39 protein-coding genes (1 of these 39 only partly in view) are annotated in these 48,647 nt (G+C 61.1%); 21 read left to right on the forward strand and 18 right to left on the reverse strand.

Going from position 1 to position 48,647, the window contains the following annotated elements; translation table 11 throughout:
* Window positions 1-665, reverse strand: the 5' end (the start) of a protein-coding gene (gene xseA / locus KGB29_RS09885; RefSeq protein ID WP_150813628.1) for an exodeoxyribonuclease VII large subunit. It extends 715 nt beyond the left edge of the window; 665 of the gene's 1,380 nt are visible here — the first part of the coding sequence; it begins with the start codon at window positions 663-665; the stop codon falls past the left edge of the window.
* Window positions 666-856: 191 nt separating this feature from the next.
* Here xseA and KGB29_RS09890 point away from each other — a divergent pair, with 191 nt between their 5' ends.
* Window positions 857-1,618, forward strand: coding sequence for a sulfite exporter TauE/SafE family protein (locus KGB29_RS09890; protein ID WP_150813629.1), 762 nt, complete (start codon window positions 857-859; stop codon window positions 1,616-1,618).
* A gap of 140 nt (window positions 1,619-1,758) precedes the next feature.
* Here the strand turns inward: KGB29_RS09890 and KGB29_RS09895 are convergent, their stop codons facing one another.
* Genes KGB29_RS09895 through KGB29_RS09905 form a run of 3 tightly spaced genes read right to left on the reverse strand, consistent with a single transcriptional unit; the run spans window position 1,759 to window position 4,154 of the window.
* Window positions 1,759-2,166 carry a DNA polymerase III subunit chi gene (locus tag KGB29_RS09895; RefSeq protein WP_150813630.1) on the reverse strand — a complete coding sequence of 136 codons (408 nt, stop codon included), beginning with the start codon at window positions 2,164-2,166 and terminating at the stop codon, window positions 1,759-1,761.
* A gap of 8 nt (window positions 2,167-2,174) precedes the next feature.
* Entirely contained in the window at window positions 2,175-2,603 is a 429-nt protein-coding gene (locus tag KGB29_RS09900; RefSeq protein WP_150813631.1) for a DNA polymerase III subunit chi, read from the reverse strand.
* Between the two features lie 60 nt (window positions 2,604-2,663).
* Complete coding sequence (locus KGB29_RS09905) at window positions 2,664-4,154, reverse strand: leucyl aminopeptidase (protein ID WP_090457748.1); 1,491 nt, start codon at window positions 4,152-4,154, stop codon at window positions 2,664-2,666.
* A gap of 394 nt (window positions 4,155-4,548) precedes the next feature.
* On the opposite strand from KGB29_RS09905, the gene lptF reads away from it, so the two are divergent.
* From lptF to pdxJ, 8 genes are all read left to right on the forward strand, one after another.
* Window positions 4,549-5,667 (forward strand): LPS export ABC transporter permease LptF, encoded by a 1,119-nt coding sequence (gene lptF, locus KGB29_RS09910; protein ID WP_150813632.1) that lies wholly within the window; start codon window positions 4,549-4,551, stop codon window positions 5,665-5,667.
* Window positions 5,660-6,721: an LPS export ABC transporter permease LptG gene (lptG, locus tag KGB29_RS09915; protein ID WP_057716284.1), complete on the forward strand. Its 1,062-nt coding sequence runs from the start codon at window positions 5,660-5,662 to the stop codon at window positions 6,719-6,721. Before lptF ends, lptG begins: the two co-directional genes overlap by 8 nt.
* A 171-nt stretch (window positions 6,722-6,892) precedes the next feature.
* On the forward strand, window positions 6,893-8,692 hold the full coding sequence (gene lepA / locus KGB29_RS09920; protein WP_008053223.1) for a translation elongation factor 4: 1,800 nt from the start codon (window positions 6,893-6,895) through the stop codon (window positions 8,690-8,692).
* 5 nt (window positions 8,693-8,697) lie between these two features.
* Window positions 8,698-9,552, forward strand: coding sequence for a signal peptidase I (gene lepB, locus KGB29_RS09925; RefSeq protein ID WP_057716283.1), 855 nt, complete (start codon window positions 8,698-8,700; stop codon window positions 9,550-9,552).
* 184 nt (window positions 9,553-9,736) lie between these two features.
* Window positions 9,737-10,426 carry a ribonuclease III gene (gene rnc, locus KGB29_RS09930; protein ID WP_008053221.1) on the forward strand — a complete coding sequence of 230 codons (690 nt, stop codon included), beginning with the start codon at window positions 9,737-9,739 and terminating at the stop codon, window positions 10,424-10,426.
* On the forward strand, window positions 10,419-11,321 hold the full coding sequence (gene era, locus KGB29_RS09935; RefSeq protein ID WP_007973959.1) for a GTPase Era: 903 nt from the start codon (window positions 10,419-10,421) through the stop codon (window positions 11,319-11,321). The genes rnc and era overlap by 8 nt, the downstream gene beginning before the upstream one ends.
* A gap of 162 nt (window positions 11,322-11,483) precedes the next feature.
* Window positions 11,484-12,173, forward strand: coding sequence for a DNA repair protein RecO (recO, locus tag KGB29_RS09940; RefSeq protein ID WP_150813633.1), 690 nt, complete (start codon window positions 11,484-11,486; stop codon window positions 12,171-12,173).
* 49 nt (window positions 12,174-12,222) lie between these two features.
* Window positions 12,223-12,969, forward strand: a complete 747-nt coding sequence (gene pdxJ / locus KGB29_RS09945; protein ID WP_008053219.1) for a pyridoxine 5'-phosphate synthase — start codon at window positions 12,223-12,225, stop codon at window positions 12,967-12,969.
* 126 nt (window positions 12,970-13,095) lie between these two features.
* Here pdxJ and mltF read toward each other — a convergent pair whose 3' ends face one another.
* On the reverse strand, window positions 13,096-14,556 hold the full coding sequence (mltF, locus tag KGB29_RS09950; RefSeq protein WP_079246808.1) for a membrane-bound lytic murein transglycosylase MltF: 1,461 nt from the start codon (window positions 14,554-14,556) through the stop codon (window positions 13,096-13,098).
* A gap of 285 nt (window positions 14,557-14,841) precedes the next feature.
* Here mltF and purL point away from each other — a divergent pair, with 285 nt between their 5' ends.
* Together purL and KGB29_RS09960 are read left to right on the forward strand one after the other, a co-directional pair.
* Window positions 14,842-18,738 (forward strand): phosphoribosylformylglycinamidine synthase, encoded by a 3,897-nt coding sequence (gene purL / locus KGB29_RS09955; RefSeq protein ID WP_057716279.1) that lies wholly within the window; start codon window positions 14,842-14,844, stop codon window positions 18,736-18,738.
* A gap of 5 nt (window positions 18,739-18,743) precedes the next feature.
* On the forward strand, window positions 18,744-19,055 hold the full coding sequence (locus KGB29_RS09960) for a YqfO family protein (RefSeq protein WP_057716278.1): 312 nt from the start codon (window positions 18,744-18,746) through the stop codon (window positions 19,053-19,055).
* 184 nt (window positions 19,056-19,239) lie between these two features.
* Here the strand turns inward: KGB29_RS09960 and nagE are convergent, their stop codons facing one another.
* From nagE to KGB29_RS09995, 7 genes are all read right to left on the reverse strand, one after another.
* Window positions 19,240-20,955, reverse strand: a complete 1,716-nt coding sequence (nagE, locus tag KGB29_RS09965) for an N-acetylglucosamine-specific PTS transporter subunit IIBC (RefSeq protein ID WP_150813634.1) — start codon at window positions 20,953-20,955, stop codon at window positions 19,240-19,242.
* 29 nt (window positions 20,956-20,984) lie between these two features.
* Window positions 20,985-23,501, reverse strand: a complete 2,517-nt coding sequence (ptsP, locus tag KGB29_RS09970) for a phosphoenolpyruvate--protein phosphotransferase (protein WP_154947051.1) — start codon at window positions 23,499-23,501, stop codon at window positions 20,985-20,987.
* A 154-nt stretch (window positions 23,502-23,655) separates the two neighbouring features.
* A complete protein-coding gene (locus KGB29_RS09975) occupies window positions 23,656-24,678 on the reverse strand; it encodes an SIS domain-containing protein (RefSeq protein WP_150813636.1) in 1,023 nt (340 codons plus the stop codon).
* Complete coding sequence (nagA, locus tag KGB29_RS09980) at window positions 24,659-25,765, reverse strand: N-acetylglucosamine-6-phosphate deacetylase (RefSeq protein WP_056721211.1); 1,107 nt, start codon at window positions 25,763-25,765, stop codon at window positions 24,659-24,661. The genes KGB29_RS09975 and nagA overlap by 20 nt, the downstream gene beginning before the upstream one ends.
* 39 nt (window positions 25,766-25,804) lie before the next feature.
* Complete coding sequence (locus KGB29_RS09985; RefSeq protein WP_150813637.1) at window positions 25,805-26,536, reverse strand: GntR family transcriptional regulator; 732 nt, start codon at window positions 26,534-26,536, stop codon at window positions 25,805-25,807.
* 295 nt (window positions 26,537-26,831) lie between these two features.
* The gene (locus tag KGB29_RS09990; protein ID WP_007982819.1) at window positions 26,832-27,335 is read right to left on the reverse strand and encodes a murein L,D-transpeptidase family protein; all 504 of its coding nucleotides are present in this window, start codon (window positions 27,333-27,335) and stop codon (window positions 26,832-26,834) included.
* A 121-nt stretch (window positions 27,336-27,456) separates the two neighbouring features.
* A complete protein-coding gene (locus KGB29_RS09995) occupies window positions 27,457-28,008 on the reverse strand; it encodes an NUDIX hydrolase (protein ID WP_057716272.1) in 552 nt (183 codons plus the stop codon).
* Between the two features lie 147 nt (window positions 28,009-28,155).
* On the opposite strand from KGB29_RS09995, the gene KGB29_RS10000 reads away from it, so the two are divergent.
* The 8 genes from KGB29_RS10000 (at window position 28,156) to guaA (ending at window position 35,841) form a co-directional block, all read left to right on the forward strand.
* Window positions 28,156-28,755, forward strand: coding sequence for a CoA pyrophosphatase (locus KGB29_RS10000; RefSeq protein ID WP_150813638.1), 600 nt, complete (start codon window positions 28,156-28,158; stop codon window positions 28,753-28,755).
* Window positions 28,756-28,826: 71 nt separating this feature from the next.
* Window positions 28,827-29,351, forward strand: coding sequence for a gamma carbonic anhydrase family protein (locus KGB29_RS10005; protein WP_057716270.1), 525 nt, complete (start codon window positions 28,827-28,829; stop codon window positions 29,349-29,351).
* On the forward strand, window positions 29,348-29,563 hold the full coding sequence (locus tag KGB29_RS10010) for a DUF1289 domain-containing protein (protein ID WP_090453267.1): 216 nt from the start codon (window positions 29,348-29,350) through the stop codon (window positions 29,561-29,563). Before KGB29_RS10005 ends, KGB29_RS10010 begins: the two co-directional genes overlap by 4 nt.
* A 431-nt stretch (window positions 29,564-29,994) precedes the next feature.
* On the forward strand, window positions 29,995-30,462 hold the full coding sequence (locus tag KGB29_RS10015; RefSeq protein WP_057716267.1) for a VUT family protein: 468 nt from the start codon (window positions 29,995-29,997) through the stop codon (window positions 30,460-30,462).
* Between the two features lie 77 nt (window positions 30,463-30,539).
* The gene (gene purT, locus KGB29_RS10020) at window positions 30,540-31,721 is read left to right on the forward strand and encodes a formate-dependent phosphoribosylglycinamide formyltransferase (RefSeq protein WP_046040988.1); all 1,182 of its coding nucleotides are present in this window, start codon (window positions 30,540-30,542) and stop codon (window positions 31,719-31,721) included.
* A gap of 186 nt (window positions 31,722-31,907) precedes the next feature.
* Window positions 31,908-32,456 (forward strand): sugar ABC transporter ATPase, encoded by a 549-nt coding sequence (locus tag KGB29_RS10025; RefSeq protein ID WP_154861742.1) that lies wholly within the window; start codon window positions 31,908-31,910, stop codon window positions 32,454-32,456.
* A gap of 238 nt (window positions 32,457-32,694) precedes the next feature.
* Window positions 32,695-34,164: an IMP dehydrogenase gene (gene guaB / locus KGB29_RS10030; RefSeq protein WP_008053208.1), complete on the forward strand. Its 1,470-nt coding sequence runs from the start codon at window positions 32,695-32,697 to the stop codon at window positions 34,162-34,164.
* 99 nt (window positions 34,165-34,263) lie between these two features.
* A complete protein-coding gene (gene guaA / locus KGB29_RS10035; protein ID WP_008053207.1) occupies window positions 34,264-35,841 on the forward strand; it encodes a glutamine-hydrolyzing GMP synthase in 1,578 nt (525 codons plus the stop codon).
* A gap of 190 nt (window positions 35,842-36,031) precedes the next feature.
* Here the strand turns inward: guaA and KGB29_RS10040 are convergent, their stop codons facing one another.
* Complete coding sequence (locus tag KGB29_RS10040) at window positions 36,032-40,723, reverse strand: membrane-targeted effector domain-containing toxin (protein WP_154947052.1); 4,692 nt, start codon at window positions 40,721-40,723, stop codon at window positions 36,032-36,034.
* A gap of 189 nt (window positions 40,724-40,912) precedes the next feature.
* Between KGB29_RS10040 and KGB29_RS10045 the strand changes: the two genes are divergently transcribed.
* Window positions 40,913-42,289, forward strand: coding sequence for a multicopper oxidase family protein (locus KGB29_RS10045; protein WP_090453270.1), 1,377 nt, complete (start codon window positions 40,913-40,915; stop codon window positions 42,287-42,289).
* On the forward strand, window positions 42,289-42,786 hold the full coding sequence (tadA, locus tag KGB29_RS10050) for a tRNA adenosine(34) deaminase TadA (protein ID WP_154947053.1): 498 nt from the start codon (window positions 42,289-42,291) through the stop codon (window positions 42,784-42,786). Before KGB29_RS10045 ends, tadA begins: the two co-directional genes overlap by 1 nt.
* A gap of 114 nt (window positions 42,787-42,900) precedes the next feature.
* Here the strand turns inward: tadA and cmoB are convergent, their stop codons facing one another.
* From cmoB to lon, 5 genes are all read right to left on the reverse strand, one after another.
* Window positions 42,901-43,857 carry a tRNA 5-methoxyuridine(34)/uridine 5-oxyacetic acid(34) synthase CmoB gene (cmoB, locus tag KGB29_RS10055; RefSeq protein ID WP_154947054.1) on the reverse strand — a complete coding sequence of 319 codons (957 nt, stop codon included), beginning with the start codon at window positions 43,855-43,857 and terminating at the stop codon, window positions 42,901-42,903.
* Window positions 43,854-44,597 carry a carboxy-S-adenosyl-L-methionine synthase CmoA gene (gene cmoA / locus KGB29_RS10060; RefSeq protein WP_057716260.1) on the reverse strand — a complete coding sequence of 248 codons (744 nt, stop codon included), beginning with the start codon at window positions 44,595-44,597 and terminating at the stop codon, window positions 43,854-43,856. Before cmoA ends, cmoB begins: the two co-directional genes overlap by 4 nt.
* Window positions 44,598-44,786: 189 nt before the next feature.
* Window positions 44,787-45,422, reverse strand: coding sequence for a lysoplasmalogenase (locus tag KGB29_RS10065; RefSeq protein ID WP_154947064.1), 636 nt, complete (start codon window positions 45,420-45,422; stop codon window positions 44,787-44,789).
* Between the two features lie 2 nt (window positions 45,423-45,424).
* The gene (locus tag KGB29_RS10070; RefSeq protein WP_150813643.1) at window positions 45,425-45,817 is read right to left on the reverse strand and encodes a protease inhibitor I42 family protein; all 393 of its coding nucleotides are present in this window, start codon (window positions 45,815-45,817) and stop codon (window positions 45,425-45,427) included.
* A 208-nt stretch (window positions 45,818-46,025) separates the two neighbouring features.
* Window positions 46,026-48,443: an endopeptidase La gene (gene lon / locus KGB29_RS10075; protein ID WP_150813644.1), complete on the reverse strand. Its 2,418-nt coding sequence runs from the start codon at window positions 48,441-48,443 to the stop codon at window positions 46,026-46,028.
* Between the last annotated feature and the right edge of the window lie 204 nt (window positions 48,444-48,647).

A 48,647-nucleotide genomic window follows, 5' to 3' on the forward strand; every position in this document is an offset into this window, starting at 1 on the left:
TTGAAGCACCAGAGATCTTCCAGCGAGCCACCGCCCCGGGCCAGGATCAGCGCGTCGAAACCGCGGGCATCGGCCAGTTTCAGGGCGCGGACAATCTGCGCTGTGGCTTCGCGGCCCTGTACGGCGGTAGGGATCAGGGTCAATTGCACCTGCGGTGCACGACGGCGGAACACGCTGATGATGTCGCGGATCACCGCCCCAGTGGGCGAACTGATGATGCCGATGCGTTGCGGATGCGCCGGCAACGGCACCTTGCGCTCGGCACTGAACAGGCCTTCGGCGCTGAGCTTTTCCTTGAGTGCATCGAACGCCAGGCGCAAGGCGCCATCGCCAGCCGGCTCCACGGTGTCGAGGATCAGCTGATAATCACCGCGTCCCTCGAACAGCGAGACCTTGCCACGCACCTTGACCGCCAGGCCGTCTTTCAAGGCCTGGCGAACCCGTGCCGCGTTCTGCCGGAACAACGCGCAACGCACTTGGGCGCCGCTGTCCTTGAGGGTGAAATACACGTGGCCGGAAGCCGGGCGGGCGAGGTTGGAGATTTCGCCTTCGACCCAGATGTTGCTGAACACGTCTTCAAGCAACACCCGCGCGCGGCCGTTGAGCTGGCTGACGGTCAGGACTTCGCGGTCCAGGCCGAGTCTTGCAAAGGGATCTTTAATCATGGGGCGCAGTTTAAAGGCATTCGATGAATAATCTCCATGACTCGGCATAAATCCCTTGTGGGAGCGGGCTTGCTCGCGAAGGCGGTGTGTCAGCCAGGTCAATGCCGAATGGAAGGTCGCTTTCGCGAGCAAGCCCGCTCCCACAGGAGGTAAAGTCGTAGGGAGCATTCAAGGATGACAGGAGATTTACAGTGCTTGAGTTGTTGAACCAATGGCCCTTTGGCCCGCTGGACTGGCTGGTAATCGGTGCGGGCATCGCCCTGGCCTACATCGTGTTCGGCATCGCCGGTTTCGGCACCGCGCTGGTGGCGGGGCCGATTCTGATTCTGTTCATGCCACTGTCGAAGATTGTGCCGTTGCTGGTGCTGCTCGATTTTGTCGCGGCATTCGGCAATCTGCTGCCGTCACGGCGAGATGTGGCGAGGCCGGAGCTGTTGCGGTTGCTGCCGTGCATGGCGGTGGGCTGCACCCTCGGCGTGATATTCCTGCTGAACCTGAAATCCGACCTGTTGTTGCTGCTGATGGGGCTGTTTATCAGCGCCTATGCAATTTACAGCCTGTGGATAAAGGTCCGTCCGGCGCAGTTGTCCGCCGCGTGGGCGCTGCCGATGGGGACGGTGGGCGGAATGTTTGGCGCGTTGTTTGGCAGCGGCGGTTTTCTCTATGCGATCTATTTGAACAGCCGGTTGCCCAAGGAGGCGGCCCGGGCCACCCAGAGTGCGCTGATCAGTTGCAGTACGGTGGTGCGTTTGAGCCTGTTTGCAATCGCCGGTGTGTATGCCGATTTGCCGTTGCTGGTGTTGGCGGTTTGTCTGTTGCCGGCGATGGTGCTGGGGCTGTGGTTCGGTCGACGGCTGACCATGCGCTTGTCCCGCGAGGCGTTTGTGCGCCTGGTGACGTGGCTGGTGCTGGCCAGCGGGATCGCGTTGATCGGACGCTATCTCAGTACCTGAAGATTCAACTTGTGGCGAGACGCTTTGTGTGGGAGCGAGCTTGCTCGCGATGGGGTCAGCAAATTCAGCATTGATGTGCCAGACAGATCGTCATCGCGAGCAAGCTCGCTCCCACAGAAGAGCCCCCCACTGCAAGCTGTTCAGTCGTTGTACTGGCTCAACAAGCGTTCCAGTCGCGCACTGAGGCGGCGTTTGATTTCGGTCTCGATGTGCGGGGCGAAATCGTCGATCACGTCTTGCATGATCAATTGCGCGGCGGCGCGCAATTCGCTGTCCAGGTGCAGCAAGTCATCCGGGTTCTTGCTGGGGGCGGGCGCCGACGTCGCCGCGGTGACGGGTTCAACGATCGGGGCAGGCGTTGTCGGTACGACGGGTGGCGAAGGTTCGCCCACGGCGTCGAACAACATGGGAATCTGTTCCTGATCACCTTCCTCGACCGTGTCGGTCAGCAGAGGCGGTTGCAGGTTGTCATCGCCGAGCAATTGGCGGATCGACTCGAGGTCGTCCAGCAGGTGCGCGGACTGTTGCAGCGGTTTTGGAGTGTCCATTGGAAGGCTCAGAGTCGCTGTAAACGGTGATCTTGCAGAGGATAGCCCTGTTCGCGGTAGAAACGGAAACTCTCCCGCGCGGCCGCTCTGATCGTCGGATCTTCCACCACCACTTCCGCCACCCGGGCGAACCTGTTGGCGAAGGCCGGGACTTTCAGGTCGAGATTGACCAGCAAATCCTGATGTTGACCGCAGTCATCGCCCAACCCCAGGACAATCAAACCCTCAGGTTCGCTGTCGGCAGGGCCGTGGGGCACGAAGCTTTCGCCCTTGAACGCCCACAGCCGCGCATCGAGTTCGTCACGCTGGGCCGCGTCGCTGCAATGCAGGTAGATGCGGTGGCCCATGCGCCAGGCTTTCTCGGTGAGCTTGCAGGCAAAGTCCAGGCGTGCCGAAGGATCGGCGCTGGGCAGGATATAGAAGTCGACTTTGGTCATTGCGGTTCCAGAGCGGCAAGCGGCGCCACCGAAAAGTGACGCCGCCGCCCATCAACGGTTTCAGGCTTTGGCGCGGTCCAGCAGGTATTGGGTCAGCAGGGGAACCGGACGGCCAGTGGCGCCCTTGTCCTTGCCGCCGCTGGTCCAGGCCGTGCCGGCGATGTCCAGGTGCGCCCAGTTCAGGTTCTTGGTGAAGCGCGACAGGAAGCAGGCCGCAGTGATGGTGCCGGCTTTCGGGCCGCCAATGTTGGCGATGTCGGCGAACGGGCTGTCCAGCTGTTCCTGGTACTCATCGAACAGCGGCAGTTGCCAGGCGCGGTCGTCGGCAGCCTTGCCGGCGCTCAGCAGTTGGCCGATCAGTTCGTCATTGTTGCCCAGCAGGCCCGAGGTGTGGGAACCCAGGGCAACCACGCAGGCGCCGGTCAGGGTCGCGATGTCGATGACCGCTTGCGGCTTGAAGCGCTCGGAGTAGGTCAGGGCGTCGCACAGCACCAGACGGCCTTCGGCGTCGGTGTTGAGGATTTCCACGGTCTGGCCGCTCATGGTGGTGACGATGTCGCCCGGGCGCGAAGCGTTGCCGCTCGGCATGTTTTCGGCGCAGGCCAGGATGCACACCAGGTTGATCGGCAGCTTCAGTTCGAGCACGGCACGCAGGGTACCGAACACGCTGGCGGCGCCGCCCATGTCGTACTTCATTTCATCCATGCCGGCACCCGGCTTGAGGCTGATGCCGCCGGTGTCGAAGGTGATGCCTTTGCCGACCAGCGCGTACGGCTTCTCGGATTTCTTGCCACCGTTGTATTGCATGACGATCAGGCGCGGAGGCTGGGCGCTGCCCTGGCCGACGGCGTAGAACGAGCCCATGCCCAGAGCCTTGATCTTCTTCTCGTCGAGGACTTCGACTTTCAGGTCCTTGAATTCTTTGCCCAGGTCTTTGGCCTGCTCACCGAGGAAGGTCGGGTGACAGATGTTCGGCGGCAGGTTACCCAGGTTGCGGGTGAAGGCCATGCCGTTGGCGATGGCGGTGGCGTGGGTCACGGCGCGTTGCACTTCAGCCTGGGCGGCCTTGATGGTCAGCAGGGTGATTTTCTTCAGCGCGCGGGGTTCGGCTTTCTGGCTCTTGAACTGGTCGAAGCTGTACTCGCCGTCCACCAGGGTTTCGGCCAGCAGGCGGGTCTTGCCATAACTGTCGCGGCCTTTGACGACCACTTCATCCAGGGCCAGCACTGCATCGCTGCCGCCCAGGCTTTTGAGGGTATTGAGGATGCCGGCGATGATCTTGCGGAACGGGCGGTCACCCAGTTCGTCGTCCTTGCCAACGCCAACCAGCAGCACACGCTCGGCCTTGAGGTTCGGCAGGCTGTGCAGCAGCAGGCTCTGGCCGACCTTGCCGGCCAGGTCGCCGCGCTTGAGCACAGTGCTGATTGCGCCGCCGCTCAGTTCGTCGAGTTGTCTGGCAACACCGCCGAGCTTGCGGCCTTCGCCGACGGAGACCACGAGAGTGGCGGTCTTCAACGTTTCGGGGTTGACGCTTTTTACAACCAGTTCCATGTCCGGGTCCCTGAATTGATGGTTATCACGCATGCGCTCGACACCTTATGTGCGTCGATTGCTTATAAACAGAAAGGCGCCAGGATCGACCGGCGACAAAGGCCGCAGTTTGAACCTCGCCAGCGGCGGCTGACAACCCTCGGCCGCACGAATGTAGGAGCGAGCCTGCTCGCGAAGACCCCAAGAGTGACGCAGGGTGTCAGGCTCCCCGCGTTATCGTTGACGACCATCGCGAGCAGGCTCGCTCCTACAAGGGGGGGGATGCATTGCGCAGTGACAGGCGCACCCAATCACAGGATAATGCGCCATCTTTTTTCGGCGGCTTTGCCTTGCGGGCTGTCCGATACGTTTGCTTGTTTGGCCGCCTTAGCCTGACAACCCTGGAGTGTCTGGTTTGATCGTCTTCCGTTATCTATCCCGCGAAGTTCTGTTGACCTTGAGCGCCGTCAGTGCCGTGCTGCTGGTCATCATCATGAGCGGTCGCTTCATCAAATACCTCGCCCAGGCGGCTTCGGGCCTACTGGATCCGGGGTCGTTGTTCCTGATCATGGGCTATCGCCTGCCGGGCTTCCTCCAGCTGATCCTGCCGCTGGGGCTGTTTCTCGGGATCCTGTTGTCCTACGGGCGCCTGTACCTCGAAAGCGAAATGACCGTGCTCTCGGCCACGGGCATGAGCCAGCAGCGGCTGTTTTGCATGACGCTGTTCCCGGCCACCCTGGTTGCGCTCGTCGTTGCGTGGCTGAGCCTGAGCCTGGCGCCACAGGGGGCCAATCAGTTTCAGTTGCTGCTGAACAAGCAGGATGCCCTGACCGAATTCGATACCCTGGAGCCAGGGCGTTTCCAGGCTTTGCGCGACGGCACCCGGGTCACCTACACCGAGAGCATGTCCGATGACCGCGTCAATCTGGGTGGTGTGTTCATCTCGCAAAAAAACATCAGTTCCAATAACAAGGATCGCGGGATTTCTGTGCTGGTGGCGGAAAGGGGTCGCCAGGAAATTCGTCCGGACGGCAACCGCTACCTGATTCTTGATAACGGCTATCGCTATGACGGTAGTCCGGGGCAGGCCGACTACCGGGCGATCAAGTATGACGAGTACGGTGTGTTGCTGCCAAAGCCGGAAGTCAGTGACGAAGTCACCGACCGTGATGCAATGCCGACCCGTACATTGATCGGCAGTGACGACATTCGCATGCGCGCCGAGCTGCAATGGCGCATGTCTCTGCCGTTGCTGGTGTTCATCGTGACCTTGATGGCGGTGCCGCTGTCACGGGTCAACCCGCGTCAGGGCCGATTCCTCAAGTTACTGCCGGCGATTCTTCTTTATATGGCTTACCTGACCATTCTGATTGCCGCCCGCGGTGCCCTGGACAAGGGCAAGATCCCTGCGGTGTTTGGCTTGTGGTGGGTGCACGGGATTTTCCTGTCCATCGGCCTGGGCTTGCTCTACTGGGAACCCTTGCGCTTGAAGAGGGCGAGTCGCCGCAGCGCGCTGGAGGTGGCCCGTGGTTAAGCTTGATCGCTACATTGGTAGCAGTGTGTTCATGGCGATCCTGGCGGTGCTCGGGATCATTCTTGGTCTGGCGACACTGTTTGCCTTCATCGACGAGATGGGGGAAATCAGCGATACCTACACCCTGGTCGATGTGCTGAGTTACGTGTTGTTGACCGCTCCGCGCCGGATGTACGAAATGCTGCCGATGGCTGCGCTGATCGGCTGCCTGATCGGTCTGGGCAGCCTGGCCAGCAACAGTGAGCTGACCATCATGCGCGCCGCCGGCGTGTCGATCGGCCGGATCGTCTGGGCGGTCATGAAGCCGATGCTGGTATTGATGCTGGCCGGCGTGCTGGTCGGCGAGTACGTCGCTCCGCCCGCTGAAACCGCCGCGCAGGCCAATCGCTCGCTGGCCCAAGGCAGCGGTGATGCACAAAGCGCCAGGCACGGCTTGTGGCACCGCCAGGGCGATGAGTTCATTCACGTCAACTCGGTACAACCCAACGGCATCCTGTATGGCGTGACCCGTTATCGCTTCGACAAAGAGCGGCACATGCTGTCGGCGAGTTTCGCCAAGCGTGCCAACTTTGAAAACGATCACTGGCAGTTGTCGGATGTCACGACCACGCTGTTCCACGAGCGCAGCACCGAAGTGGTTTCGACCCCGCAAGAGCGCTGGGACGTTGCGTTGAGTCCGCAGTTGCTGAACACCGTGATCATGGTGCCCGAGTCGCTGTCGATCAGTGGCCTGTGGAGTTACATCCATTATCTGGCGGACCAGGGGCTGAACAATGGCCGCTACTGGCTGGCATTTTGGGTCAAGGTGTTGCAGCCGCTGGTGACTGCCGCTCTGGTGTTGATGGCGATTTCCTTCATCTTTGGTCCGCTGCGCTCGGTGACCCTGGGTCAACGGGTGTTCACCGGCGTGCTGGTGGGCTTCACCTTCCGCATCGTTCAGGATCTGCTGGGGCCTTCGAGCCAGGTGTTCGGCTTCCCGCCGTTGCTTTCGGTGCTGGTGCCGGCGGGTGTTTGTGCCGTGGCGGGGCTCTGGCTGTTGCGTCGAGCAGGCTGATGGCGGGCATTTTCCGACCGCTTTGACGTTAAAAAACGCCCTTGTCGCAAGACCGGGGCGTTTTTGTAGGCACCGTCTGACCTGCGAACGTGACGCTTGCGCCGTGGATCAGGTACAATTCCCGGCTATTTTTCGGCGGGCTATGCCTGCAGCCTTTTTGAGTGTTGATCCGTGAGTGATTTGAGTCATATCCGCAATTTCTCCATCATCGCCCACATTGACCATGGCAAGTCGACGCTGGCCGATCGCTTCATCCAGATGTGTGGCGGCCTCGCCGAGCGCGAAATGGAAGCCCAGGTCCTGGACTCCATGGACCTCGAGCGTGAACGCGGGATCACCATCAAGGCGCACAGCGTCACCTTGTATTACAAGGCTCGCGACGGTATCAACTACCAGCTGAACTTCATTGATACCCCCGGCCACGTTGACTTCACCTATGAGGTGAGCCGTTCGCTGGCTGCCTGTGAAGGCGCGCTGCTGGTGGTCGATGCCGGTCAAGGCGTTGAAGCGCAGTCGGTTGCCAACTGCTACACCGCGATCGAGCAGGGCCTGGAAGTGATGCCCGTGCTGAACAAGATCGACCTGCCACAGGCCGATCCGGACCGTGTTAAAGAAGAAATCGAAAAAATCATCGGCATCGATGCCACCGATGCGGTCGAGTGCTCGGCCAAGACCGGCCTGGGCGTCGACGAAGTGCTCGAGCGCCTGGTCGCCACCATTCCTGCACCGACCGGCAACTACGAAGATCCGCTGCAAGCGTTGATCATCGACTCCTGGTTCGACAACTACCTGGGTGTTGTTTCCCTGGTACGCGTGCGCCACGGTCGTGTGAAGAAGGGCGACAAGATCCTGGTCAAGTCCACCGGCAAGATCCACCTGGTAGACAGCGTCGGTGTATTCAACCCGAAGCACACCCCTACCGCTGACCTCAAGGCCGGTGAAGTGGGCTTCATCATCGCCAGCATCAAGGACATTCACGGTGCGCCAGTGGGCGACACCCTGACCTTGAGCTCGACGCCGGACGTTGATGTACTGCCAGGCTTCAAGCGTATTCAGCCGCAGGTTTACGCCGGTCTGTTCCCGGTCAGCTCCGACGACTTCGAAGATTTCCGCGAAGCGCTGCAAAAGCTAACCCTGAACGACTCGTCGCTGCAATACACGCCGGAAAGCTCTGACGCACTGGGCTTCGGCTTCCGTTGCGGCTTCCTCGGCATGCTGCACATGGAAATCATCCAGGAGCGCCTGGAGCGCGAGTACAACCTGGACCTGATCACCACGGCGCCGACGGTAATCTTCGAGCTGCTGCTCAAGACCGGCGAGACGATCTACGTCGATAACCCGTCGAAGCTCCCGGACCTGTCCTCGATCGAAGACATGCGTGAGCCGATCGTGCGGGCCAATATTCTTGTGCCGCAAGAGCACCTGGGCAACGTCATTACCCTGTGCATCGAAAAACGTGGTGTGCAGGTTGACATGCTGTTCCTCGGCTCCCAGGTACAAGTGACCTACGACCTGCCGATGAACGAAGTGGTGCTGGACTTCTTCGACCGTCTGAAATCCACCAGCCGCGGCTATGCTTCGCTGGACTACCATTTCGATCGTTATCAATCGGCTAGCCTGGTGAAACTGGACGTGCTGATCAACGGTGACAAGGTCGACGCCCTGGCGCTGATCGTGCACCGTGACAACTCGCACTACAAAGGTCGCCAGTTGACCGAGAAGATGAAAGAACTGATTCCGCGGCAGATGTTCGACGTGGCAATCCAGGCCGCCATTGGCGGGCAGATTGTGGCGCGGACAACCGTCAAGGCGCTCAGAAAGAACGTATTGGCCAAATGCTACGGTGGTGACGTCAGCCGTAAGAAGAAACTGCTGGAGAAGCAAAAGGCCGGTAAGAAACGCATGAAGCAGGTCGGCAACGTGGAGATTCCACAGGAAGCCTTCCTTGCAGTGCTCAGGTTGGATAGTTAGGTCCTATGTCGCTAAATTTCCCGCTGTTGCTGGTCATCGCCGTGTTCGTCTGCGGCCTGTTGGCGTTGCTCGATCTGTTGATCCTGGCCCCGCGTCGGCGTGCCGCCATCGCTTCCTATCAGGGCAGCGTCAGCCAGCCTGACATGGTCGTGGTCGAGAAGCTGAACAAAGAGCCGCTGCTGGTTGAATACGGCAAGTCGTTCTTCCCGGTGTTGTTCATCGTGCTGGTGCTGCGTTCGTTCCTGGTGGAACCGTTCCAGATTCCTTCCGGTTCGATGAAGCCAACCCTGGATGTCGGCGACTTCATCCTGGTGAGCAAGTTTTCCTACGGGATCCGCTTGCCGGTGATCGACAAGAAAGTCATCGAAGTCGGTGATCCGCAGCGCGGCGATGTGATGGTGTTCCGCTACCCGAGCGACCCGAATGTCAACTACATCAAGCGTGTGGTTGGTTTGCCGGGCGACACGGTTCGCTACACCGCCGACAAGCGCCTGTTCGTCAACGGTCAATCGATTGCCGAGCAACTGGTCGGCTCCGAGCCGGGCACGCTGGGCAGCGCTGAGCTCTACAAGGAAAAACTCGGTGTGGCCGAGCACATGATCCGCAAGGAAATGAGCCGCTACCGCGCAATGCCGGACCATTCGTGGACCGTGCCGGCCGGGCACTACTTCATGATGGGCGACAACCGCGACAACTCCAACGACAGTCGCTACTGGGATGATCCGAACATTCCCAAGGATCTGCTGGGCATGGTTCCCGACAAGAATATCGTCGGCAAGGCCTTTGCGGTCTGGATGAGCTGGCCGGAACCCAAACTCAGCCACCTGCCGAATTTCTCGCGGGTTGGCCTGATCAAGTAATCAGACACGGCGCTGTTGAACACAGCGCCGAATGCATTTCTGGAGCCGGCACAATGGGCGCCAGAGGCATGAAAACAATGATATTCAGGACGTTATTTTTGAACACAGCTTTAATTGTCCCAAGCCTGCGCCAACTTACGGCGATGGCGGTGGAATCCAGCCACGAACTCAGCGTGGGTAAACCGTGAGCGTCTCCTTAAGCCGTCTAGAGCGTCAGCTCGGCTACACCTTCAAGGATCAGGAACTGATGGTCCTGGCCCTGACTCACCGCAGCTTTGCCGGGCGTAACAACGAACGCCTGGAATTCCTCGGTGACGCCATTCTCAACTTCGTCGCCGGCGAGGCGTTGTTCGAGCGCTTCCCGCTGGCTCGCGAAGGCCAGTTGTCGCGTTTGCGCGCACGTCTGGTCAAAGGTGAGACCCTGGCCGTACTGGCCCGTGGTTTCGATCTGGGCGAATACCTGCGCCTGGGCTCGGGCGAGCTGAAAAGCGGCGGTTTTCGTCGCGAGTCGATTCTGGCCGATGCCCTCGAAGCGCTGATCGGTGCGATCTACCTCGATGCTGGCATGGAAATGGCCCGCGAGCGTGTGCTCGCCTGGCTGGCCGGCGAGTTCGAAGGTCTGACGCTGGTCGACACCAACAAAGATCCAAAGACCCGCCTGCAAGAGTTCCTGCAGTCCCGTGGTTGTGAGCTGCCGCGTTACGAAGTGGTGGATATCCAGGGTGAGCCGCATTGCCGGACGTTCTTCGTCGAATGCGAAATCATCTTACTGAATGAAAAAAGCCGAGGTCAGGGTGTGAGTCGTCGTATTGCCGAACAGGTAGCGGCCGCCGCAGCACTGATTGCCCTGGGTGTGGAGAATGGCAATGACTGATACAAACGCAACTCGCTGTGGCTATGTTGCCATCGTCGGCCGTCCGAACGTGGGCAAGTCCACGTTGCTGAACCACATCCTGGGTCAGAAGCTGGCGATCACCTCGCGCAAACCGCAAACCACCCGTCACAACATGCTCGGTATCAAGACCGAGGGCGATGTGCAGGCGATCTACGTCGACACCCCTGGTATGCACAAGGGCGGCGAAAAGGCCCTGAACCGCTACATGAACAAGACCGCTTCGGCGGCGCTGAAAGACGTCGACGTGGTGATCTTCGTGGTCGACCGCACCAAGTGGACTGAAGAAGACCAGATGGTTCTCGAGCGCGTCCAGTACGTGACCGGCCCGCTGATCGTGGCGTTGAACAAGACCGACCGCATCGAAGACAAGGCCGAGCTGATGCCGCACCTGAGCTGGTTGCAGGAACAGCTGCCGAACGCGCAGATCATCCCGATTTCCGCGCAGCACGGGCACAACCTCGACGCGCTGGAGCGTGTGATTGCCGAGCACCTGCCGGAAAACGATCACTTCTTCCCGGAAGACCAGATCACCGACCGCAGCAGCCGTTTCCTCGCCGCCGAGCTGGTGCGCGAAAAAATCATGCGCCAGATGGGCGCCGAGCTGCCGTACCAGATCACCGTTGAAATCGAAGAGTTCAAGCAGCAGGGCAAGACCCTGCACATTCATGCCTTGATCCTCGTCGAGCGCGATGGCCAGAAAAAAATCATCATTGGCGACAAGGGCGAGCGCATCAAGCGCATCGGCACCGAGGCGCGCAAGGACATGGAGCTGCTGTTCGACTCCAAGATCATGCTCAACCTGTGGGTCAAGGTTAAGGGTGGCTGGTCCGATGACGAGCGTGCATTGCGTTCGTTGGGTTACGGCGACCTGTAAAACATCAAGCAGCACATAGATCTACTGTGGGAGCGGGCTTGCTCGCGAAGAGGATGTAACATTCAGCTTTGATGTTGACTGTTACACCGCTTTCGCGAGCAAGCCCGCTCCCACATTGGTTTTGGGTTGTTTGTAAAGTTGCGCTCTTTCATCGAGAAATTCATGTCGCAAAGTCCGCCTCCCGCCCAACCCGCCTATGTCCTGCACTCCCGCGCCTACCGTGAAAACAGCGCGCTGGTGGACTTCCTCACGCCGCAAGGTCGGCTGCGGGCGGTGTTGCGCAGTGCACGGGGCAAGGCCGGGACACTGGCGCGGCCGTTCGTGCCATTGGAAGTCGAGTTCCGGGGCAAGGGCGAGCTGAAGAATGTCGGGCGCATGGAGAGTGCTGGCATCTCCACCTGGCTCAATGGCGAGGCGCTGTTCAGCGGTCTTTACCTCAATGAATTGCTGATTCGCCTGTTGCCCGCCGAAGATCCTCATCCCGGCGTATTCGATCACTACGCTGCGACTTTGCTGGCGCTGGCTGAAGGTCGTGCTCTGGAGCCCTTGCTGCGCTCCTTCGAATGGCGCTTGCTCGATGACCTCGGCTACGGTTTTTCCCTGACGACTGATATTCATGATCAGCCCGTCGCGCCGGACGGCCTCTACCGTTTGCAAGTGGATGCCGGGCTGGAGCGTGTCTACCTGTTGCAACCGGGCCTGTTCAACGGCACCGAATTGCTGGCCATGGCTGAAGCCGACTGGTCTGCCCCCGGCGCTCTGTCTGCCGCCAAGCGCTTGATGCGCCAGGCGTTGGCCGTTCACCTGGGCGGGCGTCCACTTGTCAGTCGCGAGCTGTTTCGCAAGCCCTGATCACACCGTATGCTGTGCACCGAACTTTCTCTTCTTCTGGAGCGCTTCCGTGACCACCAGCACCCGTATTCTTCTTGGCGTGAACATCGACCACGTTGCCACCCTGCGTCAGGCCCGGGGCACCCGTTACCCGGACCCGGTCAAGGCTGCACTGGACGCGGAAGAGGCGGGCGCCGACGGCATCACCGTGCACCTGCGCGAAGACCGTCGGCACATTCAGGAGCGCGACGTTCTGCTGCTCAAGGACGTGCTGCAAACCCGCATGAACTTCGAAATGGGTGTCACCGAGGAAATGATGCAGTTCGCCGAGCGCATCCGCCCGGCGCACATTTGCCTGGTGCCGGAAACCCGTCAGGAACTGACCACCGAAGGTGGCCTGGATGTGGCGGGGCAGGAGGCGCGGATCAAGGCGGCGGTCGAGCGTCTGTCGAAGATCGGCTCCGAAGTGTCGCTGTTCATTGATGCCGATGAGCGCCAGATCGAAGCTTCCCGTCGTGTCGGCGCGCCAGCCATCGAGTTGCACACCGGGCGTTATGCCGATGCCGAGACACCGACCGAAGTCGCCGAAGAACTCAAGCGTGTAGCCGATGGCGTGGCCTTCGGTCTGGCCCAGGGCCTGATCGTCAATGCCGGTCATGGCCTGCACTATCACAACGTCGAAGCCGTGGCGGCGATCAAGGGCATCAACGAGTTGAACATCGGCCATGCGCTGGTGGCCCATGCGCTGTTCGTTGGCTTCAAGTCGGCTGTTTCGGAGATGAAGGCGCTGATACTGGCGGCTGCCGCAAAAGCCTAAGCCGAACACAAAAACCAATGTGGGAGCGGGCTTGCTCGCGAAAGCGGAGTATCAGCCAACAGAGATGTTGGATGATAAATTGCCTTCGCGAGCAAGCCCGCTCCCACATTTGATTGGTGGTGATTGTCAGAGCGGTGCAGGTTCCTGCGACGGCTTGCTCTTGTCGATCCCCGGAACAAGCAGTTTGCCCTCGGCGACCTGGTCGCCTTCAAGCTGCGGCTGCGTGACCCAGGTCAGGATGTCGTAGTAGCGACGGATGTTCGCCACGAAATGCACCGGTTCGCCGCCACGGGCGTAGCCGTAACGGGTTTTGCTGTACCACTTCTTTTCCGACAGGCGCGGCAGGATCTTCTTCACGTCCAGCCATTTGTCCGGGTTCAACCCTTCCTTGGCCGCCAGTTTGCGTGCGTCATCCAGGTGGCCGCTGCCGACGTTGTAGGCCGCCAGGGCAAACCAGGTCCGGTCCGGCTCCTGAATCGAGTCGTCGAGCTGGTCTTTCATGTAGGCCAGGTACTTGGCGCCGCCCATGATGCTCTGCCTGGGGTCCAGGCGGTTGGACACGCCCATGGCCTGCGCGGTGTTCTGGGTCAGCATCATCAGGCCGCGCACGCCGGTCTTGGACGTGACCGTCGGTTGCCACAACGACTCCTGGTACCCGATGGCCGCCAGCAGGCGCCAGTCGACTTTCTCCTTCTTGGCGTAGGCCTTGAAGTGCTGTTCGTACTTGGGCAGGCGTTGCTGCAAGTGTTGGGCAAACGTGGTGGCGCCCATGTAGCCGAGGACGTCGACATGCCCGTAGTAGCGGTCCTTGAGGCGTTGCAGGGTGCCGTTCTTCTTGACCTTGTCGAGGTAATCGTTGATTTCGTTGAGCAGGCTGTTGTCGTCGCCCGGGGCGACGGCCCAGCTCTGGTTGCTGGCGTCGCCGAGGTCGAAGGCGACCCGGATGTTGGTGAAGTACACCTGGTTCATCGCCACTTCGTTGGAGTCGACCAGGGTCAGGTCGATCTGACCTTCATCCACCATGCGCAGGAGATCGACGACCTCGACCGCGTCAGACTCTTCGTATTCGATGCCGGGAAACTTCTGTTTCAGCTGCGCCAGTTGTTCGGCGTGGGTGCTGCCCTTGAGCACCATGATCTTCTTGCCCACCAGATCCTTCGCATCGGTTGGCCGGGACTGGCCGTTGCGGTAGATGATCTGCGGGGTGACTTCCAGGTAGGAGTGGGAGAAGCGCACCTGCTTCTTGCGCTCTTCGCTGCTGACCAGACCGGCAGCCGCCAGCACCGGGCCATTGGGCTTGCCGACCTGGTTGAACAGGTCATCGAGGTTGTCGGCGGTCTCGATCTTGAGCTCGACCCCCAGATCGTCGGCGAAGCGCTTCACCAGCTCGTATTCGAAGCCGGTCTCACCGTTGCGATCCTGAAAGTAGGTGGCGGGGCTGTTTCGGGTAACCACCCGCAGCACACCATCCTCCTTTACGCGCTCGAGCGTGTTGGGTTTATCAACACAGCCACCGAGCATCAGGAAGAGTCCGGTTGCGATCAGCCATTTGGCGTACCGCGGACGCAAAGCCGTTGGGAAAAACATCTGCGCAGTATACGCAAAGGACCACGAGCGCCATATCTCGACAGTGAGGGGCTTGTCTGCTAGCGATCACAAAACCGGCCGAAACCCCGCAGGAATGGGCCTTGCCTGCATTTTGTTACAGTAAAAATAAGCTGTTGCTGCACGCCCGGTTAACCTGACTTTCGAGGCAGAAACACAGATCGACGCCCGAGTGCAACCGTGCGTAGCGTTTCGGGTGATGTCGCGGGCTGTTTAGGCTAGAATGCACGGCCTCAAAGCACACCCCTTCCCGAGGCTGTCCCGAAGATGTTGATCCTGCGCGGCGCTCCTGCCCTTTCTGCCTTTCGCCACAGCAAGCTCCTTGAGCAACTGAGCCAGAAGGTTCCGGCTGTCAGCGGCCTGTATGCTGAATTCGCTCACTTCGCCGAAGTTACCGGCGTCCTGACCGGCGACGAACAGCAGGTGCTCGCGCGCCTTCTGAAGTACGGTCCAAGCGTTCCGGTACAGGAACCGACCGGTCGTCTGTTTCTGGTGCTGCCGCGTTTCGGCACCATCTCGCCGTGGTCGAGCAAGGCCAGCGACATCGCCCGTAACTGTGGCCTGGCGAAAATCCAGCGCCTGGAGCGCGGCATCGCGTTCTACGTGGCCGGCCAGTTCAGCGACGCTGAAGCCCAGCTGATCGCCGACGGTCTGCACGACCGCATGACCCAGATCGTCCTGGGCAACCTCGAACAGGCCGCCGGCCTGTTCAGTCACGCCGAACCGAAACCCCTGACCGCCATCGACGTGTTGGGTGGCGGCCGTGCCGCGCTGGAAAAAGCCAACACCGAGCTGGGCCTGGCCCTGGCCGAAGACGAGATCGACTATCTGGTCAACGCTTTCGTCGGCTTGAAGCGCAACCCGCATGACATCGAACTGATGATGTTCGCCCAGGCGAACTCCGAGCACTGCCGTCACAAGATCTTCAACGCCAGTTGGGACATCGACGGCGAGAGCCAGGAAAAAAGCCTGTTCGGCATGATCAAGAACACCTACGTGATGCATAGCGAAGGCGTTCTGTCGGCTTATAAGGACAACGCTTCGGTGATCGTCGGCTCCGTGGCCGGTCGCTTCTTCCCGGACCCTGAGACCCGCCAGTACGGCGCGGTGCAGGAGCCGGTGCACATCCTGATGAAGGTTGAAACCCACAACCACCCGACCGCGATTGCCCCGTTCCCGGGCGCATCCACCGGTTCCGGTGGCGAGATCCGTGACGAAGGCGCCACCGGTCGCGGTGCCAAGCCGAAGGCTGGCCTGACCGGTTTCACCGTGTCGAACCTGCAGATCCCGGGCTTCGAACAGCCGTGGGAAGTGCCGTACGGCAAGCCCGAGCGCATCGTCACCGCGCTGGACATCATGATCGAAGGCCCGCTGGGCGGCGCTGCGTTCAACAACGAATTCGGTCGTCCGGCACTGACCGGCTACTTCCGTACCTTCGAACAGTCGATCACCACCCCGCACGGTGACGAAGTTCGCGGCTACCACAAACCGATCATGCTGGCCGGCGGCATGGGCAACATCCGTGAAGAACACGTCAAGAAAGGCGAGATCGTCGTCGGCTCCAAGCTGATCGTGCTCGGCGGCCCGGCGATGCTGATCGGCCTGGGCGGCGGCGCCGCTTCCTCCATGGCCACCGGCACCAGCTCGGCAGACCTGGACTTCGCTTCCGTACAGCGCGAAAACCCGGAAATGGAGCGTCGCTGCCAGGAAGTCATCGACCGTTGCTGGCAACTGGGCGACAAGAACCCGATCAGCTTCATCCACGACGTGGGTGCGGGCGGTCTGTCCAACGCCTTCCCGGAACTGGTCAACGACGGCGACCGCGGTGGCCGTTTCGAACTGCGCAACATTCCAAACGACGAGCCGGGCATGGCCCCGCACGAAATCTGGTCCAACGAATCCCAGGAACGTTACGTTCTGGCCGTGGGGCCGGCGGATTTCGAGCGCTTCAAGGCGATCTGCGAACGTGAGCGTTGCCCGTTTGCCGTCGTCGGCGAAGCCACTGCCGAACCGCAGTTGACCGTCACCGACAGCCACTTCGGCAACAGCCCGGTGGACATGCCGCTGGAAGTGCTGCTGGGCAAGGCTCCACGCATGCACCGTTCGGTGGTTCGTGAAAACGAACTGGGCGACGATTTCGATCCGTCGACCCTGAGCATCGCCGACTGCGTCGAGCGCGTCCTGCATCACCCGGCCGTGGCGAGCAAAAGCTTCCTGATCACCATCGGCGACCGCACCATCACCGGCCTCGTGGCCCGTGACCAGATGGTCGGCCCGTGGCAGGTTCCGGTGGCCGACGTTGCCGTCACCGCCACCAGCTTCGACGTCTACACCGGTGAAGCCATGGCGATGGGCGAGCGTACTCCGCTGGCACTGCTGGACGCTCCGGCGTCGGGCCGCATGGCCATCGGCGAAACCCTGACCAACATCGCGGCCTCGCGCATCGGCAAGATCTCCGACATCAAACTGTCGGCGAACTGGATGTCGGCTGCCGGTCACCCGGGTGAAGATGCACGCCTGTACGACACCGTGAAAGCGGTCGGCATGGAGTTGTGCCCTGAGCTGGGCATCACCATCCCGGTTGGCAAGGACTCGATGTCCATGGCCACCCGCTGGAACGATGAAGGCGTGGACAAGTCCGTGACTTCGCCGATGTCCCTCATCGTGACCGGTTTCGCGCCAGTGACTGACATCCGTCAGACCCTGACCCCACAACTGCGCATGGACAAGGGCACCACCGACCTGATCCTGATCGACCTGGGCCGCGGCCAGAACCGCATGGGCGCCTCGATCCTGGCGCAGGTTCACGGCAAGCTCGGCAAGCAGGCGCCGGACGTCGATGACGCCGAAGACCTCAAAGCCTTCTTCGCGGTGATCCAGGGCCTCAACGCCGACGGCCACCTGCTGGCTTACCACGACCGTTCCGACGGTGGTCTGCTGACCAGCGTTGTCGAGATGGCGTTCGCCGGTCACTGTGGCCTGAGCCTGAACCTCGACGGTCTGGCAGAAACCTCTGCCGACATCGCCGCCATCCTGTTCAACGAAGAACTGGGTGCCGTGATCCAGGTTCGCCAGGACGCGACCCCGGACATCCTCGCGCAGTTCAGCGCTGCCGGCCTGGGTGACTGCGTGTCGGTGATCGGTCAGCCAATCAACAATGGCGAGATCGGCATCACCTTCAACGGTGACACGGTGTTCGAAGGCCAGCGTCGTCTGCTGCAACGCCAGTGGGCCGAGACCAGCTACCAGATCCAGCGTCTGCGTGACAACGCCGACTGCGCCGAGCAAGAGTTCGACGTGCTGCTGGAAGAAGAAAACCCGGGCCTGAGCGTCAAGCTGAGCTACGACATCAACCAGGACATCGCCGCGCCTTACATCAAGAAAGGCATTCGCCCACAGGTTGCCGTACTGCGTGAGCAGGGCGTCAACGGTCAGGTGGAAATGGCTGCCGCGTTCGACCGCGCCGGTTTCAACGCGATCGACGTGCACATGAGCGACATCCTGGCCGGCCGGGTCGACCTGAACGAGTTCAAGGGCATGGTCGCTTGCGGCGGCTTCTCTTACGGCGACGTATTGGGTGCCGGTGAAGGCTGGGCGAAATCCGCGCTGTTCAACAGCCGTGCCCGCGATGCGTTCCAGGGCTTCTTCGAACGCAACGACAGCTTCACCCTCGGCGTGTGCAACGGTTGCCAGATGATGTCCAACCTGCACGAGCTGATCCCGGGCAGCGAGTTCTGGCCGCACTTCGTGCGCAACCGCTCCGAGCAGTTCGAAGCCCGTGTTGCCATGGTGCAGATCCAGGAGTCGAACTCGATCTTCCTGCAAGGCATGGCCGGTTCGCGCATGCCGATCGCCATTGCTCACGGTGAAGGCCATGCCGAGTTCGCCAGCGAAGAAGCACTGCTGGAAGCCGATCTGTCGGGTTGCGTGGCGATGCGTTTCGTCGACAACCACGGCAAGGTCACCGAAAGCTACCCGGCCAACCCGAACGGCTCGCCGCGCGGAATCACCGGTTTGACCAGCCGCGACGGTCGCGTGACCATCATGATGCCGCACCCGGAACGTGTGTTCCGCGCCGTGCAGAACTCGTGGCGTTCGGATGACTGGAACGAAGATGCTCCGTTGATGCGTATGTTCCGTAACGCTCGTGTGTGGGTGAACTAAGCACCGTGTACAAGCTCAGCTTTTTTGTTCCCGACAGTCATGTCGAGGTGGTCAAAAGCGCCGTATTCGCCGCCGGTGGTGGGCGAATCGGTGCTTATGACCACTGTGCATGGCAAGTGTTGGGCACTGGCCAGTTTCGTCCACTGGACGGCAGCCAGCCGTTCATTGGCGAGGCAGGGCAGGTCGAACAGGTCGAGGAATGGAAGGTTGAGCTGGTGGTGGCCGATGAGTTGATTCGCTCGGTAGTGGCGGCTCTGAAACAGAGCCATCCCTATGAGACACCGGCTTATGAAGTGTGGCGGCTGGAGGATTTCTGATTCTCCGGTGCTGAAATGAAAAACCCGCTGAAAGAGATTTCAGCGGGTTTTTTATTGATCGGGTTTTTGTGGTGTTGCTTATGGCCTCTTCGCGAGCAAGCCCGCTCCCACAGTGGTCCGGTGTATGCAGATCCAATGTGGGAGCGAGCTTGCTCGCGATGGCGGCCTATCAGGCACCGAAGATCTAAACCTTGGCACTCACCTCGCTGCGATTGACCAACACTTCCAGTGCATCACTCAAGCTCGGCGCCTTGTCGCCAATCAGCAGATGCCAGATACCGCCATCCAGCTGACTTACACCCTGGCAACCCAACGCTTTCAAATCGAACTCCGACAACGCCTTGCCATCGGCCAGTTGCAGGCGGATGCGGGTCATGGCCACGCAATCGAGTTGCAGCACATTGTCGCCACCACCCAGGGCATTGAGCCATTGCTGCGCCTCGGGTGTCGCCACGGCGGCAGGTGGAGTGGCGTCGATTTCTGCGGGCGGTGACGACACGATGGCGCGGCCCAGTGCCGGCATTGCCAGGCGAATTTCGTCGGCAATGGCATCGGCCATCGGCCCGACCACCACCTGCAAACTCCCGCCCTTACCCGGACGCACGACGGCCATGGCACCGAGCGCCTTGAGATCGGCATCCGAAGCCTTGTTGCGATCCACCATGTCCAGGCGCAAGCGCGTGGTGCAGGCGCCGACGGTGATCAGGTTTTCGGCACCGCCCAAGGCCTTGATGTATGCCCCGGCGCGTTCATTGTCGGCGACGACAACCTGCTCGACGTCAGCGCTGGTTTCGCGGCCCGGTGTCTTCAGGTCGAAGCGGCGGATACAGAAGTCAAACACCACGTAATAGATCACGGCATACGCCAGGCCCACCGGGAACACCAGCCAGCCGTTGGTGGACTTGCCCCAGCCCAGGATCATGTCGATGAAGCCGCCGGAGAAGGTGAACCCCAGGTGGATGTTCAGCGCATTGGTGATGGCCATCGACAGGCCGGTCAGCAACGCATGCAGCACAAACAGCAACGGCGCGAGGAACATGAAGGCGAATTCAATCGGCTCGGTGACGCCGGTCAGGAACGCGGTCAACGCCATCGACAGGAAGATCCCGCCCATCACCTTGCGTCGTGCCGGCAGGGCATTGCGGTACATCGCCAGGCAGGCGGCGGGCAGGCCGAAGATCATCATCGGGAACATGCCGGTCATGAACTGGCCACCCTTCGGATCGCCGGCGAAGTAGCGCGACAGGTCGCCAGTCACCAGCGCCCCGGTGGTGGGGTCGGTGAAGTTGCCGAACACGAACCACGCCATGTTGTTGAGGATGTGGTGCAGGCCGGTGACGATCAGCAGGCGGTTGAACAGGCCGAAGACGAACGCGCCGAAGCTGCCGCTTTCCATCATCAGTGTGCCGAAGCTGTTGATGCCGTGCTGGATCGGCGGCCAGATGTAGCCGAACACCACACCCAGCCCCACGGCGGCGAACCCGGTGACAATCGGCACGAACCGTCGGCCACCGAAGAACGCCAGGTATTCCGGCAGCTTGATGTCCTTGAAGCGGTTGTACAGCGCGCCGGCCATCAGTCCGCTGACGATCCCGGCGAGCATGCCCATGTTGATGCTCGGGTCGAGCGCCTTGAGGGTGGAGATCATCACCAGGTAACCGATCACCCCGGCCAGACCCGCCGTACCGTTGTTGTCCCTGGCGAAGCCGACCGCAATGCCGATGGCGAAGATCATCGCCAGGTTGGCGAAGATCACCTGGCCGGCGTCGTGGATGATCGCGATGTTCAGCAGATCGGTATCGCCCAGGCGCAGCAGCAGGCCGGCAATCGGCAGGATCGCGATCGGCAGCATCAGCGCGCGGCCGAGGCGTTGCAGGCCTTCGATGAAAAGTTGGTACATGGCGGTTCTCCGTGGATTCTTGTTGTTCTTCAGCTCAGAGGCCAATGCTGGTGACAGGCGTGACGCACGGCACTGGCGCTGCTCAGCTTGAGCAGGCCCTGGCTGATGCGCCGGCATTCGCTGGCGTCGAGATGACGCACGCGGTCCTTGATTTCGCCGACCTGTACTGGGCTCACCGACAATTCACTGACCCCTAGGCCGATCAACACCGGCGTGGCCAATGGATCGGACGCCAGTGCGCCGCACACGCCCACCCAACGGTTGTGCTGCGCCGCACCGGCGCAGGTCTGGGCGATCAGCCGCAGCAGTGCCGGGTGTAGCGCATCGACGCGAGCGGCGAGCCCGGCGTGGTCGCGGTCCATGGCCAGGGTGTATTGCGACAGGTCGTTGGTGCCGATGGACAGGAAGTCCGCGTGTTCGGCCAGTTGCTCGGCCAGCAGCGCGGCGGCCGGAACTTCGATCATCACACCCAGTTCCGGGCGTTGCGCCAGGCCGAGTTCACCGCACAAGGCATCGAGGCGCTGGCGGATGTGCAGCAGTTCATCGACTTCCGTGACCATTGGCAGCAGGATCCGGCAGCGTGACAACGGGCGCAGGTGCAGCAGCGCGCGCAATTGCTGGTCGAGCAGTTCAGGGCGCGCCTGGGCCAGGCGAATGCCGCGCAGGCCGAGCACCGGATTGGCCTCGGCGGGCAGTGGCAGGTAGTCCAGTTGCTTGTCGCCGCCGACGTCGATGGTGCGGATGATCACCGACTTGTCGCCCATGGCATCGAGCACCGCTTGATAGGCGTGGTGTTGTTCCTGTTCGTCCGGCGCGGTGTGGCGGTCGACGAAGAGAAACTCGGTGCGCAGCAAGCCGACGCCGTCGGCGCCATTGGCCAACGCGTCTGCCGCTTCCGTGCTGGATGCCACATTGGCGGCGACTTCGATGCGCAGGCCATCGGTGGTCAGTGCGGGGGTGTGCGCCTGGGCCTGTTGTTCGGCCCGGCGTTGTTGCTGTTGCTGTTGCAGCTGGCGCACGTCGGCCAGGCGCTGTGTGCTGGGTGTCAGTTCGAGGCGGCCGCCGTCGGCGTCCAGCACCACCGGTTGCCCCTGTTGCTGATCGAGTAGCGTCGAACCCAGCGCCACCATGCACGGCAGGCCTTTGCCCCGGGCCAGAATCGCCACGTGGGAGGTCGCGCCACCTTCGGCCATGCACAGTCCGGCGACGCCTTGCTGGCTCAGTTGCAGTAAATCGGAGGGCGTCAATTCATGCGCCGCGACGATGGCGCCGGCCGGCACGTCGTAATGCCAGGTGTCGCCGAGCAATGCGCGCAGCACCCGTTGCTTGAGGTCGCGCAGGTCGTTGGCGCGTTCGGCCAGCAGTGTGCTGCCGGTTTGCTGGAGGACTTCGCACTGCACGTCGATGGCCTGGCTCCAGGCGTGGGTCGCGGCCGTGCCCAGGACGACGGTTTGTAAGGCGGCGTCCAGCAGGGCCGGGTCTTCCAGCAGCGCCAGGTGTGCGGCGAAGATCGCCTCTTCAGAGGTGTCCTTGTGTTTTTTCGCCAGGACCAGCGTGCGTTCGATTTCGCTGCGCACCTGGCTCAGTGCCGCGTCCAGCACTTGCTGCTGTTGCTGTGGATCATGATGGCCGGCATCCACCGGCAGGCTGATCGCATTCAGGTGGAACAGCGGCCCGCCGACCAGGCCGGGCGCCGCACAGACGCCGTGCAATACGCCGGCTTCGGCGGGGCGATTGCGTTGGGCAATCGTGGTCGGCGCGGCGGCATGGCTGTCTTCGGCCAGGGCTGTGGATAACGCGGTCAGCAAGGCTTGCAGCGCGGCTTCGGCGTCCGGGCCCTGGCAACTGACCTGGACTTCTGCCTGTTCGGCGATGGCCAGCCCCATCAGGCCGATCAGGCTGTCGCAGGTGGCCGACTTGCCGGCGAAATGCAGCTGCGATTTGCTTTTGAATCCTTGCGCGGTCTGACGGATCAGCGCGGCCGGTCGTGCGTGCAGACCGCCACGGTGAGCAATGCGCACCAGACCGACAATCTCTGCGCCAGAAAACTCGGCATCGATCTGTGTGCTCGACGTCTGTCGACGAATGATGTGCAGCAGCGGCTCGCCGACCTTTACCGACTTGAGGGTGATGGGCCGTGCCTGAAAGTCCTGGCTGTTGGTGAGGATCAGCAGGCTGACCAGGCTTTTGCACTGTTGCGCGACCTTGTCCAGGTCGTAGCGCAGCAGGGGTTGGCCATTGGCAACCCGTGCGCCTTCCTGCACCAGCATCGAAAAGCCCTGGCCCTGCAACTCGACCGTGTCCAGGCCCAGGTGCAGGAGCAATTCCGCGCCGTTGTCGGCACGCAGGGTCACCGCGTGACCGGTGCGGGCGACATGCACCACCACGCCCGCGCACGGCGCATGAAGGGTATCGTTCAACGGGTCGATGGCGATCCCGTCGCCCATGGCACCGCTGGCAAACACCGCATCCGGGACTTTGGCGAGCGTGAGCACCGGGCCGCTGAGCGGGGCGCTGAGGGTCAGCTCTTTATTGTTGTTATGCATGGCTCGGTCTCATCAAAAAATACGGTTCGGATCAACACGCCCCCCTCTGTAGGAGCGAGCTCGCTCGCGATGGACTAAAGAACACCGCGTTTATCCAGCAAACACGCGTTTTCGTTGACGACCATCGCGAGCAAGCTCGCTCCTACAAGGGTGGTTAGTGCGTACGCGTGACTTTGCTCAGGTGCCGTGGCTGGTCCGGGTCCATGCCGCGGGCCACGGCCAGGCCGGCGGCCATCACGTAGAAACTCTGGATCGCGAGAATCGGGTCGAGGGCCGGGTGTTCGGCGCGGGTCAGCGTCAGGTCGCGTTCAAGCACGTCATCCGGCGCGGCCAGCAGCACAAGGGCGCCGCGTTGGCGCATGTCGGCGGCCAGGCTCAGCAAACCGGCCTGTTCGGCGCCCCGTGGGGCAAACACCAGCAGCGGGTAGTTGTCGCCAATCAAGGCCATCGGACCGTGACGGACTTCGGCGCTGCTGAAGGCTTCGGCCTGGATCGCCGAGGTCTCCTTGAACTTGAGCGCCGCTTCCTGGGCGATGGCGAAACCGGCGCCACGGCCGATCACCATCAGCCGCTGACAATCGCGCAAGGCGTCGATGGCCCGGCTCCAGTCCTGTTGCGCGGCGTCGCGCAGGCCATCGGGCAAGGCGCGGCAGGCGTCGAGCAGTTCGGTGTCTTCTTTCCAGTGGCCAATCAGCCGGGCGCTGGCGCTGAGGGTGGCGATAAAGCTCTTGGTCGCCGCGACGCTGCTTTCGGTGCCGGCACACAGCGGCAGGCTGAATTCGCAGGCGGCTTCCAGCGGCGAGTCTTCGGCATTGACCAGCGAAATGCTCAAGGCGCCGCGCTTGCGCAACAGGCGCAGGCTGTTGACCAGGTCCGGGCTTTGCCCTGATTGCGAAAAGGCGAATGCCACCTGGCCGCTGACCTTCAACGGTGCCTGTTGCATGGTCACCACCGACATCGGCAGCGACGCCACCGGGATGCCCAGCAGTTGCATGGTCAGGTAGGCGAAGTAACTGGCGGCATGGTCGGAGCTGCCGCGCGCCACGGTCATGGCCACTTGCGGCGGCTGACGACGCAGGCGCCCGGCGATCTCGATCATCTGCGGGTCGAGTTGCTGTAATTGGGCTTGCACGGCCTCGAACGAGGACAGCGCCTCTTCAAGCATTTTTGAAGTCAATGTCTTCTCCTTCGACCATGACGGCGGTCAGTTTCAGTGAGCGATCCAGCCGCACGCAGTCGGCCCAGGCCCCCGGTTGCAGGCGCCCGCGTTCGGTGATGCCGAGGTAGTCGGCGGGGAATTGCGACAGGCGCTGCGAGGCTTCGGCGATGGGCAGGCCGATTTTCACCAGGTTGCGCAGAGCCTGATCCATGGTCAGGGTGCTGCCGGCCAGCGTGCCGTCGGGCAGGCGCACGCCACCGAGGCATTTGGTCACGGTGTGGCTGCCGAGTTTGTACTCGCCATCGGGCATGCCGGCGGCGGCGGTCGAGTCGGTGACGCAATACAGGCAAGGAATCGAACGCAGGGCCACGCGGATGGCGCCGGGGTGCACGTGCAGCAAATCCGGGATCAGTTCGGCGTATTTGGCGTGGGCCAGGGCAGCGCCGACGATCCCGGGCTCCCGGTGATGCAGTGGGCTCATGGCGTTGTAGAGATGGGTGAAACTGCTGGCGCCGGCCTCCAGCGCGGCCACACCTTCCTCATAACTGCCCAGGGTGTGGCCGATCTGCATGCGAATGCCGCGGCTGCTGAGGTCGCGGATCAAGGCATCGTGACCGGCGATTTCCGGGGCAATGGTGATCACCCGGATCGGCGCGAGCGCCAGGTACGCTTCGACTTCGGCCATCAGCGCGGTGTGGGCGAAGTTGGGTTGCGCGCCGAGTTTGCCAGGGTTGATGTAGGGGCCTTCGAGGTGCACGCCAAGCACCCGGGCGCAGCCTTGGGGGCGCTGCTCACAGAATTCGCCGACGGCCTGGAGCACGCTGGATATCTCTTCGCTCGGTGCCGTCATGGTGGTGGCCAGCAGCGATGTGGTGCCGAAGCGCACGTGAGTACGGGTGATAGTTTCGAAGGCCGGCGCGCCTTCCATGATGTCTTTGCCGCCGCCGCCGTGAACGTGCAGGTCGATGAAGCCCGGCAGCAGGTACGGCAAATCGTTGTCCGCCGGATCGCAGGGCTGGCCTTCGATCGACACGACTTTGCCGTGCTCATGGACCAGTCGGCCGCGAACCCAGCCGTGGGCGGTGAGGATGTTGTCTTCGGACATGATCGGTTCTCTGGGTGGACGGTTTCGCGGTGCAGCGTTCTAGCGGCGAAGCTCTGCGACAAAGTCGTAGTAGTCGTTACGGCAATAGGTGTCGGTGACTTCGATGGGCGTGTTGTCTTCCAGGTAGCCGACCCGGGTCATCAGCAGCATGGCGGTGCCGGGGGCAATGCCCACCAGGGCTGCGAATTCGTCCGAGGCGTTGATCGCCTGAATGTGCTGCAGGGCGCGGACAACCGGTTTGCCGATGCCGTCGAGGAATTCGTAGAGGGAGTCGCCCACCGCCTGCGGCTTGGGAATGATCGAGGCGGGCAGGGTGCTCATCTCGATGGCCATCACCGTGTCGTCGGCCTTGCGCAGGCGTTTGAGGCGCGCGACTTTGTCGTTGGGCGACAGGCCGAGGCGGATCAGTTCTTCGTGGGTCGGCAGGGTGATTTCCCGCTCCAGCCATTGCGATCCGGGCACGAAACCCTTGAGGCGGAGCATTTCACTGAAACCGGAAAGGCGCGACAACGGTTGTTCGAGACGCGGCGTGATGAAGGTGCCGGAGCCCTGGTTGCGGCGGATCAGGCCTTGTTCGAACAACACTTCCAGAGCCTTGCGTGCAGTGACGCGGGAGATGCCCAGCGCCTCGCTCAGATTGCGCTCCGACGGCATGGCCTGTTCGGCTTTCCATTGGCCGGCATGGATCGCCGCTTCCAGATTGCGTGCCAGTTGCAGGTACAACGGCGTGGGTTGGGTGTCGTCGGGGCGCAGGGCTGAAAGGTCGTTCATTTAATTATTGTCCGACGCGTCTGTAGGAAAGTTACTTGTTCGCTCTAGGACAAAAAACTAATACCACTTGAATACCATGTCAATGCAGCTCTCAGGCTGCAGGTGCGGTAAACAGGCCTTATTGGGCGCAGTGGAAAGAGGCTGGATTGAAGTGGTATTAGCGGCGGGAGGATTTGAAGCAAAGATCGCAGCCTTCGGCAGCTTCTACAGGGGGAAATGGTATTCACCCTGCAGGAGCTGCCGAAGGCTGGAATTTTTTTGATTTTTTTTGCGAGGCGACCAAAGGTCGGGGGATTTACGGGCGGATCTCGATCATCGTGCCGTCCGGCACCAGGTTCCAGACTTCGCGCATGTCCATGTTGCGCATGGCGATGCAGCCGTCGGTCCAGTCCAGGGTGTGGAACAGGTCTTCCGGGGTGTCTTCGCTGTCCGGGGTGCCGTGGATCATGATCATGCCGCCGGGCTCGACGCCTTCACGACGGGCGCGGGCAGAGTCGCTGATGTTCGGGTAGGAAATGTGCATCGCCAGGTTGAAACGGTCGCTGATCTTGCGCCAGTCGACCCAGTAGAAGCCTTCCGGGGTGCGCTTGTCGCCTTCCATCAGCTTCGGCCCCTTGGGACGCTTGCCCAGGGAAATGCGATAGGTTTTGAGCGGCTTGCCGTCATTGATCAATTGCAATTGATGGGAAGACTTGAGAATCAGGATTTTCTCGATGACCTTGCCGTCCAGGGTTTCCACGGCAGAAGCCTGGGACACCGTGACAAACGACAAACAGAACAGGGCAAGCAACCAGCGCATTGAAACGATTCCCCAGGAGGTGTCGCGACTATTTATGTATAGAAGTTTTTGCAGGAGCTGCCGCTGGCTCGGGCCGCATTCGGACAATCTTTCGGCGCCTCCCGGTGATGCCGAGATGACATCAGATAATGGCAGGCTGAGCAAGCGGCGGGATCGATTCAGACCGAACGGGATAGATTTCGGTCCGCCGGTCAGCGAAGAAGCATTCTAAGGTACGGCCCACCGTGCGGAAAGCCAGCTCATCCCATGGAATGTCCGCTTCGTCGAATAGTTGCACTTCCAGGCTCTCGGGGCCGGCGCAAAAGTCCAGGTCCACCAGTTCGGCACGGAAGAACACATGCACCTGGCTGATGTGCGGCACGTCGATCAGGGTATAGATGTTCAGGTTGCGCACCCGGGCGCAGGCTTCCTCGGCCGTCTCGCGAATGGCGGCCTGTTCGATGGTCTCGCCGTTCTCCATGAAACCGGCGGGCAGGGTCCAGTAACCGCGTCGCGGCTCGATGGCCCGCCGGCACAGCAATACCTGGGTGCCCCAGGTCGCCACGCAGCCGGCGACGATGTTGGGGTTCTGGTAGTGAATGGCGTGACAACTGTCGCAGACAAAGCGCAGGCGCGAATCGCCTTCGGGAATGCGTTGGGTTACCGGGTTACCGCACTGGCTGCAAAATTTCATGCTGGGGTTCCTGAATGCTGCGCCTATCTTGGCGTGCGGCAGTGCCGGTCGGCAAGTTGTCGTTTCGCGACATGGGGCGGTTGCGGGGGTTGGGCGACCGCAGCGATTGGTGCATGATGCCGGGTAAGGCACAAATCGAGAACACTCATGCTGGACGAGCTACTGCATCGGGTTAGTAACCACACTCCACGCACACTGGAGACCGATCGTCGTTTTCCCGAGGCCGCGGTGCTGGTGCCCATCACCCGCAGTGACGAGCCCGAGCTGGTGTTGACCCTGCGTGCCAGCGGCCTGTCGACCCATGGCGGCGAAGTTGCCTTCCCCGGCGGGCGCCGTGACCCCGAAGACCCCGACCTGATTTTCACCGCCCTGCGTGAAGCCGAAGAAGAGATCGGCCTGCCGCCGGGGCTGGTCGAGGTGATCGGACCGCTCAGCCCGCTGATCAGCCTGCATGGCATCAAGGTCACGCCCTATGTCGGGGTGATCCCGGATTTTGTCGAATACCGGGCCAACGACGCCGAGATCGCCGCGGTGTTCAGCGTGCCCCTGGAATTCTTCCGTAAAGACCCTCGCGAACATACCCACCGCATCGACTATCAGGGCCGCAGCTGGTACGTGCCGAGCTATCGCTATGGCGAATACAAGATCTGGGGGCTGACGGCGATCATGATCGTCGAGTTGATCAACCTGCTGTATGACGCCAAAATCAGCCTGCATCAGCCTCCCAAAAGCTTTATCAATATCTGAAGCCATCGTTCGAATGGCCTGAATCCTGGTTTTGCTGAAAAAAGCCTGCCTGAGCCTTGAGGAATACAACAATGAAATACCGCCTGGGCGACGCCCGCGTCGAAACCCATCCACAGAGCTGGGTCGCACCCAATGCCGTGCTGGTGGGCAAGGTCAAGCTGGAAGAGGGCGCCAACGTCTGGTTCAACGCCGTATTGCGCGGCGACAACGAATTGATCCTGATCGGCAAGAACAGCAACGTCCAGGACGGCACTGTGATGCACACCGACATGGGCTACCCACTGACCATCGGTACCGGCGTGACCATCGGCCACAACGCCATGCTCCACGGCTGCACCGTCGGCGACTACAGCCTGATCGGCATCAACGCGGTGATTCTCAACGGTGCGAAGATCGGCAAGAACTGCATCATCGGCGCCAATTCGCTGATCGGCGAAGGCAAGGAGATTCCGGACGGATCGCTGGTCATGGGCTCGCCCGGCAAAGTGGTGCGCGAATTGACCGAGCCGCAAATCAGGATGCTGGAGGCCAGCGCTGCTCACTACGTGCACAACTCGCAGCGCTATGCCCGCGACCTGGCCGAGCAGGAAGAATGACTGCCAGCGAACGCCCGGTTGCATCGCCCTGCGTGAATATCTGTGCGCTGGACGACGATGACATCTGCACCGGTTGCCAACGCACGGTGGAGGAGATTACCCGCTGGAGCCGCATGACCAACGACGAGCGACGCACGGTGTTGGGGTTGTGTCATGAGCGGGCCAAGGCCAGTGGGTTGATCTGGATGTTACCTTCCAAATCCGATAACTGAATCGCCCTCAGAAAGTGCTTCGCACTTTATCGCGAGCAAGCTCGCTCCCACATGGGAATGCGTTTGATTGTGGGAGCGAGCTTGCTCGCGATGGACTCAAGAACACCTCGGGGAGCCAGACTTCCCGCGTTATCGTTAACGACCATCGCGAGCAAGCTCGCTCCCACATGGGAATGCGTTCGACTGTAGGAGCGAGCCTGCTCGCGATGGACTCAAGAACACCTCGGGGAGCCAGACGTCCCGCGTTATCGTTAACGACCATCGCGAGCAAGCTCGCTCCCACATGGGAATGCGTTTGACTGTGGGAGCGATCTGCTCGCGATGGACTCAAGAGCACCGCGGGGAGCCAGACGTCTCGCGTTATCGTTAACGACCATCGCGAGCAGGCTCGCTCCTACAGTATCCTGTGCGGCAAAATTACAGGTACTTCCATGCTCTTCCTGATCGCCTACATCAGCAGCGTCGTGCTGATCAACTACGCCTTTTCCACCGCCCCGCACCTGGACATCATCTGGTCGGCCTGGGGCGGGCTGGTGTTCGTGTTGCGCGACATGGTGCAAGCCCGATTCGGGCATGGCGCCCTCGCAGCGATGCTGGTGGCGCTGGTGTTGTCCTATGTCACCTCCGATCCGTCCATCGCCTTGGCCAGCGCCACGGCGTTCGCCGTTTCCGAGTGCATCGACTGGCTGGTGTTCAGCATCACCCGGCGCCCGCTGCACGATCGCCTGTGGATAAGTTCGGCCCTGAGCATTCCCCTCGATACCTTTATCTTTTTCGGCATGATCGACGCCCTGACGCCGGGCGTGATCCTCACCGCCCTGGGCTCGAAATTCGCCGGGGTCACCGCCGTGTGGCTGATCATGGCCTGGCGCCTGCGCAAACAGGCTGTCGTCAGCTGAAGTTCATGTAAAATGCCGCGCTTTCTCCCCATGGGAAGCGTGCTTCCCTCGATGATCCGCTCCTTGAGGACCTTCAGATGACCCGTATCGGAACTCCATTGTCGCCGACCGCGACCCGCGTATTGATGTGTGGCTGTGGCGAGTTGGGCAAGGAAGTGGTGATCGAGCTGCAACGCCTGGGCGTTGAAGTGATTGCCGTGGACCGCTACGCGAATGCGCCGGCCATGCAGGTGGCGCACCGCAGCCACGTGATCAACATGCTCGATGGTGCTGCCCTGCGTGCCGTGATCGAAGCCGAAAAGCCGCACTTCATCGTGCCGGAAATCGAAGCCATCGCCACCGCGACCCTGGTGGAGCTGGAGGCCGAAGGCTTCACCGTTATCCCGACTGCCCGCGCTGCGCAGCTGACCATGAACCGTGAAGGCATCCGTCGCCTGGCCGCTGAAGAGCTGGACCTGCCAACCTCGCCGTATCACTTCGCCGACACCTTCGAGGACTACAGCAAAGCCGTTGAGGACCTGGGGTTCCCGTGCGTGGTCAAGCCGGTCATGAGTTCTTCGGGCAAGGGCCAGAGCCTGCTGCGTAGCGTCGATGACGTGCAGAAGGCCTGGGACTACGCCCAGGAAGGTGGTCGTGCCGGTAAAGGTCGGGTGATCATCGAAGGCTTCATCGATTTCGACTACGAAATCACCCTGCTGACCGTGCGCCATGTCGGCGGCACCACCTTCTGCGCGCCGGTCGGTCACCGTCAGGAGAAGGGCGACTACCAGGAATCCTGGCAGCCGCAAGCCATGAGCCCGGTTGCCCTGGCTGAGTCCGAACGTGTCGCCAAAGCCGTGACCGAAGCCTTGGGCGGCCGTGGTCTGTTTGGTGTCGAGCTGTTCATCAAGGGTGATCAGGTGTGGTTCAGCGAAGTCTCGCCGCGCCCGCATGACACCGGCCTGGTCACGCTGATTTCCCAGGACCTGTCGCAGTTCGCCTTGCACGCGCGGGCCATTCTCGGTCTGCCGATCCCGTTGATCCGTCAGTTCGGGCCTTCGGCCTCGGCGGTGATCCTGGTGGAAGGGCAGTCGACCCAGACCGCCTTCGCCAACCTGGGTGCTGCCCTGAGCGAGCCGGATACCGCGCTGCGCCTGTTCGGCAAGCCTGAAGTCAACGGTCAGCGCCGCATGGGCGTGGCCCTGGCGCGCGACGAATCGATCGAAGCCGCCCGCGCCAAGGCGACCCGTGCTTCGCAGGCGGTTGTTGTCGAGCTGTAAACACCCTCGCGGACCAGCCCGTATCCCTGTGGGAGCGAGCTTGCTCGCGAAAGCGGTGTGTCAGACACATCAATGTTGACTGACACTCCCTCTTCGCGGGCAAGCCCGCTCCCACAGGTCCGGTGTTCAGTCTCTATAATTTGGGGGTGCCCAAGACCCTTTATCAATGTTCCAGGCCTGCACCCCATGAATTCCCAAAGCATCATCGTCCCGAAAATCTCCACCCTGCCGGTACACGAACCCCGGGCCCGGGCCGTCGTGCGCTGGCTGGTGCGCAAGAACATCATCCAGGAAGAACTGACCACGTGCGGCCGCACCGGCAATCGCATGGGTCATGCGATTGCCGAGGGTGCCCGTGAGGTGGTTTTGCACCCGGACGCGCTGCCGTTCGGCGAGCCGGTCAATGGTCTGGAGATCATCACCAAGCGCTGCATCTATACGCCGGCCAAGGGTTTTCTTGGCGAAGCGGGCTGCGCCGAGTGCCGCAAGGAAGTGGGTGAAGCCCTGTTCGAAAGCCTGGAAGACTGGATGCCGGGGCGTACCGACAACTTCACCTGTCCCGAATGCGGGCATGAAGACGACATCAACGGCTTCCTGTTCCTGCAGGAGTGCGGCTTCTCCAACCTCGGTTTCATCTTCAACAACTGGGCCGAAGCCGGGTTCAAACAGAGCTTTATCGATGAATTCGCCGATTGGCTGGATCAGCCGGTCAGTTGGGTGAAAGTCGAACTCTGATGACCTTGTAGGAGCGAGCCTGCTCGCGATGGTCGTGAACGATGACGCGTGCTGTCTGAAAACAAGCGTTGCCTGCAAGCTCATCGCGAGCAGGCTCGCTCCTACAAAAAAGCAGCAATCCCGCCTTTTAATCCCCGTATGTCAGTAATGCCAATAATAGACAGAGTTTTACATTGAACCCGAAGGGGTGTCTGACTATAATGGCGCGCTTCCATTTTCCCGCTCGGGAGCCCCCGCGATGCTGCGTATCAGCCAAGAAGCTCTGACATTCGACGACATTCTCCTAGTGCCCGGTTATTCCGAGGTGCTTCCTAACGAAGTCAGTCTCAAGACCCGCCTTACCCGTGGCATCGAGCTGAATATTCCACTGGTTTCCGCTGCCATGGACACCGTCACTGAAGCCCGTCTGGCAATCGCCATGGCTCAGGAAGGTGGTATCGGCATCATCCACAAGAACATGACCATCGAGCAGCAAGCTGCCGAAGTCCGCAAGGTCAAGCGTTACGAAGCTGGTGTGGTCAAAGACCCGATCACCATCGTCGCCGACGCCACCGTGCGCGAGTTGTTCGAATTGACCCGCATGCACAACATCTCCGGCGTTCCGGTACTGCACAATGGCGACCTGGTCGGTATTGTCACCTCCCGTGACGTGCGTTTCGAGAACCGTCTGGAAGCCACTGTCCGTGAAGTGATGACGCCTAAAGAGCGTCTGGTCACGGTCAAGGAAGGCGCCGACAAGAACGATGTGCGTGAACTGCTGCACAAGCACCGCATCGAACGCGTGCTGATCGTCGACGACAAATTCGCCCTCAAGGGCATGATGACCGTCAACGACATCGAAAAAGCCAAGGCTTACCCGCTGGCCAGCAAGGACGATCAAGGTCGTCTGCGCGTGGGTGCTGCAGTCGGTACCGGTAAAGACACCGGTGATCGCGTTGCCGCACTGGTCGCCGCCGGCGTTGACGTGGTGGTGGTCGACACCGCTCACGGTCACTCCAAGGGCGTGATCGACCGCGTTCGCTGGGTCAAGCAGAACTTCCCTGAAGTGCAGGTCATCGGCGGCAACATTGCCACCGGCGCCGCCGCCAAGGCCCTGGCCGAAGCTGGCGCCGACGCAGTCAAGGTCGGTATCGGCCCTGGCTCGATCTGCACCACCCGTATCGTCGCCGGTGTCGGCGTGCCGCAAATCAGCGCCATCGCCAACGTCGCCGCTGCCCTTGAAGGCACAGGCGTACCGTTGATCGCCGACGGCGGCATCCGTTTCTCCGGTGACCTGTCCAAGGCCATCGTGGCCGGTGCTTCCTGCGTGATGATGGGCTCGATGTTCGCCGGTACCGAAGAAGCGCCGGGCGAGATCGAACTGTTCCAGGGCCGTTCGTACAAGGCTTATCGCGGCATGGGTTCGCTGGGCGCCATGTCCCAGGCCCAAGGCTCCTCCGACCGTTACTTCCAGGACTCCTCGGCAGGCGCCGAGAAGCTGGTTCCGGAAGGTATCGAAGGGCGTGTTCCGTACAAGGGCACCCTGAGCGCGATCATCCACCAGTTGATGGGCGGCCTGCGCTCCTCGATGGGCTACACCGGCAGCGCCGACATCGAAGAGATGCGCACCAAGCCTGAGTTCGTGCGGATCACCGGCGCCGGCATGGCCGAATCCCACGTTCACGACGTGCAGATCACCAAGGAAGCGCCAAACTACCGCGTAGGTTGAGCCTTCAAGCAACAAGCTAAGCAACCGGGGCTGTTTTATTCAGCCCCGAGTTGTTTCTGAATCACGACTGTTTCCGAATTTTTTAGACGAGACTGAATCATGGCCCTCGACATTCACGCTCACCGCATCCTGATCCTCGACTTCGGTTCCCAGTACACCCAGCTGATCGCCCGCCGCGTGCGTGAAATCGGCGTGTACTGCGAACTGCACCCGTTCGACATGGACGAAGATGCGATCCGCGAATTCGCTCCTAAAGGCGTCATCCTCGCCGGCGGCCCAGAGTCGGTTCACGAAGCCAACAGCCCTCGCTGCCCGCAAGCCGTTTTCGACCTGGGCGTGCCGGTCTTCGGTATCTGCTACGGCATGCAGACCATGGCCGAGCAACTGGGCGGCAAGGTTGAAGGTTCCGAGCTGCGTGAGTTCGGTTATGCCCGCGTTGATGTAGTCGGCAAGAGCCGCCTGCTGGACGGCATCGAAGACCACATCGACGCTGACGGCCTGTTCGGCCTCGACGTGTGGATGAGCCACGGTGACAAGGTCACCCGCATGCCGGAAGACTTCCACATCCTGGCCAGCACTCCGAGCTGCCCGATTGCCGGCATGTTCAGCGACGAGCGTCGTTACTACGGCGTGCAGTTCCACCCGGAAGTGACCCACACCAAGCAGGGCGGTCGCATCCTGTCGCGCTTCATCCTCGACATCTGCGAGTGTGAAGCCCTGTGGACTCCGTCGAAAATCGCTGAAGACGCCATCGCCCAGGTTCGCGCCCAGGTCGGCACCGACAACGTCCTGCTCGGCCTGTCCGGCGGTGTGGACTCGTCCGTGGTTGCCGCGCTGCTGCACAAAGCCATCGGCGACCAACTGACCTGCGTGTTCGTCGACAACGGCCTGCTGCGCCTGCACGAAGGCGAGCAAGTGATGGCCATGTTCGCCGAGAACATGGGCGTCAAGGTGATCCGCGCCAACGCCGAAGAGCAGTTCCTCGGTAACCTGGCCGGCGAAGCCGACCCGGAGAAGAAGCGCAAGATCATCGGCCGTACCTTCATCGACGTGTTCGATGCCGAATCCTGCAAGCTGGACAACATCAAGTACCTGGCCCAGGGCACCATCTATCCGGACGTGATCGAGTCGGCTGGCGCGAAAAGCGGCAAGGCCCACGTGATCAAGTCGCACCACAACGTGGGCGGCCTGCCGGAAGAAATGAACCTCAAGCTGGTTGAACCCCTGCGCGAGCTGTTCAAGGACGAGGTCCGTCGTCTGGGTCTGGAGCTGGGCCTGCCGTACGACATGGTCTACCGTCACCCGTTCCCGGGCCCGGGCCTGGGCGTGCGCATCCTCGGTGAAGTGAAGAAGGAATACGCTGACCTGCTGCGTCGCGCCGACCACATCTTCATCGAAGAACTGCGCAAGGCCGACTGGTATCACAAGGTCAGCCAGGCATTCGTGGTGTTCCAGCCGGTGAAATCGGTTGGCGTGGTGGGTGATGGCCGTCGTTACGCCTGGGTCGTGGCCCTGCGTGCCGTGGAAACCATCGACTTCATGACCGCGCGTTGGGCTCATCTGCCTTACGAACTGCTGGAAACCGTCAGCGGCCGCATCATCAATGAAATCGAAGGCATCTCCCGCGTCACCTACGACGTGTCGAGCAAGCCGCCAGCGACCATTGAGTGGGAATGATCGTATGAGCCTGTGAACGCAGGCTCAAAACGATAGCGACAAAAAGAAGCCCCGGGTTGTGAGACCCGGGGCTTCTTGCGTTTCAGTTGTGTTCGCCCGAAATCCCCTGTGGGAGCGAGCTTGCTCGCGATGAGGCCAGCACATCCAGCATCTCCCGCGCCTGACACGCCGCCATCGCGAGCAGCTTGATTTACACCGGCAAACGCCCTTCGAGGTTCATGCCCATACGGCTAAGACCCCAGGACAGCTCATCGATGTTGGCATAAGGCACCTGATTCACGTCGGTCCATGCGGGGCGATTGATCAGGTAGCTGCCGTCAGCCGTGCGCTCGACCGGTGTTCTTGCCAGTTGACCGACTCTGCTGCGATGGATCAGTGTCCAGTTTCCGTTCGATTTCTCGAAAGTGAACATGCCTTGCCGATACAGCAGTCGATTAAGCGCTTCCGGTGTCTTTTCAAGCAACGGCAGTGGCATCTGCAAGCTCAAGTCCGCGTGCAAAGTGTCGAAGTTTCCGTCGGTTAATTCGGGTTGGGTGGCAAAGCCGCGGCCTACCTCAATGCCTCGATCGGTTTCAATCAGCAGGCTTTCTTCCGGCAGCACTTCTTCGATGCGCAAACCAATACCGCCCTGCATTTCGCTGATGCCGGACATTCCACGAAAGGTGTTGATGTTTTCCTGATCCGTCAGCACCACCCATCTGCCCGCTCCGTTGAGCGTTTTGTCGGCCTCCATGATGGTGTGGGTGAGGTAGGTCTTGATGGCTTGCTCATGCATGTCGGGCATGGATGGGCCGGGGAAACGGTAACTGGCCAGGCAGTCGGTTGCCTGAATCCGAATACCATTTTGTTGAGCCGCCTTGACCACTTCAAGCGGGGTGAATCTGCCGGATGGATCGCTTTTCAGCTTCTGCAAATACGCCTGGAGATCATCGGGCATTGACCCGGTCTTGAAGAATTGATCGAGTTCCACCTGGTTGAAATCGTTGAGCAGGCGATGGAAATAGATCGTCTTGACTTCCTGTTGGGCAAGGGTCGGCATGTTCTCGATGAGAAACCGCATGCTGGCAATGCGGTCCTGGCTTTCACCGATGACCAGGCCAGGTGCGGCTTCAAATATCTTCGGAAGCAGTTCTGCGGCAGTGGTTGATGGCGTCACGACAGGAAGCTGCGGACGAGGGGGTAATGAAGCGAAAAAACCACTGCGGGTAAAGAATTGACGAGCGTCTTGTGACAGCTTGGCGCGCGGGGCCGCGACGTATCGTGCGTAAGTGGTCTCTGTGCGAAAGCTTCCGTCTGGCTGACGGATAAGTTTGATATGGGTTTCTCTCTCGTCCATCGCCAGTAGTCTGATACTGAATCGGTTAGTTGCATCGTATTGCGTGGCAGGGCGGCGCAGGATGGCCTGTGTTGGCTCTTGAACAGAGGCAGACGCAGAGGCCGGAGCAGATGTAGACGGCGGAACGCGGGACCCGCCCGGATGCCGGTTTCCACCCCCCCTGAGCCCGGCTCGGGGTGTCAGCTCCCATTCGCCCTCGGCATTGAGACGCACAGGGAGTGAACCTGAAAACGCGTTGGGATTTTCAGGATCGATGATGGCCCAGGTGCCGCCTCCGTTGGGATCGGCTTCGTAGCGCACGTAATAGGCCCTGTCATCGAGCAAGATCGCAGTGGCGGGGTTTGAGTCGAGTTGATAGATGCCCTGGAATTTTCCGGCTTCGCTCACGGGTGTCCGCCCCTCGAGCAGTTCATTGGCTTGCCAGTTGTCCGGTATTTCGATGTGTGGAGAGGCTTGCGACAAGGAGGAATCGAGTTCACTTGCCAGCTCGACGGGCCAACCCATGGGCTTCATGCCCTTTGCAACCAACGCTTGCTTGAGTTCTTCGAGGTTGTCCACTGTCATGGACTCGTAGGTTGGCCGAAGCGGGGTATCCAGATTCAGCATTCCACCCGGCGTGGATCTGATGACGCTGTCCGCCATCCCGTTGTTGGCATTGCGATAAACCACAAGGACGCTGCTGCGGTAGCGCTGAAAGGTGAACATCCCCGGTTCAGGCAACAGCGTTCGCAGTTGTTGCGGGGTCCTGTATGCCCATGGAGTTTCCATCTGCACGCGCACGTCGCCTTTGATCAGTGCATGGACGCTGTCGAAGTCCATGCCATCAGATACGTAAAAAACAGGGGAATCCGGATAGTCCGCATGCTCCACGGCCAACCCCGGATCGGAGTTGATGGGTTGCGCTTGCCCCGGCGCTACGTCATCGATACGAATACTCAGGGCATCGGTCTGTTCGCTAATGCCGCGATAGCCTCTGAATGTCGCCATGTTTTCCTGATTGACCAAGGCAATCCATTTGCCCGGTTCTTTCAATGCTTCGTTGAACCGGATGACCTCGCTGGAAAAAAAACTCCTGGCCATCTGGTAGTTGGATTCCCAGTCAGTCGCTTCTTTGTTGATGTTGTGGGTCGTCGACATGTCGATGGCCTGAACCCGGATCTGTTGGGCATTGGCGGCTTTGACCAGCGCCAGCAGATTGAATTGGCCTGTTGGGTCGTTGCCGGCCTTGATGTCGAGTTTGTTCAGGTAGTTTTCCAGCTCGGCGGGCATTTCACCGGTGCGCGCGAAGGTGTCCAGTTCGAGTTGATTGACGTTGGCCAGCAGCTCCTGCAAGTACAGGGTCTTGACGCCCTGTTGCGCGAGCGTTGGCATGTTTTCGATCAGGAACTGTTTGCTGCCGATGCTGCCCCGGCTCTCGCCGACAACCAGGCCCGGTTTTTCCGCGTAGGCCGTTTCAAGCAGCTCGCCTGGCGTGGCGAACGCTTGTGCAGAGGGCGCCGGTTGGCTCGGCGTCGGTGGGTGAAGCTCGTACCAGGCCTTGGCGTTGCTGATCAGGTTGCGACGAGGTCCTTCATGGGCCATCTCGAATTCGCTGAGCGTGATGACCTCTTGGCCGGCATCGGACATGAGTACGTTGTGGGCATCGATGCCTGCCACTGACCAGATCCGTCTGAACGGGCTGCGTACGTCTGGTCCACCCAGCGCCCATGTCCTCATTTCAGGGTCGTCAAGGCCCGGCACGTGAACGCCTGGCCGTCGTGACCACTCCTCGACGGCGGGGGAGGATACGGCCGCTGCTTGCATCCCGCCTCTGAGGCCCAGTTTGGGAACGATTTCCCATTCTCCCGAATCATTCATAAACCGTACTGGAATCGAATCCGTGAAAGAGTCGGGATTGGCCGGGTCGATGATTGCCCAGTACCCACGCCCGTTGAGGCTGTTTTCATAACGCACGTAATAGGCGTTGCCGTTGAGTTTGATGGCGGACGAAGGATTCGAGGCGAGCCGATATGTACTCAGGAACTTGCCAGGTTCACGAACCAGGGCGTCATCGCTGAGCACATCATTAATCCTGAAGGCGTCCGGCACTGATGACGCAGGCCTGCCCTCAGTCGAGCCCGTGACAGCTTCTGATTCTCCTGCGATGGGGTCGACCTTCGACCCGGCGGTTTCGGCAGGTGTGGTTGATTCAACCAGATCGGCCATTTCTTTGGCTTCGGCGGCGTCGATGTCCGGGCCGATTTCCTCCAGCGATCCCGGACCTTTGAGCACCAGGAGGTTGAACAGCAAATCGATACCGCTGAGCACGGCGCCAAGAACGCCGGCCTTGCGCTCCCCGGCGGTTTTGCCGTTGACCGCCTGATCGATGTTCAAACCCAGGCTGGCGATACTGGCGCCGACCACCGGCAGGGCAATCGGCCAACCGACCACCGCCATGGGACCGAATACTTTTAAACCGGCGCTGAGGTAACCGATCCAGAGTTTTTTGCGCAGATCGCCATTGGACGTCAGCGAGAGTTCGGCTTCGGAAAACATTGCGTTTTGGGTCGAGTTGCTCAACCAGCTGAATGCGTCGCCGGTGATGACCTGGTTTTTTTGATTGATCAGGTGATGGTCGTACTTGCCCCAAGTGCTGACCAGCCGGTTCATGATATCGGTGATGTTCTTGTCGATGGCTTGACGATCGGCCAAGGAAAAATGCGTCATGAAGCCTCGGCGAGCCTCTTCTTCGTTCATCTGCTGCAACATCCAATAGTGCATGTCCGTCGCGGTTTCCAGCACTTTGAAAGCGACGTTTTCACCGGGCAGGTACACGATCTGGCGCCCCTTGGGTGCGACGAAACGCAGGATGTTGGTGGCCAGGTACCCGTCGACGTCCAGAGCCCGAACAATGTCGGCGCAAGGGTGCTGAGCCCGCAGCATCTGCAGGTCGACAGGCCAGTTGATCGGACCCATTACGGCGTTCGTGACGAACTGGAAGTCATCGTCGCTCAACTGCCGTTTGTCCCTGGCCTTTACGGCTTGTATCAGAAAATTGCATTTGGCCAGGGTTCGGAAGTCGGTGCCGGACTGCTTCCAGAACGCGGTCAGCTTGTCGGTATAGAACGAGCTGAAATCGATGTTCCAGAACGCCTTCAGCACCTCGTTGCCGTGCAGGCGTACTTCGTTGGTTTCGTTGAACCTCCCGGCGTTCGGGCCGGCGGTATAAAAGCCTGCATAGACGTCAAGCAGGTCGGCGTTGTCCTGATCGCTGGTGCGAAAGCGCTGGATCACCAGCTGTGTCAGGGTCGTGGTTGACGTCGGCGTTGCTTTGACATGCTCCCAACCGGTGAACGTTTTCGAACTGCTTTCGGCTGTGTCGAAACGGTGGAAGTACACCTGATCCGGATCGAGGTCGGTAATGCCGGATTTTTTCAGTAAGTCGCTGGCGACTTCGTGCGCCGTGTCTTGCAGGCTCGGGCAAGTCTGGATGACGGTGGTGGCGATCGCCTTGAGCGCGGCCTTGTCGGCGGCATTGGGCAGCGGGCGTGTTTCGTTCGGGTTCATGCACTCTCTTTCCTTGAGAAAACGGGATGTCGAGGATGGCCGGTTTTTTCAAGGCAAGTGCACTACATAGTTATGCCCACAGCTGATGTGCGGCCACAGGTCACCCTTACCGTTTCGCAGTTGCAGGTGTATCGTATTCGCCTTTTACAGGCCCCGGGCCTGTCGCTGATACGTGAGGTAGTTGAGTTCATGTCGTTTACCCGTCGCCAAATCCTCGGTGGCCTGGCCGGTCTTGTTGTCGTTGGTGTCGGTGCAGGGGGCGCGTCGCGCTACTGGCTGGGCAAGATGGCCGACGCCGAGGCGGGTCACGACTACGAGCTGATCGCAGCGCCGTTGGACGTGGAACTGGTAGCCGGGCACAAGACCCAGGCCTGGGCGTTCGGCCCGTCGGCGCCGGGCACCGAGTTGCGGGTGCGCCAGGGTGAATGGCTGCGGGTGCGCTTCATCAACCACCTGCCGGTCGCGACCACCATTCACTGGCATGGCATCCGCCTGCCACTGGAAATGGACGGCGTACCCTACGTCTCGCAGCTACCGGTGTTGCCGGGTGAATATTTCGACTACAAATTCCGCGTGCCCGATGCCGGCAGCTACTGGTATCACCCCCATGTGAGCAGCAGCGAGGAACTCGGTCGCGGCCTGGTCGGCCCGCTGATTGTCGAGGAGCGTGAGCCCACCGGCTTCAAGTACGAAAAAACCTTGAGCCTGAAGAACTGGCACATCGATGAGCAGGGCGCTTTCGTCGACTTCAGTATTCCCCGGGAAGCGGCCCGTGGCGGCACGGCGGGGCGTCTGTCGACCATCAACGGCATCGCGCAAGCGGTGATTGATTTGCCGGCCGGGCAGATCACCCGTGTACGTTTGCTCAACCTCGATAACACCTTGACCTATCGCCTGAATATTCCCGGCGTCGAAGCGCAGATCTATGCGCTGGATGGCAACCCCATCGAACCGCGCCCGCTCGGCAAGGAATACTGGCTCGGCCCCGGCATGCGTATCTGCCTGGCGATCAAGGCACCGCCGGCCGGTGAAGAGTTGTCCCTGCGCAACGGCCCGGTGCGCCTGGGTACGCTGCGTTCGGTGGCCAACACCGACGCCCCGACCGAGTGGCCGCCCGCGCTGCCCGCCAACCCGGTGGCCGAGCCGGACCTGGCCAATGCCGAGAAACTCAACTTCAATTTCGAATGGGTCGGTTCGGTGTCGGTGAACGTCGATAATGGTAAGCCGCCAAGCCTGTGGCAGATCAACGGCAAGGCCTGGGACATCACCGACAAGACTTGCGCCGACCGTCCGATCGCCAAGCTCGAAAAGGGCAAGAGCTACATTTTCGAATTGAAAAACATGACCCAGTATCAGCACCCGATTCACCTGCACGGCATGAGTTTCAAGGTCATCGCCTCAAACCGGCACAAGGTCATTCCGTACTTCACCGACACCTACCTGCTGGGCAAGAACGAGCGCGCGCAGGTAGCGCTGGTGGCGGATAACCCGGGTGTATGGATGTTCCACTGCCATGTGATCGATCACATGGAAACCGGCCTGATGGCCGCTATCGAGGTGGCGTGATGCGTCAGATTCGTCCCGCCGCCATCATCGACCGCAGTCGTGATCGCGAATTCATGCGTGAGGCCCTGGCACTGGCGGCCCAAGGCGCGGCCCTCGGCGAAGTGCCGGTGGGTGCGGTACTGGTCCAGGATGGGGAAATCATCGGTCGCGGCTTCAACTGCCCGATCAGTGGCAACGACCCCAGCGCCCATGCCGAAATGGTCGCGATCCGCGCCGCCGCCCAGGCCGTCAGCAATTACCGGCTAACCGGCAGTACGCTTTACGTGACGCTGGAGCCGTGCAGCATGTGCGCGGGCCTGATCGTGCACTCGCGGATTGCCCGGGTGGTGTACGGCGCGCTGGAGCCCAAGGCGGGGATCGTGCAGAGCCAGGGGCAGTTCTTTACCCAGGGCTTCCTGAATCATCGGGTACTGCATGAAGGTGGGGTATTGGCGGAGGAATGCGGGGCGGTGCTGAGCGAATTCTTCAAGGCCCGGCGCGCCAAACCTACAGACTGAATACCGCCCCCCTGTAGGAGCGAGCCTGCTCGCGATGGAGTGTCAGTCTAAGTGGTGTCGACTGACACACCATCGCGAGCAGGCTCGCTCCTACAGGGATCTCCATCGTGACAATTATTTGCGCGCCACAATCACCGCCCGCATCGGCGCCGGCAGCCCTTCAATGGTCTTGCTGTGATCTTCCGGATCGAGGAAGTCACTGAGCGACTGATACTTCATCCACTCCGTCCCGCGCTGTTCCTCGACCGTGGTGGTGCTCACGTCCACGCACTTCACGTCTGTGAACCCGGCACGTCGCAACCACAACTCCAGCGCCGGCACCGACGGCAGGAACCACACGTTGCGCATCTGCGCGTAGCGGTCCTCCGGCACCAGCACCTGATGTTTGTCGCCTTCGACCACCAGGGTTTCCAGCACCAGCTCACCGCCCTTGACCAGGCAATCCTTCAGCGCCAGCAAATGTTCGATGGGCGAACGGCGGTGGTAGAACACGCCCATGGAAAACACTGTGTCGAACCCTTCGAGGTTCGGCGGCAGGTCTTCGAACGGGAAGGGCAGGTGCCAGGCGTTCGGCTCGGACAGGTAGCGTTGCACCGCCTGGAACTGGCAGAAGAACAGCCAGTTCGGGTCGACACCGATCACGCTGTCCGCGCCGGCGCCAAGCATGCGCCACATGTAATAACCGTTGCCACAGCCGACATCGAGGATGCGCTTGCCCTTCAGGTTCAGGTGCGGGGCGACCCGTGACCACTTCCAGTCCGAGCGCCATTCGGTGTCGACGTGCACGCCGAACAAATCGAACGGCCCTTTGCGCCATGGCGACAGGCCCATCAGCGCGGTGCGCATTTGCGCGCGGGTCTCGTCGCTGCAATCGGTATCGAGCTTCAAGCCATTGAGCAAATCGACTTCACTCGGCTGGATCTTCGGCAGGGCGTCCAGCGCGCTTTGCCAGCGTTCCAGGTCGCCATGGCCCTTTTCCATTTTCTTGTCGAGTTGCGCTTGCAGGGTGTTGGCCCATTCGGCCAGCGGCGTGCCGGCCAGACGGCGGGCGAGGGGGGACAGATCAATCATGGCAAGGCAATCAACGAGGCAAAGTTAAGACACTGGAACCACGGCACGACTTTCGAGAACCCGGCGGCCAACAGGCGTTCGCGGTGTTCTTCGAGGCTGTCGGGCTTCATGACGTTTTCGATGGCGCTGCGCTTCTGGGCGATTTCCAGTTCGCTATAGCCGTTGGCGCGTTTGAAGGCGATATGCAGGTCGGTGAGCAACGCGTGTTCCTGCTCGTCTTCGAAACGCAGTTTTTCCGAGAGGATCAGGGCGCCGCCGGGCAACAGCGACTGACGGATGCGCGACAGCAATGCCGTGCGTTGGTCCCGGGCGATGAATTGCAGGGTGAAGTTCAGCGCCACCACCGAGGCCGGCTGGAACTCCAGCGCCAGGATGTCACCTTCGATCACCTCCACCGGCAGCAACTCCTGGAACATCGAGTCCTGACCGTTGAGGTACTCGCGGCAGCGTTCGACCATCGCCGCCGAGTTATCCACAGCGATGACGCGGCAACCGTCGGTGCGCACGTGGCGGCGCAGGGCCTGGGTCACGGCACCCAGCGACGAGCCCAGGTCGTAGAGCACGCTGCCCGGCTGGGCGAACTGCGCGGCGAGCACGCCGAGGTTTTCGACGATGGTCGGATAACCCGGCACCGAGCGCTTGATCATGTCCGGGAACACCCGCACCACGTCCTCGTTGAAGGCGAAGTCAGGCACCTGGGCCAGAGGCTGGGCGAAAAGGCGATCGGGTTCTTTGCTCACGGCGGTTCCAGCGGTGTAGGTGGAAAAGGCCGGCATTTTAGCCAAGTTGGCGCGGGGATGCGCGGGTTGTCTGATAAACCGCCAAGCAGCCTGCAAAGTCTGTGTGTTCAGTGATATTGCTATCGCGAGCAAGCTCGCTCCCACAAGGGCTGTGCAATACCTGTGGGAGCGAGCTTGCTCGCGATGGGGTCAGCGCGGTTTCTGAGTGAACGCCGATGCCGTGATGCCCCATTGCCCCAGCCAATAGCTGAGGATGATCACGTACGGCGCCGCGTCGAACGGCACCACAAACCGGCTGATGCCGATCACGCTGTCGGAGAACACGAATGCCACTGCGCCCGCCGCCGCCAGTAGCGCCGAGCGTTTGGGCACGTCGGTCCCGAGTCGGGCCAGGGCGCGCCAGAGCATGGCGCTGATCGCCGTGCCATAGACAATCACAGGCACCAACAATGGCCCGAGGCCGTTGGAAATCAGAATCCCCAGCAGGACGGCGCCGACACCGAGGGCCAGCATCAGCGGCATTACGGCCAGACGCCGGCAATCGCTCAAATACGCTTTCAGATAGGCCAGATGCGCAACCAGAAACGCCCCAAGGCCGAACACGAACAAATCCCCCGGCCATGCCAGCAACACGTCGCCGACCAGGGAGAAAATCAACCCCAGGCTGATCCAGCGCCGATACTCGCCTGGCGGTGCGTCGTGCAGCCAGCCGAGCAGGGCCAGCACCGGCAGCGGCTTGACCAGCAGGCACAGCAGGGACGCATGCACGCTCAGGCCATAAAGGAAGGTCACTGCGCCCATCAGCGCCAGAATCAGCCAGCCCACGGTCAGTTGACCGAGATCGCGCAGTCGAAAGAGTCCACCGGCAGCACTTCCGGCGCCCATGGCTGTTGCGAGGTCAGGCGCAAGCGTCCGGTGCCGGGCGCGAAAGCCTGAAAGCGCCAGGTCGAGACTCCGGCCGCGCCGACGATGCCGGCATCTTCCGGATTTCGATAAACCTCTGGGCCCAGGGCGTGCAACACACCGCCGGCCGAATCCTGGATCGCCCAGCGATAACCCGTGGTCGGATTGCTCGGCAGGGTCAGGATCAGGTTTTGCCCGTTGCTGAGCTGAACCGGACATTCGCTTTGTTTTTCCACTGTCACGTTGTGCGCAGGTTGCGTGGCGCATCCGGCCAGCAGGGCGAGGGCGAGGGGGACAAACAGGCGAATGGGGGACATAAGGTCAGTGGCTCCGGCGTTCACGACGAACGGCGAGCATAACTTAAGATGAGACAAAGTGTGACAGCCACGGGAATTGGCGTTTTGAGTACTGGCGCCTTCGCGAGCAAGCCCGCTCCCACATTAGACCGAGTGACTTGCTTATTACGCGATCAAATGTGGGAGCGGGCTTGCTCGCGAAGGCGATGGAGCAGGCGCTAGCGATATATCAGAACAACAGCTTCGCCACATCCGCAAACCGCTTGGCGAAGTGCACGGTAATCCCTTCCTTCAGATACTCCGGCAACTCCTCGAAATTCCCGCGGTTGGCCTCCGGCAGAATCAGCTCGAAAATCTTCTGCCGCCGCGCTGCGATCACCTTTTCCCGCACCCCGCCAATCGGCAATACATGCCCGGTCAACGTCAGTTCGCCGGTCATGGCCACGCCTTTTTTCGGTGGCTGATTGCGTGCCAGCGACAGCAGGGCGCTGGCCATGGTCACACCTGCGCTCGGGCCGTCTTTTGGCGTCGCACCTTCCGGCACGTGCAGATGGACGAAGGCTTCGTCGAAGAATTTCGGATCGCCGCCATAGGACTTCAGGTGCGAGCTGACATAGCTATAGGCGATTTCCGCCGACTCTTTCATCACATCACCCAATTGCCCGGTGAGCTTGAACCCACGGTTGAGGGTGTGGATGCGCGTGGCTTCGATCGGCAGGGTTGCACCGCCCATGCTGGTCCAGGCCAGCCCGGTGATCACGCCGACCCCCGCGAGCACCTGCTCGTTGCGGAACACCGGCTTGCCGAGTGAAGCCTCCAGGTCTTTCGGCCCGAGCTTGATCACGGCTTTTGGTTCGTCGAGCAGTTTCATCACCGCTTTGCGCACCAGTTTGCCGAGGTTTTTTTCCAGCTGGCGCACGCCGGCTTCACGGGCATAACCGTCGACCAGCGCCTTGAGCGCGCTGTCGCTGATGCTCAGACTGCCCTTGGACACACCGGCTTTCTCAAGCTGCTTGGGCCACAGGTGGCGCTTGGCGATGGCGACTTTTTCTTCGGTGATGTAGCCCGACAGGCGAATCACTTCCATCCGGTCCAGCAGCGGGCCGGGGATCGAATCCAGGGTATTGGCGGTGCAGATGAACAGCACTTTCGACAGATCCATACGCAGATCGAGGTAGTGGTCGAGGAACTCGACGTTCTGCTCCGGATCGAGGGTTTCCAGCAGCGCCGAGGCCGGGTCGCCCTGGTAGCTCTGGCCCATCTTGTCGATTTCGTCGAGCATGATCACCGGGTTCATCACTTCGACGTCTTTCAACGCCTGCACCAGTTTGCCCGGCTGCGCGCCGATGTAGGTGCGGCGATGGCCCTTGATCTCGGCTTCGTCGCGCATGCCGCCAAGGCTGAAGCGGTAGAACGGCCGGCCCAGGGATTCGGCGATGGATTTGCCGACGCTGGTCTTGCCCACGCCCGGCGGGCCCACCAGCAATACGATGGAACCGCTGATCTCGCCTTTGTAGGCGCCGACCGCGAGAAATTCGAGGATACGGTCCTTGATGTCATCGAGGCCGGCGTGATGTTTGTCCAGCACCTTGCGCGCGTGCTTGAGGTCGAGTTTGTCCTCGCCGTACACGCCCCACGGCACCGAGGTCGCCCAGTCGATGTAATTGCGGGTCACCGCATATTCCGGCGAGCCGGTTTCGAGCACCGACAGCTTGTTCATTTCTTCTTCGAGGCGTTTCTGCACCTGCGCCGGCAGGACTTTGCCCACCAGCCGCTGCTCGAACTGTTCGAGGTCGGCACTGCGGTCGTCCTTGGTCAGCCCCAGCTCCTGCTGGATAACCTTGAGTTGTTCCTTGAGGAAGAACTCGCGCTGATGTTCACCGATCTTGCGGTTAACTTCGGCGGAAATCTCTTTTTGCAGGCGCGCGACTTCGACTTCCTTGCGCAGCATCGGCAGGACTTTTTCCATGCGCTTGAGCATCGGCACGCAGTCGAGCACTTCCTGCAACTCGCTGCCGGTGGCCGAGGTGAGCGCGGCGGCGAAGTCGGTCAGCGGCGACGGATCGTTGGGACTGAAGCGGTTGAGGTAGTTCTTCAGCTCTTCGCTGTACAGCGGGTTGAGCGGTAGCAGTTCCTTGATCGCATTGATCAGCGCCATGCCATAGGCCTTGACCTCGTCGGTCGGCTCGGTGGGCTGGTGCGGGTATTCGACTTCCACCAGGTACGGCGGACGGTGATGCTTGAGCCAGGTCTTGAGGCGTACGCGGGTCAGGCCTTGGGCGACGAACTGCAGCTTGCCGTTTTCGCGGCTGGCGTGGTGCACCTTGACCAGCGTGCCGTAGAGCGGCAGGGCCGAGGTGTCGAAATGGCGCGGGTCTTCCTGGGGCGTGTCCATGTAGAACAGGGCCAGGGAGTGGTGATCGGATTTGCTGACCAGATCGAGGGTTTCGGCCCACGGTTCTTCGTTGACGATGACCGGCAGCACCTGGGCCGGGAAGAACGGTCGGTTATGGATCGGGATGACGTAGACCTTGTCCGGCAGGTTCTGGCCCGGCAGGGCCAGGCCTTTGCCAGGTTTGTGCTGCTGGGCGTTTTCCGGATCGGCGTATTCGCTCGGGTCTTCGGGGAATTCCTGCTGGTCGCTCATGGGGGCACCTGCGCAATGGGTATGGGTCTTAGATGGGGCAGGTTGGCGGTGGTTTCAACGGTCATTTTCTGCGACGCGGTGTTTCGCAGGTGTGTTCAGCAGACAGACAGGTTAGCTGAACCATGGCTGTGTGCGGTCAAAATGTGGGAGCGGGCTTGCTCGCGAAAGCGGTGTGCCAGACAACATTTGCATTGCCTGACACAC

This window comes from Pseudomonas sp. BF-B-30 (genome assembly GCF_019956305.1).
Lineage (GTDB): Bacteria > Pseudomonadota > Gammaproteobacteria > Pseudomonadales > Pseudomonadaceae > Aquipseudomonas > Aquipseudomonas jessenii.

Coding starts and splice junctions, on each gene's coding strand:
- KGB29_RS09895 (WP_150813630.1), bottom strand. CDS start 2,166: ATGGACACTCCAAAACCGCTGCAACAGTCCGCGCACCTGCTGGACGAC.
- KGB29_RS09900 (WP_150813631.1), bottom strand. CDS start 2,603: ATGACCAAAGTCGACTTCTATATCCTGCCCAGCGCCGATCCTTCGGCA.
- KGB29_RS09905 (WP_090457748.1), bottom strand. CDS start 4,154: ATGGAACTGGTTGTAAAAAGCGTCAACCCCGAAACGTTGAAGACCGCC.
- lepB (WP_057716283.1), top strand. CDS start 8,698: ATGTCGCTAAATTTCCCGCTGTTGCTGGTCATCGCCGTGTTCGTCTGC.
- era (WP_007973959.1), top strand. CDS start 10,419: ATGACTGATACAAACGCAACTCGCTGTGGCTATGTTGCCATCGTCGGC.
- recO (WP_150813633.1), top strand. CDS start 11,484: ATGTCGCAAAGTCCGCCTCCCGCCCAACCCGCCTATGTCCTGCACTCC.
- mltF (WP_079246808.1), bottom strand. CDS start 14,556: ATGTTTTTCCCAACGGCTTTGCGTCCGCGGTACGCCAAATGGCTGATC.
- purL (WP_057716279.1), top strand. CDS start 14,842: ATGTTGATCCTGCGCGGCGCTCCTGCCCTTTCTGCCTTTCGCCACAGC.
- nagE (WP_150813634.1), bottom strand. CDS start 20,955: ATGTACCAACTTTTCATCGAAGGCCTGCAACGCCTCGGCCGCGCGCTG.
- ptsP (WP_154947051.1), bottom strand. CDS start 23,501: ATGCATAACAACAATAAAGAGCTGACCCTCAGCGCCCCGCTCAGCGGC.
- nagA (WP_056721211.1), bottom strand. CDS start 25,765: ATGTCCGAAGACAACATCCTCACCGCCCACGGCTGGGTTCGCGGCCGA.
- KGB29_RS09985 (WP_150813637.1), bottom strand. CDS start 26,536: ATGAACGACCTTTCAGCCCTGCGCCCCGACGACACCCAACCCACGCCG.
- KGB29_RS09990 (WP_007982819.1), bottom strand. CDS start 27,335: ATGCGCTGGTTGCTTGCCCTGTTCTGTTTGTCGTTTGTCACGGTGTCC.
- KGB29_RS09995 (WP_057716272.1), bottom strand. CDS start 28,008: ATGAAATTTTGCAGCCAGTGCGGTAACCCGGTAACCCAACGCATTCCC.
- KGB29_RS10000 (WP_150813638.1), top strand. CDS start 28,156: ATGCTGGACGAGCTACTGCATCGGGTTAGTAACCACACTCCACGCACA.
- KGB29_RS10005 (WP_057716270.1), top strand. CDS start 28,827: ATGAAATACCGCCTGGGCGACGCCCGCGTCGAAACCCATCCACAGAGC.
- KGB29_RS10010 (WP_090453267.1), top strand. CDS start 29,348: ATGACTGCCAGCGAACGCCCGGTTGCATCGCCCTGCGTGAATATCTGT.
- KGB29_RS10015 (WP_057716267.1), top strand. CDS start 29,995: ATGCTCTTCCTGATCGCCTACATCAGCAGCGTCGTGCTGATCAACTAC.
- purT (WP_046040988.1), top strand. CDS start 30,540: ATGACCCGTATCGGAACTCCATTGTCGCCGACCGCGACCCGCGTATTG.
- KGB29_RS10025 (WP_154861742.1), top strand. CDS start 31,908: ATGAATTCCCAAAGCATCATCGTCCCGAAAATCTCCACCCTGCCGGTA.
- guaB (WP_008053208.1), top strand. CDS start 32,695: ATGCTGCGTATCAGCCAAGAAGCTCTGACATTCGACGACATTCTCCTA.
- guaA (WP_008053207.1), top strand. CDS start 34,264: ATGGCCCTCGACATTCACGCTCACCGCATCCTGATCCTCGACTTCGGT.
- KGB29_RS10040 (WP_154947052.1), bottom strand. CDS start 40,723: ATGAACCCGAACGAAACACGCCCGCTGCCCAATGCCGCCGACAAGGCC.
- KGB29_RS10045 (WP_090453270.1), top strand. CDS start 40,913: ATGTCGTTTACCCGTCGCCAAATCCTCGGTGGCCTGGCCGGTCTTGTT.
- tadA (WP_154947053.1), top strand. CDS start 42,289: ATGCGTCAGATTCGTCCCGCCGCCATCATCGACCGCAGTCGTGATCGC.
- cmoB (WP_154947054.1), bottom strand. CDS start 43,857: ATGATTGATCTGTCCCCCCTCGCCCGCCGTCTGGCCGGCACGCCGCTG.
- KGB29_RS10070 (WP_150813643.1), bottom strand. CDS start 45,817: ATGTCCCCCATTCGCCTGTTTGTCCCCCTCGCCCTCGCCCTGCTGGCC.
- lon (WP_150813644.1), bottom strand. CDS start 48,443: ATGAGCGACCAGCAGGAATTCCCCGAAGACCCGAGCGAATACGCCGAT.